Source organism: Photobacterium sp. NCIMB 13483 (genome assembly GCF_003025475.1).
Taxonomy (GTDB): Bacteria; Pseudomonadota; Gammaproteobacteria; order Enterobacterales; family Vibrionaceae; genus Photobacterium; species Photobacterium piscicola.
The window spans coordinates 115,343-166,637 of record NZ_PYLV01000008.1 but is presented as its reverse complement, the minus strand read 5'-3'; the positions used below and the strand labels follow the sequence as shown (position 1 = coordinate 166,637).

General features: G+C 37.1%; 50 protein-coding genes and 1 tRNA gene (1 of these 51 only partly in view). 31 read left to right on the top strand and 20 right to left on the bottom strand.

The window, feature by feature from the left end:
- Positions 1–299: 299 nt before the first annotated feature.
- The 5 genes from C9I86_RS09025 to C9I86_RS09005 all read left to right on the top strand — a co-directional run bounded on the left by C9I86_RS09025 (position 300) and on the right by C9I86_RS09005 (position 5,660).
- A complete protein-coding gene (locus C9I86_RS09025; protein ID WP_080156659.1) occupies positions 300–470 on the top strand; it encodes a periplasmic nitrate reductase, NapE protein in 171 nt (56 codons plus the stop codon).
- A gap of 40 nt (positions 471–510) precedes the next feature.
- Positions 511–1,695: a pentaheme c-type cytochrome TorC gene (gene torC / locus C9I86_RS09020; protein ID WP_107276181.1), complete on the top strand. Its 1,185-nt coding sequence runs from the start codon at positions 511–513 to the stop codon at positions 1,693–1,695.
- 32 nt (positions 1,696–1,727) lie between these two features.
- Complete coding sequence (torA, locus tag C9I86_RS09015) at positions 1,728–4,208, top strand: trimethylamine-N-oxide reductase TorA (RefSeq protein WP_080156657.1); 2,481 nt, start codon at positions 1,728–1,730, stop codon at positions 4,206–4,208.
- Between the two features lie 100 nt (positions 4,209–4,308).
- Positions 4,309–4,764: a group II truncated hemoglobin gene (locus C9I86_RS09010; RefSeq protein WP_080156656.1), complete on the top strand. Its 456-nt coding sequence runs from the start codon at positions 4,309–4,311 to the stop codon at positions 4,762–4,764.
- A 116-nt stretch (positions 4,765–4,880) separates the two neighbouring features.
- On the top strand, positions 4,881–5,660 hold the full coding sequence (locus tag C9I86_RS09005) for a TSUP family transporter (protein ID WP_080156655.1): 780 nt from the start codon (positions 4,881–4,883) through the stop codon (positions 5,658–5,660).
- On the opposite strand, the gene C9I86_RS09000 is transcribed toward C9I86_RS09005, so the two are convergent.
- A complete protein-coding gene (locus C9I86_RS09000) occupies positions 5,611–6,456 on the bottom strand; it encodes a LysR family transcriptional regulator (protein ID WP_080156654.1) in 846 nt (281 codons plus the stop codon). The genes C9I86_RS09005 and C9I86_RS09000 overlap by 50 nt on opposite strands.
- 297 nt (positions 6,457–6,753) lie before the next feature.
- On the opposite strand from C9I86_RS09000, the gene C9I86_RS08995 reads away from it, so the two are divergent.
- Positions 6,754–7,083 (top strand): hypothetical protein, encoded by a 330-nt coding sequence (locus C9I86_RS08995; protein WP_080156653.1) that lies wholly within the window; start codon positions 6,754–6,756, stop codon positions 7,081–7,083.
- Positions 7,084–7,133: 50 nt separating this feature from the next.
- Here C9I86_RS08995 and C9I86_RS08990 read toward each other — a convergent pair whose 3' ends face one another.
- A complete protein-coding gene (locus C9I86_RS08990; RefSeq protein WP_080156652.1) occupies positions 7,134–7,640 on the bottom strand; it encodes a MarR family winged helix-turn-helix transcriptional regulator in 507 nt (168 codons plus the stop codon).
- Between the two features lie 479 nt (positions 7,641–8,119).
- Between C9I86_RS08990 and C9I86_RS08985 the strand changes: the two genes are divergently transcribed.
- The 6 genes from C9I86_RS08985 to uhpC all read left to right on the top strand — a co-directional run bounded on the left by C9I86_RS08985 (position 8,120) and on the right by uhpC (position 14,979).
- On the top strand, positions 8,120–9,784 hold the full coding sequence (locus tag C9I86_RS08985) for a murein L,D-transpeptidase (protein ID WP_107276180.1): 1,665 nt from the start codon (positions 8,120–8,122) through the stop codon (positions 9,782–9,784).
- Positions 9,785–9,985: 201 nt separating this feature from the next.
- Complete coding sequence (locus C9I86_RS08980; protein ID WP_107276179.1) at positions 9,986–10,540, top strand: YcbK family protein; 555 nt, start codon at positions 9,986–9,988, stop codon at positions 10,538–10,540.
- Between the two features lie 79 nt (positions 10,541–10,619).
- Positions 10,620–11,273: an MBL fold metallo-hydrolase gene (locus C9I86_RS08975; RefSeq protein ID WP_107276178.1), complete on the top strand. Its 654-nt coding sequence runs from the start codon at positions 10,620–10,622 to the stop codon at positions 11,271–11,273.
- 208 nt (positions 11,274–11,481) lie between these two features.
- On the top strand, positions 11,482–12,090 hold the full coding sequence (gene uhpA / locus C9I86_RS08970; RefSeq protein WP_080156648.1) for a transcriptional regulator UhpA: 609 nt from the start codon (positions 11,482–11,484) through the stop codon (positions 12,088–12,090).
- Positions 12,090–13,646 carry a signal transduction histidine-protein kinase/phosphatase UhpB gene (gene uhpB, locus C9I86_RS08965; RefSeq protein ID WP_107276177.1) on the top strand — a complete coding sequence of 519 codons (1,557 nt, stop codon included), beginning with the start codon at positions 12,090–12,092 and terminating at the stop codon, positions 13,644–13,646. The genes uhpA and uhpB overlap by 1 nt, the downstream gene beginning before the upstream one ends.
- 37 nt (positions 13,647–13,683) lie before the next feature.
- Positions 13,684–14,979 (top strand): MFS transporter family glucose-6-phosphate receptor UhpC, encoded by a 1,296-nt coding sequence (gene uhpC / locus C9I86_RS08960; RefSeq protein WP_080156646.1) that lies wholly within the window; start codon positions 13,684–13,686, stop codon positions 14,977–14,979.
- A gap of 2 nt (positions 14,980–14,981) precedes the next feature.
- Here uhpC and C9I86_RS08955 read toward each other — a convergent pair whose 3' ends face one another.
- Positions 14,982–15,644, bottom strand: a complete 663-nt coding sequence (locus C9I86_RS08955) for a DUF2982 domain-containing protein (RefSeq protein ID WP_107276176.1) — start codon at positions 15,642–15,644, stop codon at positions 14,982–14,984.
- Positions 15,645–15,943: 299 nt separating this feature from the next.
- Here C9I86_RS08955 and C9I86_RS08950 point away from each other — a divergent pair, with 299 nt between their 5' ends.
- A complete protein-coding gene (locus tag C9I86_RS08950) occupies positions 15,944–16,324 on the top strand; it encodes a MarR family transcriptional regulator (RefSeq protein ID WP_107276175.1) in 381 nt (126 codons plus the stop codon).
- 207 nt (positions 16,325–16,531) lie between these two features.
- A complete protein-coding gene (locus C9I86_RS08945) occupies positions 16,532–16,837 on the top strand; it encodes a hypothetical protein (RefSeq protein WP_080156643.1) in 306 nt (101 codons plus the stop codon).
- 79 nt (positions 16,838–16,916) lie between these two features.
- Here the strand turns inward: C9I86_RS08945 and C9I86_RS08940 are convergent, their stop codons facing one another.
- The 5 genes from C9I86_RS08940 to queE form a co-directional block, all read right to left on the bottom strand.
- Positions 16,917–18,107 (bottom strand): amino acid aminotransferase, encoded by a 1,191-nt coding sequence (locus C9I86_RS08940; protein WP_080156642.1) that lies wholly within the window; start codon positions 18,105–18,107, stop codon positions 16,917–16,919.
- 177 nt (positions 18,108–18,284) lie between these two features.
- The gene (locus tag C9I86_RS08935) at positions 18,285–19,571 is read right to left on the bottom strand and encodes a GGDEF domain-containing protein (RefSeq protein WP_107276174.1); all 1,287 of its coding nucleotides are present in this window, start codon (positions 19,569–19,571) and stop codon (positions 18,285–18,287) included.
- 168 nt (positions 19,572–19,739) lie between these two features.
- Positions 19,740–21,041: a GGDEF domain-containing protein gene (locus tag C9I86_RS08930; RefSeq protein WP_107276173.1), complete on the bottom strand. Its 1,302-nt coding sequence runs from the start codon at positions 21,039–21,041 to the stop codon at positions 19,740–19,742.
- A 198-nt stretch (positions 21,042–21,239) separates the two neighbouring features.
- A complete protein-coding gene (gene asnS, locus C9I86_RS08925) occupies positions 21,240–22,640 on the bottom strand; it encodes an asparagine--tRNA ligase (RefSeq protein WP_080156639.1) in 1,401 nt (466 codons plus the stop codon).
- 263 nt (positions 22,641–22,903) lie between these two features.
- The gene (gene queE, locus C9I86_RS08920; RefSeq protein WP_199190763.1) at positions 22,904–23,584 is read right to left on the bottom strand and encodes a 7-carboxy-7-deazaguanine synthase QueE; all 681 of its coding nucleotides are present in this window, start codon (positions 23,582–23,584) and stop codon (positions 22,904–22,906) included.
- Positions 23,585–23,858: 274 nt separating this feature from the next.
- Between queE and C9I86_RS08915 the strand changes: the two genes are divergently transcribed.
- Positions 23,859–25,073 (top strand): ROK family protein, encoded by a 1,215-nt coding sequence (locus C9I86_RS08915; protein WP_080156637.1) that lies wholly within the window; start codon positions 23,859–23,861, stop codon positions 25,071–25,073.
- On the opposite strand, the gene C9I86_RS08910 is transcribed toward C9I86_RS08915, so the two are convergent.
- The 7 genes from C9I86_RS08910 to bioA all read right to left on the bottom strand — a co-directional run bounded on the left by C9I86_RS08910 (position 25,070) and on the right by bioA (position 33,327).
- Positions 25,070–25,972, bottom strand: a complete 903-nt coding sequence (locus C9I86_RS08910) for a LysR family transcriptional regulator (protein ID WP_107276171.1) — start codon at positions 25,970–25,972, stop codon at positions 25,070–25,072. The genes C9I86_RS08915 and C9I86_RS08910 overlap by 4 nt on opposite strands.
- A 144-nt stretch (positions 25,973–26,116) precedes the next feature.
- Positions 26,117–26,860, bottom strand: a complete 744-nt coding sequence (locus C9I86_RS08905; protein ID WP_107276170.1) for a lactate utilization protein C — start codon at positions 26,858–26,860, stop codon at positions 26,117–26,119.
- An 11-nt stretch (positions 26,861–26,871) separates the two neighbouring features.
- Entirely contained in the window at positions 26,872–28,287 is a 1,416-nt protein-coding gene (locus C9I86_RS08900) for a LutB/LldF family L-lactate oxidation iron-sulfur protein (protein ID WP_080156634.1), read from the bottom strand.
- A 12-nt stretch (positions 28,288–28,299) separates the two neighbouring features.
- Entirely contained in the window at positions 28,300–29,019 is a 720-nt protein-coding gene (locus C9I86_RS08895) for a (Fe-S)-binding protein (protein WP_080156633.1), read from the bottom strand.
- A gap of 99 nt (positions 29,020–29,118) precedes the next feature.
- A complete protein-coding gene (locus tag C9I86_RS08890) occupies positions 29,119–30,702 on the bottom strand; it encodes an L-lactate permease (protein WP_080156632.1) in 1,584 nt (527 codons plus the stop codon).
- 613 nt (positions 30,703–31,315) lie between these two features.
- Positions 31,316–31,879 carry an LON peptidase substrate-binding domain-containing protein gene (locus tag C9I86_RS08885; RefSeq protein ID WP_107276169.1) on the bottom strand — a complete coding sequence of 188 codons (564 nt, stop codon included), beginning with the start codon at positions 31,877–31,879 and terminating at the stop codon, positions 31,316–31,318.
- Positions 31,880–32,046: 167 nt separating this feature from the next.
- On the bottom strand, positions 32,047–33,327 hold the full coding sequence (bioA, locus tag C9I86_RS08880) for an adenosylmethionine--8-amino-7-oxononanoate transaminase (RefSeq protein ID WP_241956870.1): 1,281 nt from the start codon (positions 33,325–33,327) through the stop codon (positions 32,047–32,049).
- A 199-nt stretch (positions 33,328–33,526) separates the two neighbouring features.
- Between bioA and bioB the strand changes: the two genes are divergently transcribed.
- The 4 genes from bioB to bioD are packed head-to-tail and all read left to right on the top strand — an operon-like array spanning position 33,527 to position 37,189.
- Positions 33,527–34,579 carry a biotin synthase BioB gene (bioB, locus tag C9I86_RS08875; RefSeq protein WP_080156630.1) on the top strand — a complete coding sequence of 351 codons (1,053 nt, stop codon included), beginning with the start codon at positions 33,527–33,529 and terminating at the stop codon, positions 34,577–34,579.
- The gene (gene bioF / locus C9I86_RS08870; protein ID WP_080157171.1) at positions 34,566–35,705 is read left to right on the top strand and encodes an 8-amino-7-oxononanoate synthase; all 1,140 of its coding nucleotides are present in this window, start codon (positions 34,566–34,568) and stop codon (positions 35,703–35,705) included. Before bioB ends, bioF begins: the two co-directional genes overlap by 14 nt.
- Positions 35,695–36,519, top strand: a complete 825-nt coding sequence (gene bioC, locus C9I86_RS08865; protein WP_107276168.1) for a malonyl-ACP O-methyltransferase BioC — start codon at positions 35,695–35,697, stop codon at positions 36,517–36,519. Before bioF ends, bioC begins: the two co-directional genes overlap by 11 nt.
- Positions 36,512–37,189: a dethiobiotin synthase gene (gene bioD / locus C9I86_RS08860; RefSeq protein WP_080156628.1), complete on the top strand. Its 678-nt coding sequence runs from the start codon at positions 36,512–36,514 to the stop codon at positions 37,187–37,189. Before bioC ends, bioD begins: the two co-directional genes overlap by 8 nt.
- 66 nt (positions 37,190–37,255) lie before the next feature.
- Here the strand turns inward: bioD and C9I86_RS20155 are convergent, their stop codons facing one another.
- Positions 37,256–37,420 carry a hypothetical protein gene (locus tag C9I86_RS20155; protein ID WP_162841594.1) on the bottom strand — a complete coding sequence of 55 codons (165 nt, stop codon included), beginning with the start codon at positions 37,418–37,420 and terminating at the stop codon, positions 37,256–37,258.
- Between the two features lie 383 nt (positions 37,421–37,803).
- Here C9I86_RS20155 and htpX point away from each other — a divergent pair, with 383 nt between their 5' ends.
- From htpX to C9I86_RS08830, 6 genes are all read left to right on the top strand, one after another.
- A complete protein-coding gene (gene htpX, locus C9I86_RS08855) occupies positions 37,804–38,688 on the top strand; it encodes a protease HtpX (RefSeq protein ID WP_080156627.1) in 885 nt (294 codons plus the stop codon).
- A 1,499-nt stretch (positions 38,689–40,187) separates the two neighbouring features.
- Entirely contained in the window at positions 40,188–41,336 is a 1,149-nt protein-coding gene (locus C9I86_RS08850; protein ID WP_107276167.1) for a polysaccharide export protein, read from the top strand.
- 536 nt (positions 41,337–41,872) lie between these two features.
- Positions 41,873–42,712 (top strand): tetratricopeptide repeat protein, encoded by an 840-nt coding sequence (locus C9I86_RS08845; protein ID WP_369925282.1) that lies wholly within the window; start codon positions 41,873–41,875, stop codon positions 42,710–42,712.
- 109 nt (positions 42,713–42,821) lie between these two features.
- A complete protein-coding gene (locus C9I86_RS08840) occupies positions 42,822–43,211 on the top strand; it encodes a hypothetical protein (RefSeq protein WP_107276166.1) in 390 nt (129 codons plus the stop codon).
- A 22-nt stretch (positions 43,212–43,233) separates the two neighbouring features.
- Positions 43,234–44,028: a phosphorylase gene (locus tag C9I86_RS08835; protein WP_107276165.1), complete on the top strand. Its 795-nt coding sequence runs from the start codon at positions 43,234–43,236 to the stop codon at positions 44,026–44,028.
- A gap of 80 nt (positions 44,029–44,108) precedes the next feature.
- A tRNA-Ser gene (locus C9I86_RS08830) sits at positions 44,109–44,199 on the top strand.
- 373 nt (positions 44,200–44,572) lie between these two features.
- Here C9I86_RS08830 and C9I86_RS08825 read toward each other — a convergent pair.
- Complete coding sequence (locus C9I86_RS08825; RefSeq protein ID WP_080156622.1) at positions 44,573–44,944, bottom strand: hypothetical protein; 372 nt, start codon at positions 44,942–44,944, stop codon at positions 44,573–44,575.
- Positions 44,945–45,232: 288 nt separating this feature from the next.
- On the opposite strand from C9I86_RS08825, the gene C9I86_RS08820 reads away from it, so the two are divergent.
- Both C9I86_RS08820 and C9I86_RS08815 read left to right on the top strand, forming a co-directional pair.
- The gene (locus C9I86_RS08820) at positions 45,233–45,514 is read left to right on the top strand and encodes a hypothetical protein (protein WP_107276164.1); all 282 of its coding nucleotides are present in this window, start codon (positions 45,233–45,235) and stop codon (positions 45,512–45,514) included.
- 124 nt (positions 45,515–45,638) lie between these two features.
- Positions 45,639–46,142 carry a carbohydrate-binding protein gene (locus C9I86_RS08815; protein WP_080156620.1) on the top strand — a complete coding sequence of 168 codons (504 nt, stop codon included), beginning with the start codon at positions 45,639–45,641 and terminating at the stop codon, positions 46,140–46,142.
- Between the two features lie 50 nt (positions 46,143–46,192).
- Here the strand turns inward: C9I86_RS08815 and C9I86_RS08810 are convergent, their stop codons facing one another.
- Positions 46,193–47,503: a hemolysin family protein gene (locus C9I86_RS08810; protein WP_080156619.1), complete on the bottom strand. Its 1,311-nt coding sequence runs from the start codon at positions 47,501–47,503 to the stop codon at positions 46,193–46,195.
- 255 nt (positions 47,504–47,758) lie between these two features.
- On the opposite strand from C9I86_RS08810, the gene C9I86_RS08805 reads away from it, so the two are divergent.
- On the top strand, positions 47,759–48,187 hold the full coding sequence (locus tag C9I86_RS08805) for a lysozyme inhibitor LprI family protein (RefSeq protein ID WP_199190762.1): 429 nt from the start codon (positions 47,759–47,761) through the stop codon (positions 48,185–48,187).
- A gap of 83 nt (positions 48,188–48,270) precedes the next feature.
- Positions 48,271–49,113 carry a DMT family transporter gene (locus tag C9I86_RS08800; protein ID WP_080156617.1) on the top strand — a complete coding sequence of 281 codons (843 nt, stop codon included), beginning with the start codon at positions 48,271–48,273 and terminating at the stop codon, positions 49,111–49,113.
- 68 nt (positions 49,114–49,181) lie between these two features.
- Here the strand turns inward: C9I86_RS08800 and C9I86_RS08795 are convergent, their stop codons facing one another.
- Both C9I86_RS08795 and C9I86_RS08790 read right to left on the bottom strand, forming a co-directional pair.
- Positions 49,182–49,565, bottom strand: a complete 384-nt coding sequence (locus C9I86_RS08795) for an AzlD domain-containing protein (protein WP_080156616.1) — start codon at positions 49,563–49,565, stop codon at positions 49,182–49,184.
- A gap of 11 nt (positions 49,566–49,576) precedes the next feature.
- Positions 49,577–50,362 carry an AzlC family ABC transporter permease gene (locus C9I86_RS08790; RefSeq protein ID WP_080156615.1) on the bottom strand — a complete coding sequence of 262 codons (786 nt, stop codon included), beginning with the start codon at positions 50,360–50,362 and terminating at the stop codon, positions 49,577–49,579.
- Between the two features lie 326 nt (positions 50,363–50,688).
- Here C9I86_RS08790 and C9I86_RS08785 point away from each other — a divergent pair, with 326 nt between their 5' ends.
- Together C9I86_RS08785 and C9I86_RS08780 are read left to right on the top strand one after the other, a co-directional pair.
- Positions 50,689–51,069: a Rid family detoxifying hydrolase gene (locus tag C9I86_RS08785; RefSeq protein ID WP_080156614.1), complete on the top strand. Its 381-nt coding sequence runs from the start codon at positions 50,689–50,691 to the stop codon at positions 51,067–51,069.
- Positions 51,070–51,119: 50 nt separating this feature from the next.
- Positions 51,120–51,295, top strand: the 5' portion of a protein-coding gene (locus C9I86_RS08780) for a serine dehydratase subunit alpha family protein (protein WP_107276163.1). Its footprint extends 1,114 nt past the window's final position; only the first 176 of its 1,290 coding nucleotides appear in the window; it begins with the start codon at positions 51,120–51,122; its stop codon lies off the right edge, out of view.

The following is a 51,295-nucleotide window of genomic DNA, read 5'->3' as shown; positions in this document are numbered from 1 at the left end:
GGCATGTATCTGTTCAAGTGCTTGTCTTAAAAACATAAAAAAATCCAAGTGCATTAAATACACTTGGATTTTTACACATCTACAGGATCGTTCAACTGATCATTTTGGGCTTAACTGATCAGCATTAAGCAGTGATGCTGGCTTTTTTTATGGCTGTTATTTAAGTGAGTAAGTCCAAATTGGCGGAACTTATTTGTAGTTTGATCGTGAAGGTTAATTATCATTGACTATAATTTCATCAACCCATTGTTATTCGTGAATGGTATATCGCTATTGTAATGATTATTTAGAGGTCGATTATGGCTAGTACTGAGATTACCGAGCAAGAACGAGGTCGCTATGAATGGTGGGCCTTTTTATTCATTATTATTCTGTTATTTCCGTTGTTATCCATAGCATTAGTCAGTGGTTATGGTTTTACGATATGGGCGTTACAAGTGTTTGTTTTTGGTCCTCCAGGGCATGGGTAGGTTGTAATGTTTCGATGAAATAAACAACGGAGGGAGAACGATGGTGACGTTTATAAAAAAATTATGGTTAACCTTTTGGCGTCCTGCTGCGAAGATAAGTCTTGGTGTACTGACCCTTGGTGGGTTTGTTGCTGGTGTTATCTTTTGGGGTGGGTTTAATACTGCGTTAGAAGTGACTAATACTGAAAAATTTTGTATTAGTTGTCACTCAATGCGCGATACCGTTTATCCAGAATTACAAGGCACCATTCACTGGGAGAATAATGCAGGAGTGAGGGCAACGTGTCCTGATTGCCATGTTCCCCATAATTGGACCGATAAAATAGCCCGTAAAATGCAGGCCAGTAAAGAAGTGTTTGGTGCAATTGTCGGCACTATTGATACCCCTGAAAAATTTGAAGCGAAGCGGTTGGAGTTGGCTCAGCATGAGTGGAAGCGATTTGCGGCGAATAAATCTTTAGAATGTAAAAGCTGCCACAGTTACGACAGTATGAAATGGGATGAAATGTCGCCACGGGCACAAGTACAGATGAAGCAAGCGGCTGCAAAAGATCAAAGCTGTATTGATTGTCATAAAGGGATTGCCCACCATTTACCGTCAAATATGGATTCATCAGGCGGTATGATTTCTGAATTAGCGGTTGTAGCACAAAATACAGATTATGAGAACGGTAATACTTATTACAGCATGCAGTTTATTCCTATGTTTGAAGATGAGGCAAAAACCCAAGATGGTGGTTCATTAGAGCCTGCATCGGGTGTCAAAGTTGTCGCTGTTAAAGATGACATGCTACAAATTGAGATCAGCGGTTGGCGTAAGGAAAAAGGGTTTGGCCGCGTTATTAATCAAGATTTTGGGATGAATATTCCTACCGCAGCATTAAGCAAAACAGCAGCTCAAAATAAAGATATTGTTAAAGGGACGACCGAAAAAGAAGATGATGTTACCGGGCTTAAATGGCAACAAGTCACAGCGACGCTATGGGTAGAAAAAGCGAAGTTTGTGAGTAATGTTAATGATATTTGGTCAGTTGCCCAATCAGCTTATAAAACTAATTGTAGTGTCTGTCATACTCAACCTGCCGAAAATCATTTTGATGCCAATACGTGGCCGGGAATGTTTAATGGCATGTTAGCTTTTGTAAATTTTGATACCGACAGTGAAGCCATTGTTTTGAAATATTTACAAAATCATTCATCAGATTTTGCAAAAGACAAACATTGATAGCGTATCCCGTTTAAAAAGAGGAAAGATCTATGTCTTTGAGTCGGCGTAAATTTTTACAAGGGTTAGCGACAACCAGTGCCGCTTCTGTGATTGGCCCAGGGTTATTATTACAAGTTGCACACGCGAGTGATACTAATACGCCAACAGCCGATGCGCCGGGCATTTGGAAAGTATCGGGCTCTCATTGGGGTGCATTTCGAGCACGAATATATAATGGCCAAGTCGCTGAAATAAAACCGTTAGAATTTGATAAAAATCCTACCGATATGTTAAACGGGATCAAAGGCTTAATTTATAGTCCTTCACGGGTGCGCTATCCGATGGTGCGCTTAGATTGGCTTAAGAAAAATAAATATAGCGGTGAAACTCGTGGTAATAATCGCTTTGTACGGGTGACATGGGATGAAGCATTAGATTTATTTTATCAAGAATTACAACGGGTACAGAAAGATTACGGTCCTTGGGCATTGCATGCTGGTCAAACAGGATGGCGAGAAACAGGACAGTTCCAAAGTTGTACGTCGCACATGCAACGTGCTGTGGGTATGCATGGTAACTTTATTAAGAAAGTCGGTGATTACTCAACCGGTGCAGGCCAAACCATTTTACCTTACGTATTAGGCTCAACAGAGGTTTATGCCCAAGCAACCACATGGTCAACCATACTTAAAGATTGTAAGACATTGATATGGTGGTCAAATGATCCGATTAAAAATAGCCAAGTAGGATGGCAATGTGAAACCCATGGTTCTTATGCTTACTATGAGCAATTAAAACAGAAAGTGGCTGATGGCAAGATCCGCATGATTTCGGTCGATCCTGTGGTATCAAAATCGCAACAATATTTTAATTGTGAACATCAATACGTTAATCCTCAAACTGATGTGCCTTTCATGCTTGCCATTGCGCACACATTGTATAAAGAAGATTTGTACGATAAGCAATTTCTAGAAATGTATACACTTGGCTTTAATGAGTTCTTACCTTATTTATTAGGCACAGGTAAAGACAAAATAGCTAAAACGCCAGAGTGGGCTGAACCTATTTGTGGTGTTAAAGCTGATGCGATTCGAGAATTTGCGCGTAATTTAGTGAAAGATCGTACTATGTTGATGTTTGGTTGGGCAGTGCAACGACAACAGCATGGTGAGCAGCCGTATTGGATGGGGGCGGTGTTAGCCTCCATGCTAGGTCAAATTGGTTTGCCTGGAGGTGGTGTGTCTTACTCGCATTTTTATAGTGGGGTTGGATTACCTTTTAGTACTGCGGCCGGGCCGGGTGGCTTTCCGCGTAATGTCGATGAAGGTCAGCAGCCTATCTGGAATAATACTGATTTTAAAGGTTATAGCTCAACTATTCCCGTTGCTCGATGGATTGATGCCATTATGGAACCGGGTAAGAAAATTCAATATAACGGCAGTGATGTCGTATTACCTGATATTAAAATGATGGTGTTTAGCGGCTGTAATCCATGGAATCACCATCAACAACGTAATCGTATGAAAGAGGCATTTAGAAAGCTGCAAACGGTGGTGAATATTGATTATACATGGACACCAACGTGCCGTTTTTCTGATATTGTTTTACCGGCTTGTACACAATTTGAACGTAGTGATCTTGACCAATATGGTACTTACTCAACCAGTGGTATTCTAGCGATGCACAAATTGGTTGATCCATTATATCAATCAAAAACCGACTTTCAGATATTCACTGAATTAACAGAGCGTTTTGGGAAAAGTAAGCAATATACCCGTGGTATGACTGAAATGCAGTGGATAGAACAACTGTATAATGACTGTCGCAAAGCAAATAAAGATAAACATGAAATGCCAGAGTTTAGTCAGTTTTGGCAGCAAGGATTAGTGGCGTTCCCAACCGATCAAACCTATGTTAGTCACGCGGCTTTCAGAGAAGATCCTGAGATTAATAGTTTAGGTACACCTTCTGGCTTTATTGAGATTTATAGCCGTAAAATTGCGCGTTATAACTATGAACATTGCCAAGGCCATCCGATGTGGTTTGAAAAAGAAGAACGTTCACACGGTGGGCCAAAATCAAATAAATTCCCATTTTGGTTACAATCATGCCATCCCAATAAACGTCTACATTCACAGATGTGTGATTCTGAAGACTTCCGTAATACCTATGCCGTAAAAGGGCATGAACCCGTTTATATCAATCCTGATGATGCGAAGAAAAAAGGCATTAAAGATGGCGATATTGTGAGAGTGTTTAATGATCGTGGGCAGTTATTAGCCGGCGCTGTACTTTCAAGCCATTATCCAACAGGGGTGATTCGTATTGAAGAAGGAGCATGGTTTGGGCCACTCAATAATGATATTGGCGCTATAGATACTTATGGTGATCCTAATACATTAACCATTGATATTCCAACCTCAGAGCTTGCTCAAGCAACCAGTGCTAATACGGTAGTGGTTAATTTTGAAAAGTTCACGGGCAAAGTACCTCCTGTTACCTCTTTTAGTGGGCCTTTGTATGTGAGTTAATTAAAAATGTGATCAACAATAAATAATAAAGAGTGGCTATGGCTGCTCTTTATTTATTTCTTATACTATAAAAAAAGGATTTTAATAAAGTGATAATGAAATGGTTGATAAAGTTGAGTTCCCCGAAGGTGATGATTTTTCAGGTGTAAAAAAGCGTAATGTCCCGAAGTTTGAACAAGGAGAGAGCATTTTACAGGCGGCGGGTGGTGAGATCGGTGTACAACAACTTGTTACTGATTTTTATTACTATATCGAGAGCTTACCTGAAGCGGCAACGATACGTGCTATGCACAGTGATAATCTGACTGAAGCTCAGCAAAAATTGACAACGTTTTTGATTGGTTGGATGGGAGGGGAAGACAATTATATCGAGCGCTATGGACGCATGAACCTTGCTAGTGCTCATCACCACTACCATATTGGCTTAGCTGAAAAACAAGCATGGCTTATGTGTATGCAAAAAGCCGTTGATGACCAACCGTATGATGAGTTATTTAAGCGTTTTATTATGGTGCAATTGTCTTTTCCTGCTGAGATCTGCCGTAATCAAAATTAGGCTTCATAAACCCATTCCAAACCGGAATGGGTTGCTATCCTAGCTTTCACTGTTCGATATACTTAATCACCGTTATTATTCTGCTATTAGTATGTTGATTAATAAAGTGATCGTAAATGGAATTAGGTATAGATGTATTAGTTATTTTATTTTGTGTGGCGTTAGCGGCCGGATTTATTGATGCAATCGCTGGTGGTGGAGGAATGCTCACAGTGCCAGCTCTCTTGTCTGTTGGGATTCCACCGGCTCAAGCATTGGCAACCAATAAATTACAAAGCTCATTTGGTAGTTTTTCAGCATCTTGGTATTTTGTCCGTAATGGATTAGTTAATCTTAAACAAATGCGATTGGCTATAGGCTGTACGTTTGCAGGTTCAGCTGCGGGGGCTGTGTTAGTGCAGTATATTGATGCGAGCATACTGACAAGCCTTATTCCTATTTTATTAGTTTGCATTTCACTGTATTTTTTATTTTCCCCTAATATTGGTACCGGGGGAGGCACTCCTAGATTATCAGAAGCGGCTTTTGCATTTTCAGTAGGCACAAGTATCGGTTTTTATGATGGTTTTTTTGGCCCAGGCACAGGTTCATTTTTTACAATTTGTTTTGTTGTTATTGCTCAATTAGGGCTAGTAGAAGCGACCGCTCGTACTAAAGTTTTAAATTTCACCTCTAATATTGCAGCGTTAATATTGTTTATTTTGGCTGGATTACCTGTTTGGAAGGTGGGGTTAATAATGGCTGTGGGTGGTTTTATGGGGGCGCGATTAGGCGCACATGTTGTTATTAGTAAAGGTCAGCGTTTTATTCGACCAATGGTTGTTATTATGTCGATGGGAATGGCGATCAAGTTGTTGTGGCAACAGCACCCGCAATGGTTTCAATTAGTTTTTTAACACGCGGTAATTTATAACTATTTTGACGGTAGATTAGATGGATTGGCCGAGTTAGTTCTGCTAATTCTTCAAATTCAAAACAGAATTTAGCGTGAATGTTTAAAGTTTTGACTATTGAATTAGGCACTAGAGCAGGTAACATACCTGCTAGTGCCAATTGTGCAGCAGCTGTGTAAGAGTCCATTTCCATTATTGGCATGATCCCTTGCTTTTGCAGTATTGCAGCCTGAGAGATATTGGATGGGTTTTTTAAATCATTGGTAACAATAGCGGTCGGCAGTGTAAGTAGTGGTTGATTAAAAACCACTTTAAAAGGCTCATCCATCAAATGCTCTGCAATAAAGCGCGAGTTAGCTGGTAAGTGCCCCGCACAAAAGCCAATCGATGCCTTACCTGATTGAATGTTTTCAACAATGATTGGTGTATGATGCGTTGTAATCGCAATGTATTTATCATGTTGAAAATACTGTCCGAGTGCATGTGATAAATATCCTGCCACTAAGGTTTCAGAGCAATCAATCGTAATAATACTTTGATCGTCTATATTTTGATGTTCAAAAATCAGCCCTCGAATTTCATTAAAACTAGGCCCAACGTTTTTAATTAATGCATACGCATCGGGGGTTAGTTTTATTAACCTTCCTGCTGGAACAATCAACTTTGTTCCTAACGTTGTTTCTAATTTAGCAATCCGTTTGCTTACTGCTGATTGGCTAATATACAGCCGACTGCCAGTGCGACTCATAGTACCTTCTTCCGCGAGTACTAATAACGTTTCAATACCTTCAAGTAACATTGGTTGATTCCATTGATGAAAGAGAGGAATCAATAATACGGGATGATAGCGACTGAGGCTAGGTGAGAAAAAGAAGAGTGTGTTATGGAACGTATAATGTTTTAAAGATGTAAGTTGAGTGTATAGAGGTGATGTTATTGCTGTTTGGTTTATCAGTAATAATAACAGGGATTAATAAGTAAAATATTGCCTAACTCTATGTAATATCTATTATTTGATCGCGTTAACAACTTGCTGATTAAATATGTATTACTATAAATTAATGTTTATTTTTCATTGATAAATAAGGATATTACAATGATAAAATCCCCACCATCGTTACTTAATTCGATTTGCACTTTAGATTTGCTAAGTCAGCAATTAAGTATTTTGAGTCATGCTCAGAACACTGATTCAAACGCACAAGTTATTACTCAATTAGCGTTATCAGAACAGGAACAAATACTGCTCATTCGTATGAAAGTTGAGGCAATAAAACAGGCTTTGGATTGTGCTTTATCAGCGGTTGAGGTACATGATGAAACAGCAATTAAACAAGCATTATTATTAGCAATGTATGAGTTAACTCAACAACAAGTGCCATCAACGTTGATGAAGTATCAGGTTGATCCTGTATTAGCGGGATAACTTTTATTCAGTAAAATAAAACCGACAACAATGTCGGTTTTTAATTGCTGTTATTCGTCGTCAGAGCTATCTACATGCAATTTTTCTTGCTTTGTAATACTACCAACTTCTAATAATGGTGCGGCATCGAGGTGCTCTGCATTCATCATAGTTGAAATACGTTGCACGGAAGAAAGTAGTAGTGATTGTTCCCAATCTTCTAACTCTTGATACTGAGAAATAAAGCTGTCTTGTAATGGTAATGGTGCTTTATTAAGTAACGTTACGCCAGCCTCTGTCAAATGAGCGTGGACTTTGCGTTTATCAAGTACACTCCGTTGACGAACAACTAAGCCTCGTTTTTCTAAACGGTCAAGAATTGTTGTTGCTGTTGCTTGACTCATATTGGTGTTATTAGATAGCTGACGAATAGTAATCTCGCCTGATCCACGAATTGCACGCATTAATACTAACTGTGGACCAGTCAGTCCGGCATTCTTATTCAACTTTCTAGAATGTAGGTCAATTGCTCGAATAATTTGTCGCAGAGCAATCAATACTTCTTCGTGCCTATCCATCTAACTCTCCAATTAAATCTGTATGTAATAACGCTATAAAATCATTCTAATGTAGAAGGTACTTTCATGATGAGAGTATACAAGAATTATAATGTTTTCATTGGTCTTTATCTGTATCTAGTTAATTTATTTATAGATAAAAGGAATTATGTGTCATTGATTTTACATTTAAGTGTTTCAAGGTTGTAAATTCAAGCTGTTTATGAAAATGAGAGCTATTCTTATCCTTGTATCGAGGGGGACATTACATACAATATGAGATAACGCAGTGAGGTTAATTGACTGGATATTGTTATTGTACTGTTGATGTGCATAACACGCACTTTTAGGCTCTAAGATTAATCTTCAATGAAAAGAAATTGTTATTCTAAATATTGAATAATATTTGTATTTCTAAGATTTGCGAATATGTTTTTATTCTATATTTAATCATCAAATATAGTTTTACTTTCATGCTGACGTGTGAATAGGGGTATTTAATGACATTTATTAAGAATGCTTTTTTTATTGTCATATTAGTATTTATCAGCTTTTACTTACAAGTACAATATGCCTATTCTCAACAACTTGGAGATAATCGTGAACAGACCTTATTAAATATAAATAACCCATCGTCCTCATTAGTGACTATCAATAAATCGACAAATATGCTTAATGGTGCCCAACGATGGGTTGCAGATGCTAATGCAAATAAAGCACGTCTTAAATATCCTTCAATATTAGTTGAATTATATTTATCAACCGGATTTCGTCAATTTTGGGAGAGCAAACAAGTAATAAATGATTTTATAGATCAACTTCGTATTCTTAGTCTATCTGAAACAAATAAAGAATTAACCGCTAGGTACCATTTATTGATTCAATTACAACAACAAAGAAACTGGCAACAATATGATGTTATAGCAACAGATACCTTATTAATCTATATCAGTTTTATTGAACAGTTACATGGTAAAGGTAAATTGTGGTTGTTTGGTGAAACCGCTCCTTCAACATTACCACCACCTAGTCGTGTAGCGATTGAAAATATGCTTGATAATTATGAGAATCATCGTTTTAATCAATTTATTGTTCGCTTAAAACCACAGCTTTCAGAATATAATCAATTAGTCGCATCAATCAATAAATTGGATTCTCAACATGCATTCCGTTGGCCAGTATTGAGGTTTAATGGCAAAGTTGATCCAGGAAAAAATATTACCTTTATACCCAGTTTACTTATAATACTTGAACGATTAGGTGACATATCACCTCGTGAAGCTAAGCGTTACCAGCAACAGCATAAATCGCTATATACTGGTACGTTGGTGTTGGCAATAAAACGCTTTCAAGCGAGGCATGGCTTAAAACGTGACGGTGTTATTGGCTCGCAAACACAACAATGGTTAGCATTAAATCCCACTCAACGTGTACGGCTATTAGCATTAAATGCACAACGGTTACGGTTGTGGTCGACTAGCCTTTATACGGGTATTGTTGTGAATATTCCGAGCTATTATATGAAGTTATGGCTGAATGGTCGTTGGGTTATGAGCAGCAAGGTGATTGTTGGTAAGCCATCGCGGCAAACCCCGATTTTTAACTCTGTGGTTAACTCTGTGGTCTTTAATCCCTATTGGAATGTACCCAATTCAATTATGAAGAAAGATATATTACCGAAGGTGAAGCGTAGCCGGAGTTATTTGAGACGCCATAATTATGAAGTTATTCGTAGTTGGAGTAGTACTGAAAAAATAAATATAAATTCAATTCCTTATGATTTATTTTCGCCAAATAAATTCCCATACCGTTTACGCCAAAAACCAGGTAAAAAAAATGCGTTAGGTTTATATAAATTTAATATTCCCAATAACCAAGCTATTTATCTGCATGATACATCATACCCGGTATTATTTAATAAGCATGACCGTGCACTGAGCTCTGGTTGTGTACGTGTGCTGGAATCAAAATCATTGGCTTTGGCATTATTACAATATTCAGGAAAAAATGAATCTCAATTTAACACATTTTCTAGAAGTAAAAAAACGCGCACAATTAGTCTTAATAAAGGAAAAAAAGTGCCAGTTGAAATTATTTATCAAACGGCATGGGTTAATGATGAAGGCGCGGTCAATTACCGTTTTGATATTTATGAATATGACTAATGACAACAAATAATGTGCTATTAATTTCTTCTTACAATAATAATTTCGTGTAAGTTAATGATATTTAAAAATAGATTTATCAATTTGATATTATGTGACTTGTGTATTTGACTGCTTAATTAACTGAAGATAATGTTTTGCAACATTGGTATATGAATTGCTTTAGCAATAGATAACATTATTTTTTTGGTTGTGTAAGTTATGTCAAATTTAGATATTAGTCGCCGTAAATTTTTAACATTAAGTGGAATCGCTGTTGGTGTATGTATGCTTCCTAATATTGCTCAAGCAAGTTCTTTTCAAGCAACAACACCTCGAACAATGTTATTGCGCAATTTGCATACAGGTGAAGAATTAGAAACGAAGTACTTTAATGGTAAAACGTATGTGGGAAAAGAAGTTCGACGCTTAGATCATCTTTGCCGTGATTTCCGTCAAAATGAAATTGCTCGTATAGATCGTCGTTTATATGATGCTATTGCACAAATTCAATCTTACCTTGGTCATGAAGGTTATGCGCAATTATTTTCAGGTTATCGCTCATCTAAAACCAATAAGATGCTAGCAAAACGCGGTGGTGTTGCAAAGAAGAGCTATCATATGAAAGCTCAGGCTATTGATTTTAATCTTGAAGGTGTGCCTTTAGCTAAAATACGTAAGGCGGCGTTAGATTTAAACATTGGTGGCGTTGGTTATTATCCAAATAGTCAATTTGTTCATATTGATACTGGCCCCGTCCGTAATTGGAGAGGGTAGTTTATTGTTGTGTCATCTGTATTTTTAAGGATATTCGTGGCATGCTTCGCTAAATAGTGTCTCCGTTTAGGAAGTATGAATGAGTCTTCAATATAAAATAGTACCAGTAACACCGTTTCAACAAAATTGTTCTATTATCTGGTGTGATGAAACACATCAAGCTGCGATTATTGATCCCGGTGGTGATATTGAGCAACTTCAAAAAGAAGTGGCAGCATTGGGTGTTAACGTTACTCAATTATTACTTACCCATGGGCATTTAGATCATGTGGGTGGCGCTGAACCTCTTTCTCAGATCCTTGAGGTTCCGGTGATTGGTCCGCAACAAGATGATGAATTTTGGCTACAAGGTTTACCTCGTCAAAGCGAAATGTTTGGCCTTCCAATGACAGAAGCATTTTCGCCAACTCAATGGCTTAATGATGGCGACATGGTAACTGTAGGTAATCAAACGTTACAAGTACTTCATACTCCAGGTCATACGCCTGGGCATGTAATTTTTTACAGTGCGGATGCGAAAGTTGCATTTGTCGGAGACGTATTATTTAAAGGGGGTATCGGTCGTACTGATTTCCCTCAAGGTAATCACCCAACATTGATTACTTCGATCAAAACTAAATTGTGGCCTTTAGGTAATGACGTAACGTTTGTTCCCGGGCATGGTCCATTATCTACTTTTGGTCATGAGCGAGTGACTAACCCGTTCGTAGCCGACGAAATGCCACTATATTAAACTAACTGTGTGACTTGACGGTTAGTTGCACAGTACAGATAAACTAAGTTAATAACCACTGGTGATTTTATTGGCAGTGGTTTTTGCGTTTTTTAAAACCAAATAAACATTTAATGGGCTAGAGCTTGCATGAATTTATTTCAAACGGTACTTTATGTCGATTAAGACTTCTTTTGTTGTTTTTTAATGCTTATGGGTATGTCTCGTTATGATTACAATCGCTTTAGTTGATGATCATGTCATTGTCCGTTCTGGTTTTGCTCAATTATTATCGTTAGAACCAGATATGAAAGTTATTAACCAATTTAGTTCGGCACAAGAAGCGCGTAATGGCTTAGCTAAGCAAGCTGTTGATGTCTGTATTATTGATATTTCAATGCCAAATGAAAGTGGTTTAACATTACTCGAAGATGTAGCCAATAGTGCAGGTTGTATTATGTTAAGCGTGCATGATTCAGCAACAGTGATAAATAAAGCATTAACAACGGGCGCAAAAGGGTATCTAAGTAAGCGCTGTAGCCCTGATGAACTTGTTCAAGCCGTACGAAAAGTTGCAAAAGGCGAATCTTATTTAGCATCTGATATCGAAATGCAATTAGAAACCACAGATCCTTACCAACAATCTATTGCATGTTTAACCAAACGTGAGCGCCAAATTAGTGAAATGTTGGCTGCGGGATTAGACGTTAAAGCGGTTGCGGTTGAATTAGGGTTAAGCCATAAAACTGTTCATGTGCATCGTGCGAATGCAATGGACAAACTTAATGTGAGTAATAATGTTGAGTTAGTTAAATATTTTCCGCTAGAAATATTGTAATGCGTCATTATGTATTGACGTCATTAGGCGGGGGATTATTTTTTATTTGTAGCTGGTTTTGCTTGTGGGTTATTGCTTTTTATTTTCTTGTTGACCCTGCATTAGCCATTCTATTTTTCCCTTTTGCATTGAGATTAGGAATAACACTGCATACTGCTAGCCGCTATTGGATTGTCATTTATGGCACTGAATGGGGGCTGATTTTATTATTGGCAAAAGCGCTTAATGATCTTCCGTGGTGGCCCATTTTAATTGCGAGTATTTTATCATGGCCCGTATTGTGGTTTGCTCGCCGTTATTATTATGGCGATCAATGGCGGCAGTTATTCATTATGGCAGCAGTTATTGTCTCCACTGCGGTGATTAATGTTGTTATGGTGATGGGATTTCGATCTATCGTTCAACTACCGCTATCACCAATGGGTATGATCTTTCTAATCAGCGTCACTGGTGGATTAATGCTAGTGCCTACGTGTTATTTATTATGGAGTTTCTTGTTTAATCGGTCATGGATTCCACTTACCGTCGCTCTTATTTCTAAGCCATTAGAATTACGTCACCGTGATCTGTGTTTATATGCCTTACTTTTTATTGCTAATATCTTATTACAAGTAAATTTGCCTGATGAGCTTAGCCGTTTTGCTCCTTTTTGCTTAGCCATACCTATTATTGTGCTTGCCTTTCGTCATGGGTGGCAAGGTGCATTACTTGGAACATTGCTTAATAGTATTGCGTTAATTGCAGCTCGAAGTGATGTTAGTAATATGGAAATTACGGATTTATTATTATCACTCTCAGCACAAAGTTTAACGGGAATTCTGTTAGGTCTTGGGATTCAACGGCAACGAGATCTTAATACCAAATTATCATCAGAGTTAGGTCGAAATCAGGTTTTATCGCGTCAATTAATTAAGACAGAAGAGTCTGTTCGACGAGATGTAGCTAGAGAATTACATGATGAAATAGGCCAAAATATTACCGCGATCAGAATGCAAGCCAGCATTTTGAAACGGGTGGAGTTAACGCCGGTTACTCAGCAATGCTCGTCGACCATTGAGCAATTATCGCTTAATATTTATGACACAACCAAAGGCTTATTATCACGGTTACGTCCAAAAACATTAGATGATCTTGGTTTAGCTAAAGCTGTAGAGCAAGTTGTGTGTGACTTAAAACTAGAAGATAAAGGGATTGAGGTTGCTATGGCATGGGGGCGTCATCAGCCACCATTGTGTGATACGACAAGTGTAACGCTATACCGTATTTGCCAAGAAGCATTGAATAATATTGCTAAATATTCACATGCCACAGAAGTTATTATTGAATTACAAATTGATCAACAAATTAGATTACAAATTGAAGATAATGGGGTTGGATTTAAAGCAGAAGATGCTTTTAAAGGTTTTGGTCTTCGAGGCATTCGTGAGCGGGTTGAAATTCTAGGAGGACAGTGTTCGATAGTCAGTCACCACCGTGATAGTTTCCAAGAAAACGCCTCACAAAAACACATTACAAATACGGGTACAACACTAGCCATTATTTTACCTTTAACATAATGACAATCTTTAACTCCTTTATATAATCAGGTACCACATGGCCGTATTATCAGATCCAACCGTTGATCAACGCTATAAATATTGGCGGTTGCATATCATGGTCAGCATGTATATTGGTTATGCGGGATTTTATTTAACCCGTAAAAATTTTACTTATGCAATGCCAACCATGATTGCTGATTTAGGTTGGGATAAAGCCGATATTGGTATGATGGGCACGTTATTCTATCTGACGTATGGGTGTTCAAAATTTATTTCAGGCATGATATCAGATCGCTCTAACCCTCGTTATTTTATGGGAATAGGGTTAATTGCGACAGGCATTATAAATATCTGTTTTGGCTTTTCCAGCTCAATCGTTGCGTTTACGTTATTGTGGATAGCCAATGCATGGTTTCAAGGGTGGGGTTGGCCTGCTTGTTCTAAGTTATTAACAACGTGGTATTCACGCTCTGAACGTGGCTTATGGTGGTCATGTTGGAATACTGCTCATAATGTTGGTGGAGCATTTATTCCATTACTGGTGGGGTTTTTAACCGTGCATTATGGCTGGCGCTACGGTTTTTTTATTCCCGGTATTATTGCTATTGTGATTGGTATTGGTCTCTGTTGGCGTTTACGAAATAAACCGACGGCGATGGGGCTACCTAGTGTTGGTTTATGGCGTAATGATTATTTAGAAGTTGCCCAAGAAAATGAAGGGATTGGCCTCACTCAGCGACAAGTTTTATTTAAGTATGTCTTAACCAATAAGTATTTGTGGTTACTCGCGGTAAGTTATGTGCTGGTTTATATCGTTAGAACAGCGATTAATGACTGGGGTAATATTTATTTAACGGAACAGCACCATTATAGTCTGTTGTCTGCAAATGGAGCGTTATCACTTTTTGAGATTGGTGGTTTTTTAGGATCTCTTGTGGGAGGCTGGGGCTCAGATAAATTATTTGGTGGTAACCGTGGTCCAATGATCCTGCTTTTTTCTATGGGCATCTTTTTGGCGGTTGCTGCGTTGTGGTTAATGCCTGTCACTAATTATATTTTGCAAGCAGGTTGTTTTTTTGCAATTGGCTTTTTTGTTTTTGGTCCGCAAATGCTAATTGGTATGGCTGCCGCAGAGTGTTCTCATAAAGATTCAGTCGGCGCTGCAACAGGTTTTGTTGGCTTATTTGCCTATATGGGGGCTGCATTAGCGGGATATCCACTGGCTATTATTATGAATCATTATCATTGGACAGGCTTTTTTGTTGTTATTTCCGTCGCTGCAGCATTAATTGGGTTGTTGTTATTGCCTTTTCTTAAAGCTCAAAAGGTTACTACTGCTGTTTCATCATGAAATTAAGCTGCAGCTTTATAGCGACGTAATAGGCCAATAAAATCGTTTACAGGGCGATCAAGCACATCATCTGCAATAAAAAAATCAAACCCTAGTAATTCTCGATTATAACGCATTCGATTGGCAAGCATTGCTTGAAGTCCTTGAAATTGTTCACCGCTACTGGTTATAAATGGATCATCATCAAATAATATATCCTCAAGTTGATGGGTTGGGTGAGCGCTGTGCTTAAGTTCCATGACCAGTAAAATACGTTGTTCTAGTAACAGTCTAGATGCAACGCGTGGGCAGATAGTTCGAATAAAATCATCATAACTTTTTAAACGAATGCCAATCCAAGGTAAGGGAAGATGCCATCCATCTGATGACAGTGTCACGTTCCCTATATGCTGAATATTATGCCATGTTGTTGACCAACCCCCATAGTGGCTATGAAATTGGCAATGCATAAAGGTCAATGTGAAACTCATGGTCGATGGATTGAAGAAGGTGGCAGTAAATAGCAAAATACACCCAAATGATATAGCGATCATCAAGAGGCTTATTGTTGGTAATTGAGTATTAAAATAACTTAATAAAGCAAAGGTGAGAGTGGTAAATATTATTGCTATCCAGATAAAATGTTTTGTGGTCAGTTTTTCCGTATGAATATGAAGCGTTTCCATCACAGCCTCCTAAACCATTCAAACGACGATGATGATGTTATTATCGCGATCAAATATATATTATAGATGTATTTGTCTAAAAAAGAATTCCGATGAAAATGATGAATTTGATGCATACTTTTACTAAAAATGCGTCCAAATTCGCAATTATTTGATGTTCGTTTGTGAGTGATCATATTTATCGGCGGATAAATAACCGTTTACTGGTAATTGTTACATAACCTTGGTATAAAACGCGCTCACTTTTTCTCGATGAAAAGAGTGGAGATTGAAAAGTAGTGTAACGGAGTAAAGAAGTAATGAGAATTTCTCACAAACGTAATGTTCAACGTAAACTGCATAAACAGAAACCTCTTTTAAGCAATACAGTCTTAGCAGTTCAAAAGATGCCAGAAGTTGAATTAGTTATTGATACGGCAGTGGTTACTGACACTATTGTTTCTAAGCCAACGACTGTTTCTAAGCCAATTGCAACGCTGACACCTAAGCAACAACAAGTACTAGATATTGTTGTAAGCCATACTGATGGTTTAAATCCAAAAGGTATTGGTTTACAAGCAGGCCAAGAAGAGGCTAAAGCGGCTTCTTGGGCTACTGGTGCGCTAAAAAAACTAACAGAAGAAGGGTTAGTTGAGCGCATCCAATTGGCAGGGAATAAAGTGTTATATAAAGCACTTTAAGATATGCTAATCCCGCTTCTCTTTAAGAAGCGGGGATTTCTTCGTTTGATTATGATTTTTCTCCTCTTTTGTCCCCTTATCACAACTATTGTCTATACTATTATTATCTTTAAGACATAAAACCGACGCTTTTTTTTTACTCTGCTATAACTATAAACAAGGAGAGTAATTCTCAAGGAGTACGCAGAATTCGGAGAAACTGATCTTATGACGATGATAAGTGCAAAGGAATTTTCTGGTTGGCTACTTGAACGATTTGCAGATGAAACACAGGGAGTATCCCTCAGTCGCGAAGATATTAATATGTTAACAGGGAGACAAAGTTTTTCTCTTGGTTATATTCACGATATACATTATGAAGTGATGCGGCATGGAATGGCGTTTGTAACTGATACCACAAGAGAAATGTTTTATCTTGTTCCAATATCAGAACGGCCTTGGCGTAAGCAATTAGAGAAGCATTATGAACATGATCTTTATTGTAATGTATTACCATTGAATAAATCAGGCTAATAATATTTTTATCATATAACAGTAAAAAAAAGAGGATAATCATCCTCTTTTTTTATGGGTATAGTTTATTTTTTATGCGTTACAGAACGGCAGCAATACCTTGGCATAACGGTAACATATTTGATTTGGTCATACCGGCAACGCTGATACGACCAGAGCCTACTATATAGATAGCAAATTCTTCTTTGAGACGTTTTACTTGGTCTTTATTAAGGCCTGAAAATGAGAACATACCATTTTGACGCTCAATAAAGCTAAAGTCGGTATCAACACCACATTGTTTTAGTGTTGCTACAAATAATACGCGCATTTCTTGAATACGATCGCGCATTTCTGTAACTTCTTGTTCCCATTCAGCACGTAATACAGCATCGTTTAGAATCTGTGTCACAATAGCCGCACCGTGAGCGGGTGGGTTAGAGTAAATAACACGTGCAATAGATTTCACTTGGCTGAATGAAGTCACTGCTTGCTCAGCGTTCTTGGCAACTAAAGTAAAAGCACCTACACGCTCATTGTAAAGGCCAAAGTTTTTAGAGAATGAACTAGCAACGAGGAGTTCTGGCATTTGATCGGCAAAGATACGCAGTCCTTGTGCATCTTCTTCAACACCTTGAGCAAAGCCTTGGTAAGCAAAGTCAAACATTGGCAGTAATTGTTTTTCTAGGCAGAGCTTAGCCAGTGTTTGCCATTGTTGATTAGTTGGATCTATACCTGTTGGGTTATGACAACAGCCGTGGAATAAGACGACATCACCTGCATTTGCTTGATTTAAATCTGCCACCATCGCATCAAAATCGATATTTTTTGTGTGGGCGTTATAGTAACCGTAAGTCTTCGTCTCTAGGCCGGCGGCACCAAAAACACCATGATGGTTTGCCCATGTAGGATTACTGATCCAAACCGTAACATCCCCTAACTGGCGTTTAATAAATTCAGCAGCAACGCGTAATGCTCCTGTACCGCCAGGGGCTTGTGCCGTTTGAACTCGTTTTTCTGCAATAAGTGTAGAATCAGTACCAAAGAGTAGTTGCTGCACTGCTAAACCATACTCAGGCGTTCCTGGAATGCCTAAATAAGATTTTGTTGTTTCTTGTGCTAATAAAATGGCTTCTGCTTTTTTTACAGTAGCTAAAACAGGTGTGTTACCTGCTTCATTTTTATAAATACCCACGCCGAGGTTAATTTTATGTGTTCTAGGATCAGCTTTAAATTCGTCTGTTAAACCGAGAATAGGGTCTGCGGGTGCTGCTGTAATCTTTTCAAACATATCGATCATCCATGGGTAGTTAAAGAGTTATGTTCCTATTTATACCCTTAGTGATAGAAGTTTGACAAGAGGGTGTAACAAATTTATGAATTTATAATTATGTTTTGTTATTGCATGCCTATGATCTTTAGCTCAACAACTATGGGCTATTTTGTATAGAATCAATTTAATTGTTATCTAAACAATGGTAGCTTGATTACGGCCATTATTTTTAGAGTGATAAAGTGCTTGATCTGCTACTTTATAGGCGTCATTAAAATGCATGTTAGTTGTACTGGTTCCACCAATAGAAATTGTAATATTAATGTCTAATATAGGACAGCGAGAAATTGAGTCACATATATTTTTGGCTTTTATTGTTAGTTGTTCTTTATTCATATCTGGAAACGATAATATAAATTCTTCACCACCCCAACGAATGGCGATATCTTTTTTCCGAATACAATTATTAATACGCTTAGTGACAGCACGAATAACGTCATCACCCACTTCATGACCATAGGTGTCATTTACATTTTTGAAGTGATCAATATCGATAATTAATAAATTAAAATTTTTCTGATTAATTAATTTACTTTCATAGTAGTCACGGCGATAAAAATGTGTCATTTGATCGTAGCGTAAAATGAAATTTTTATTAGCAATTAGCTGCGTTAATGAATGATATAAAAACATTAATAAAAGAGAGGGTAAAAAGGTGGCTTTTAAAAGAGTATAAAAATTAATCCCTAAGTTAATGGGATCAACGGTTGAACATGGTAATAACTCACTTGTGTGATAAATATTATTATTATCCATGCTAATAATTGTTATCTTGTTACTATTAAATTTAGCTAAGGTATTTTTAAAAGCAGAGTTATTAATATCTATTGCCAAAAGAGAATCCAATTTTTTATTATTATAGATTGGATAATAAATAGTACGAATTATTTTATTAGTTCCTGGTTCTTTATATATATCGGTTAACTTTATATTACAGCCATAAAATGAACGATAAGTATCCATCAAGTCTTCATTTTTAACGATAGTATTAATGGCTATTTTATCATAACCTTTTAAATAAGCCGGTCTAAGAGGATCAAAGTGTGAATAATCTGATGCGGTTTCAAAAACGGCCACTGTCCATATATTATTATTAGTAAGTTGGTTGATATTTGAACGTAATTGGTTTATTCCTGTTGATAATATTTTAGCATTGGTTGGTGTGTTGACGATAACCGAGACACCATTAAAAATGTATGTCCCTTTATTTAAGGCAACAGTACTTGTATTGTTATAAAATGAACCAAACCGACGAGCAACAGAATAAACATTATTTAATGTAGTGATATACATATTTTGTAGTTTTTCAATATTGTATATATTATAAATAAAATATGCACTAGAACAGATCATGAAAAATAAAGTAAAAAGCTTTAAGTGGATTAATGTTTTTTTAAAAAAACCATTTACAGTTATAATCATTACTATCCATAGATATTAGAACGTGACATTGCATTTTATATATTCCTTTTACAGATTAAAGTGAAACATATAGATTGTAGTCATAAATTATTTTCATCGATACTATTAAATTCTCTGAAGGTATTTTTTAGTTAGCTTATTGACCTATATTGCTTAAATTTTATCTATTTAGGCAATAGTGTATTGATTTCTTCCATTGTTTTTTGAGTAATAGAGGGCTTTATCCGCTTCTTTATAAGCATCGTTAAAGTGTATATTTGTATCTGATACGCCACCAATTGATACCGTGATATCAATATTCAATATAGAATCGGAGGCGACTGCTTGACATATTTTTTTAGCTTTAAAATATAATTGTTGACGGTTCATTTCAGGGAATGAAATGATAAATTCTTCGCCACCCCATCGAATTGGAATATCTTTTTTACGGATACAACTATTAATACGTATTGCAACATGACGTATTACATTATCACCAACTTCATGGCCATAGGTATCATTGATTTTTTTGAAGTTATCAATATCTATGATTAATATATTAAATTTCCGTTGTTTTAATAGTTTCTTCTCATAATAATCTCGACGATAAAAATTAGTCATATGATCACGTTGGATAGCATGTCTTTTTTTTATTAGGTAGGATTGAAAATAATTAGATAGGAAACTTAATATTAAAGCAGGAAAAAAAACCATTTTAAAAATAGAAAATAAATTAATACCAATATTAATAGGGTTTAATTGTGAGCAAGGTAATAATTCTTTTATTTTATAAATGTTACCATTTTTATTAGAATTGAGTAAAGTTAAATAACTTTTATTATAACGTTGTAAGAATTTAGAAAGAATATTATTTTTTATGTCTATTGCGACTAACGCATCAAGATGTTTATTATTATAAATAGGGTAGTAAAGGGTTCTTATTTTAATATTTGAACCTGTTTCAACATAACTTTCTGTTAGTTTAATATTACATCCGTAAAACGATTGATAAGTATTAGCTAGACCTTCCCGTTGAACAATACGGTACATTACTGAATTTTCGCCATATTTATCAAATTGAGTTAAGTACTCTGGTCTAATTGGATCAAAATGAGCGTAATCCGCAGGGTTTTCAAATACGGCAATAGTCCATATATTATTATTGGTAAGCCTATTTAATTGTGAACGTAATTTTTCTATACCACTAGAGAGAGTCTTAACTTTACTTGCAGTATTAACAATTAGCGAAACATGATTCATTTTATAATGATTTTCAGGTTTGTATATCTCTGGGGTATTATTGTAATAGGAACCAAAACGACGGGTATATGAATATACATTTTGAATTCGAGCAATATAACGGAGCTTAAATTTTTCAAGATGATAAATATTGTAAATAAGAAAGAAACTAGAGAATACGAAAAAAAGTAAGGCAAAAGTTTTCAATACGAGAACAGGACGCTTTTTAGTATCCTTATTATATTTTTTCATGGGAGAGACTTCGTTACATGTATTCTTTATGTGAATGATCCATGTGAATTTAATCTATTTGTGGAATGAATACAATCTTTATAAATTATAATTAAGAATTAAGCGTAAATGTTATATATTTGATCTGGGGTTTGTCTTGATTGTAAACAAAAAAACCATCCGAAGATGGTTTTTTTTACGACTAATTACACTGGGTATTTAGAAGTTTGCAGAACGTGGTGTACGTGGGAATGGAATTACATCACGGATATTGCTCATGCCCGTTACGTAAGATACTAGGCGTTCAAAGCCTAGACCAAAACCTGAGTGTGGTACTGAACCATAACGACGTAAATCACGGTACCAGCCCATGCTTTCAGGATTTAGACCCATTTCAATCATACGTGCATCAAGTTGTTCTAAACGCTCTTCACGTTGTGAACCACCGATAATCTCACCAATACCAGGTGCAAGTACATCCATTGCTGCAACAGTTTTGCCATCTTCGTTCATACGCATGTAGAACGCTTTGATGTCTTTTGGATAGTTCTTCACAATTACTGGTGCTTTGAAGTGTTGCTCAGCAAGGAAACGCTCGTGCTCAGAAGACATATCAATGCCCCACTCAACATCGTTCTCAAACTGACGACCAGAATCTTGAAGAATCTTGATTGCATCAGTGTAGTCTACTTGTGCAAAATCAGACGTTACAAATTGCTCTAGACGAGTGATAACGTCTTTATCAATGCGAGAAGCAAAGAATTCAAGATCGTCACGACGCTCTTCAAGTACTGATTTAAATACATATTTCAGCATATCTTCAGCTAGTTTTGCTACATCATTTAGATCAGCAAAAGCTACTTCAGGCTCAACCATCCAGAATTCAGCTAGGTGACGACTAGTGTTTGAGTTTTCAGCACGGAAAGTTGGACCAAATGTGTATACTTTGCTTAGAGCACAAGCATAAGTTTCAGCATTTAATTGACCAGATACAGTCAGGAATGTTTCTTTGCCAAAGAAGTCTTTGTCAAAATCCACTTCGCCTTTGTCTGTCATTGGCAGGTTTGCCATATCTAGCGTAGACACACGGAACATTTCACCAGCACCTTCACAGTCAGACGCTGTGATAAGTGGTGCAGACATCCAAATGAAGCCTTGCTCGTGGTAGAAACGGTGAATAGCTTGAGACAGGCAGTTACGAACACGAGCAACAGCACCAATTACGTTAGTGCGTGGGCGTAGGTGTGCAACTTCACGTAAGTACTCAATAGAGTGACGTGTTTTTGCCATTGGGTATGTTTCAGCATCTTCTACCCAGCCAACAACTTTAACTGCTGTTGCTGCTAATTCGAAATCTTGACCTTTAGCAGGAGAGGCAACAATTGTACCTGTGACTTCAACAGAGCAACCAGTTGTTAATTTAAGAACTTCTTCCTGGTAATTATTTAACTCATTAGAGACCACGGCCTGAATCGGGTCGAAACAAGAGCCGTCATAAATGGCAAGGAAAGAAATTCCAGCTTTGGAATCACGACGTGAGCGAACCCAACCGCGAACAGTGACTTCACTGTCTATAGCTAGTTTGCCGCTTAATACGTCTGTTACAGGCGCGTAAGTCATGTTTAAGTTATTCTCCGTTTAGGCACTTCACTTTGGAATTAAAGTATTACGTGCTTAAAGATATCGTTGTATAAGTAATATTACCTTTCTTACGTCAAGCATCAAGCATTGATCTCATTAGATTGATAAATTGATGTGGGAAAGTGGGATTTTACACAGAAGGTTGGTCAAGAAATGATCATTTTAGCAATGATAAGCAAATACTGTCTTATCATTGCGTTGTTATTCTTTGATGCTATAGCATGAGATGAAAGTGCTGCGGGTTAAGCAATTGCTAAATATTTATGGGTTTGGATCGATAAACGCCAATTACGCGCGATGCATGTTGAAATGCATAGTTCTGTTGCTCGTGGTTTTTGACTGATGGGTTGGAGTGCTATGGTGACATCAGTACGCAGCGTGACTGGCGCCAATAAAGTCTCTAATTGTTCTATGTCTTTATGAGTGCCTACGGGATGTTTGATCTCATTTGCACGTGCTAACGCCGAAGATAATACAGGCAATTTTGCTTTCATATTGATTTTAGGTGATACCGTTACCCACGTTCGGTCACTGGTTAATATCTCTGAAGTACCACTGGTTTCAATTTGACAGTTAAAGCCCGCTTTTTCTAAAGCAGTTGTTAGTGGACGTAGATCATAAATACATGGTTCTCCACCGGTGATCACCACATGTTTGGCGGTATAGCCTTGATCAACTAATAGATTAACGATGCCATTCGCATCGAGTTGGGTCCAAAGTGGAGAGTCTTCTGTTTTAATCATGATACGTTCAACGCTGACTAAATCTTCAGTTTCAGCTGTCCATGTCTGTTTGGTGTCACACCATGAACAACCAACAGGGCAGACTTGTAAACGGACAAAAATAGCAGGAACACCAGTGAATACACCTTCACCTTGAATCGTTTCGAAGACTTCATTAATTTTGTACACGCAGAACCTCATACTTCTCTTATCGCTACTTTTGGATATCGTAATCTAGCTGCCACCTGTGAATGACGTTTAGCAAAAGCACGGAGGAGATTAAATTTACTCATTGAATTTATACTCGGCGAAATGCCGATTTATCATTATGTCAGAAGCGAAAGCGGAAGTCTTTAGGGATTCCTCGTGACGGCTGTCACGTCCTGAGTACAAGAGACTTCACAATTACTTCGCAAAGTAAAAAAATTGAAAATCGAATGATATTTATCGCTGTTTTTCCTCAAGGAGTATCGACATGTATGTCGCTCAGCCAGGTCATATTGATCATATAAAAAGAAATAATGCCGGGAGCGTATATAAACTTATTGATCTGTATGGACCTATTTCGCGGATTGAATTATCTAAACGTAGCCAATTAGCGCCAGCTAGTATTACTAAGATCACGCGTGAATTAATTGAGGCACATTTAATAAAAGAAACACAATATCAAGAATCTACTAGTCGTGGACGACCTGCGATTGGACTTGTTCCTGCTAATGAAGGTTGGCAATTTTTGTCGATTCGATTAGGACGTGGTTATTTAACGATCGCTTTACACTCATTGAGTGGTGATATTTTAGTGGAAGAGCGACAAAATATTAATCAAGTTGAGCAAGATGATGTTGTCACTAAATTATTAACAGAAATTAATACATTTTTTGCCAATCATGTTAGTGCCCTTGACCGTATTTCAGCGATTGCAATCTCACTACCTGGGCTAGTAAATGCGGTTGAAGGTATTGTTTTACAAATGCCGCATTACACCATCAAGGACCTACCGTTAAGCGATATTATTCATCAGGCAACAGGGTTACCTGTATTTGTTGGCAATGATACTCGTTCATGGGCATTAGCTGAAAAGTTGTTTGGTAATTCACGTGGTATTTCGAACTCGATTCTAGTCTCTGTGCACAATGGTGTAGGAGCAGGCATTATTTTAGATGATACGGTGCTGCAAGGCCGTAGTGGTAATATTGGTGAGTTGGGTCATATTCAGGTAAAACCTTATGGTAAGCGCTGTTTTTGCGGTAATCATGGTTGTTTAGAAACGGTAGCAAGCTTAACTGCTGTTTTAGATCAAACCTTAACCCGTTTACAAGAAGGGCACCCATCGGTATTAACGGCATCAACTCTGACTATTGAGGCGCTTTGTGATGCAGCGGTCGCGGGCGATTCTCTTGCTCGTCAAATTATTATCGATCTGGGGCATCACCTCGGCCAAGCAATAGCGATTATGGTGAACTTATTTAATCCTCAGCGTATTTTAATTGGTGGTGAATTAAATCGCGCTAAAGCCGTGTTATACCCCGCAATTATGGAGTGTGTTATTTCTCAAACACTGCCTATTTATAATCGCGATCTTGAACTTCAAGAAAGCCGTTTCTATACCCAAGCTACGATGCCAGGGGCGGCATTAGTGAAACAAGCTCTTTATGATGGGCATTTATTGATGAAATTAATTGATGGCTAAAATTGTTCTTTAATTTCCATATAGCTTTCGCGAATATGTTCAATCAGTGCCTGAATACGTTTTGCAGGCTTTCGTGTGTAGGGATAGACGGCATAAATACCAACGACTTTTCCTGCATGTGAGGCTAATACTTCAACTAATTGGCCTTGTTGTAATTCGTTATAAACTAAACAAGTAGGTAAATAAGCAATTCCGTTGCCAGCGAGTGCGACTTTTTTCAATGATGCGGCATTATCTGATGAAAAGTTACCACTCACTTTATGGGTATAGATTTTATTTTGACGAATAAATTGCCAGTCAAAAGGACCTGAGCTTTGAGGGTTATAACCTAAACAATTATGGCTATTTAATGCCTTAGGTGTTTCAGGTATACCATGTTGCTCCAAATAAGCGGGTGAAGCACAGATAACCCAACGTGAATTAAAAATATGACGAGCAATAAGGCTTGAATCTTCCAGATAACCGGTACGGATCACCAGATCATAATTATCCGCAACCAGATCAACAAAATGATTGTTAAGTGACATATCAACCATTAAGCCTGGGTGTTTTTGACAAAAGGTAGAGACAGCATTAGCCAGTACTAATTCACCTGAAATGGTGGGGACTGACATGCGAATTTTGCCTGATAGCGCTTCACTATAACCTGTTACTGAGTCAAATGCGGTTTGTGCAATATTGCTGATGCTCTTGGCGCGATGATAAAGCACTTCGCCAGGCTCGGTCAGTGTTAACTTACGGGTTGTACGATAAATAAGTTGTAGCCCCAAGTTGGTTTCAAGCTTACTGATACGTTTACTCACGACAGATTTGGTGATGTTATTTAGTTCAGCAACTTTACTGAATGAACCATACTCAATCACTTGAGTAAAAAGAACGAGATCATCAATAGCAGGCATGTCAATATTCCAATAGTCTGTTTAGAGCTGAATTATACGCAAAAAAAAACGCAGTCCGATAACTGCGTTTTTTCGTATTCCCGTTTAAGTGCTTAACCACTAGCATCCTGCTAGTTTGTTTATCACTATTGGTGATAGGTAAAATTACATATCATCAATAATGATGTAGGTGGCAAAGACGGGCCCATGCACACCAACAACCTTGATCAGTTCGATATCTGCTGTCGAACTAGGACCTGAAATAAAATTCACACATGATGGAATACGTTCACCATTTTGTGCTTTTTGATGTAATAGTTCTGTCGCTTGTGTTAAACGAGGAACGATATTGCTTTTAGGTACAATGAAAACAGAGGCTTCAGGGAGCAAACTAACGGCTCGACCTTGTGCTGCTTGGCTATAAAGTACCATCGTGCCTGATTCAGCTAATGCCTGTTCTGCGAATACTACGCCGACTTTAGCGCGCTCTGCAACAGCAATGTTTGCATCGTAACCTGCACTATGATCCCAGATGTAGACACCATGTTGCTTTTCAGCTAAATCTTTCGGATTTACTATATCTAACAGACGATTATCCGCAGTAAAGATAGTTTCTCCGATAGGATTAAGGCCTTCACCATCATCAGTGCAATAGTGAAAACATACATTACGTAATGTTTCTGTTAGCTTATCTTTTGTTGTAACCAATGCCTGAGAGGCTAATGTTGTTTCAGTGTAATCAACTAAAATAGCTTTTAATTCATCTGGGCTCTTGTCTGCAAATACATCTTTGTGACAGTTATATTTAAGGTTTGGGCGTGCTACGGGTGCAGTAATACGCTCACGGCCAAGTTGTTTTGCGATATTATCAAGGAAACTATCGCGGTTAAAAATACGTTGCTCTGACATGCGGAAGCCCCTTATTTGTCATCTCTGTTTTTGAACCAGCTACGGAATGATTGACCTGTTGGTGCGGGTAAATCACGCGTTTGTGTCCATGCATTAAGCAAACCCACTTTAAAGGGAAGCTTGCCATCTTTAATCAGTTTTCCAGCCATAATTGCGCCGATTTTAACTGTTTTATCCCAGATGAAAGGGTGTGAATTAACAAAGTTAAAACCAGTGATTGCTGCACGTTCTGATGACGCGGTGATTTTTTCTTCACCCATGATCTGGCGGTGTTTTAGTAACAAATCAGACAGTGGAATTTTTACTGGGCACACATCATGACAAGCACGACATAAACTACAGGCATTAGGTAGGTCTTTAAAATCTTCATAGCCACCAAGTAGTGGTGATAATACTGCACCAATTGGACCTGAATAGATTGAACCGTAAGATTGACCACCAATATGACGGTAAGCAGGGCAAGTGTTAACACACGCAGCACAACGGATACAGCGTAGAATTGGGCGGAATTCTGAGCCTAGAATTTTTGAACGACCATTATCGACAATAACAAGGTGGAATTCTTCTGGACCATCACAGTTATCACCTTCACGTGGACCCGTTAACGCGGTTACGTAACCTGTTAATGGTAGACCAACTGCACTGCGACATAATAGGCTAGCAACAATATCAAACTCTTCAAAGGTTGGAACAATACGCTCCATACCCATGACAGCGATATGTGTTTTTGGCAAGCTGGTGGCTAGACGTGCGTTACCTTCGTTTGTTACTAAAGTAACGGTACCTGATTCTGCAATCGCAAAGTTGCACCCAGTAATACCGATTTCGGCTTCAAGAAAATCATGACGAATATGCTCACGGACAAAGCGGGTCATGGCTTCAGGATCTGAGGTGCCGTCATAACCGAGCTTTTCTTTGAACACTTCGCGAATTTGGGTGCGGTTTTTATGTAATGCAGGTACAACAATGTGAGATGGAGCATCACAATCATCGACTTGTAGTATATATTCACCTAAATCGGTTTCGATGATTTCGCAATTATTGCGCTGAATCATCTGGTTCATGCCGATTTCTTCAGTCACCATTGATTTAGATTTTACGATTTTTTTGGCGTTCTTTTTCTTTACAATCGTTTCGATGTAGTTAGTTGCATCTTCAGCGGTTGCAGCAAAGAAAACATGACCACCATTTTTTTCTACATTTTCACTCAGCTGTTGCAAGTAGTAATCAAGATTTTCAAGTACATGGTTACGAATATCCATGCCCATTTCACGCCATTCTTCCCAGTTACCGAGTTTTTCAGCAGCAACTGCACGGCTTTTAAACATACGTTCTTGTGCGTTGGCAACGGCGGCACGCATAGATTCGTCTTTCATTTTTAGATGAATACGATCTTTAAATTTAACGTTGCTAGTTTTCATTGACATAATAATGACCTCTTAACGACTCATCAGCACATCAACAATGTGCATTACTTTAATAGGTTGACCTTCACGGCTAATACGACCACCAATATTTAATAAACAACTAATATCGGCACCAATTAAGAAGTCAGGTTTAACTGCGCTAATATGCTGTACTTTTTCAGTCACCATTTCGCCTGAAATTTCAGACATCTTGACGGAGAAAGTACCACCGAAACCACAACAAGTTTCTTGGTTATCGATAGGTAACAGCTCAAGGCCTTCAACATTATTAAGTAAAATAAGTGGCTCTTCGCGTACGCCTAATTTACGAATAAGACTACAAGATGGATGGTAAACGCCTTTACCTTTAAGACGTGCACCGACGTTTTCTACACCTAATTGACGAACGACAAATTGAGTTAATTCAAATAAGCGGTCAGCCACTTTTTGTGCGCGGGCAGCCCATTCAGGCTCATCTTCTAAATAATGTGGGTATTTCTTCACAGAAGCGGCACACGAACCAGCAGGCGTCACAATCGGATAATCATTGATTTCAAAAGCTTCGATCATGCTTTTCATTGCAGGCTTGCTTTTTTCGATATAACCACTGTTTAATGCGGGTTGACCACAACACCCTTGGCGTTCAGGAAAAATCACTTCACACTCTAACTGCTCAAGCAGTTGTACCGTCTTTTTAGCAACTTCTGCTTTTACAGTATCGCCAAGACAAGTGACAAAAAAGTTTACCTTCATTTTATTGCTCCAATGGCGTAAAGGCGCCTGAAATGTTGATGTTAAACTAGCGGTTGGCATCTACTTACACAGTATGCCAACCTATTTTTTATTTAGTGGTTAAAGAAACGTACTCACTATCGCAACAATTACGCCATATAAGATCATTGGCATAACAGTTCGTTTAATGATGTAACCTTCTTTATTTGCAATACCAAGTATGGCTGACACTGCAATAATATTATTGATACACACCATATTACCCATTGCGCCACCGACCGATTGTAATGCCAGAATGATTGTTTCTGGCAGGCCGACTGTGTGAGCAATACTTTGTTGAATTGCACCAAAAGTTAGGTTGGAAACGGTTGCAGAGCCTGAGAAAAATGCGCCTAATGCCCCTAAATAAGCGGCACAATATTGCCAATTTTTACCCAGTAAATGTGCAAATGCGTTACCTGTTGTCATAATGGGTGAGTGCTCACCGCCAATCATCATGAATTTCACCATAATCAATGCACCAACTAGGGCGATAAACGGTGTTTTGATTCGTGATGCTGTGTCGCTAAATACTGTTGTTACTTGGTGTCTATTCATCTTTAAAAAAGGAATCGACACGAAAACAACCAAGAAAAAAGGAATTAACGCTGGCACATATAGCGTTTTGTATGCCCATGCGGTGTCAGTACCTAAAATTTGACTAATGTGAATAATTAACGCTTGGCTTATGTGTAAGTCGGCAAAACCTAAGTGGAAATTCCACATTGGGGTTGCGTCATTCAGCATGCCTTTTAACCCTAATTGTTTAATGCGGGTTACAATTAAAATAACGATCAGTAACAGGGTAGGAGCCATGGCTTTAAACACGCGCCCAAATGGCAAAGTAACCGTTGTTTTTTCTGTATCTATTGGTACTTTCTTTTCTAAGCCGATGTTATAGCGTGCAAATAGTATTGATAATGTTAAGCCAATAGCACCACCAATAAGTGCTGGAAACTCATAGTTCCATTGTGCAAGCCATACATACGGCAATGTACATGACCAAATACTTAGCTGAATAAAAATAATATTGCGACGAATTTGTTGCCAACTAACAATAAAGGTTAAGGCAATAACTGGAATAACTATCGCCGCGGCTGTATGCATAATGGCAGATAAGCTACCTACGTGTAGCAGTTCTGCATCAGACAGCCCTAAGTTACCTAACCCGAACCATGTTGGTGTTCCTACTGCGCCAAAAGAAACGGGAACGGAGTTCATGACTAACGCTAACATGGCGACCCGTAAAGGGTTAAAGCCGAGTCCAACAAGAATTGGAGCCGCAATGGCAGCGGGGGTGCCAAATCCTGAAGCACCTTCAATCATAAAAGCAAATGCCCAACCAATGATCATTAACTGACCGACTTGGTTTTTACTAATGCCTTCTAACCATTGTTTAATGACATCTTCACAGCCTGAAATTGAGAGGGTCCGATTTAATAAAATCGCACCAGCAATAATAGAGATAGGTGTAAGTGCTGATAAAGAGCCTGAAATAATGTTTGCGGCTAATAATCGGCCGCTAGTGCCAAAATAAATTAATTGTAAGATACCAATAAGTAATGCTGTTAAAGGTAGTGCAACATGTGAAGGTAGCGCATTTTTTTTTGTCATCATCCAAATTAATAATAAAATTGGAATGACAGATATTGCTAGATTAAGCATGTTTTTTTCCCTGGCTGAGTCGTCTTATTCCGTATTCAAATAGACGAATTTTATTTCTAATTATTATTACTATGTGAATAGTATTTTTTGTACTGATTACCTCAGTGGGGAGATTATTGTAGGCATGAAAAAGAAACTTTCTATCTATTTTTTTTCTGTATTTATCATACTTATTAATTAAATGTGATGTGAATATAAATTCGGTTAGCAATAAAATTAAAAATACTTATAAAAAATCAATCTGTTATGGAGAGTATATAAATAAGCCGATAGTGTGATTAGAACAATATTGGAAACAATATGTTTGCATACATAAGCTAATGTTTTAAGTGATTATTTTAATTAATAAAACTATTCCTTGTCATTAAGGATAATGATTATCAGTACAGTGATTATTTAACCATAAATAATTGAACATCTACGACTAATAATGCATTTAATGTGCTTGATTGAAATATAATAAATACTATTTGGTTATTTTTAAATATATTAATTGAATTAAATAATAATATATTAATACTATTTTGATTGATTGTGACATTTACTATTAAACATAATAAATATTCACTCATAACTGAGTGTGTAGTTATGGGGTGATTATTAAGAATAGGGTCTATTCTAAGTTTGAATTAGTATTAATCACTGTATGTAAGAAAGATAATGCAGCACTACAATCGTTACGGCTCATGAACCATTGTTTCTGATTAACTTCTAATGGCAAAATCTCAAGCCATCGTTGACACACCCAAGTAATATCATCAAATTTTGGATCAGGGTAATAACTGGCATGATCTGGGTGCTGCTGGAACAGTTGTTTTAAGTTATCTGAAATGTTTTGATCAATGAAGGTGATGTTTTTACTATGCCAGTTAGGCACGGGTGAAGTATCACCGATATGAAGACGATCGTTATCTTGCCAATGATTATTAATCAAAAACATTTCGGCACCTTGAATTGTGATACTCATAAAGCCATTGGGTAGTGGATCAAAATCAGTAATAATGACTCGAGTGCCAAAATGACAAAGATTATCATCAATTTTCATACAGAGGCCAAAACCATGATGGTTAGCTGTGGCGAGCTTTACTAAGCGAATATAACGTTGTTCGTAAATCTGTAATTTGCAAATACCGTTAGGTAGTAAGTAAATATCAACGGGGAAAAGTGGTAGTTGCATAATAATAACCTTAAGACATACATAGTGATTAATGAGGAAATCGTCGCTCGATATATGGTTATTATTATGTTGGTCGGGCACCTTTAATCAGTATAAGCAGACTAAAATAGAACAATGTCTGCTTTATGATACTAAGGTAAAATAAAAGGTTATTTAGCTACATAGCATTATGTATTTAATACTTTGTATATTGCCTGAGTTAAACATGAGAGTTGTGTTGATGTAATAATATAAGGCGGCATAATATAGACAAGTTTTCCAAAAGGACGTATCCATACGCCAGCATTAACAAAAGCCTGTTGTATTTCAACCATATTGACGGGTTGATGTAATTCAATCACACCAATGGCACCTAACCAACGTACTTGTTTTACTTTATCAAGTGCTGCTATTGGGGGTAATTCAGCTGCTAGTTGTTCTTCAATTGATGCAACTTGTTGTTGCCATTGGTTTTGTTCTAGTATTTCAAGGCTAGCATTAGCAACGGCACAGGCGAGAGGGTTGCCCATAAATGTTGGACCATGCATAAAACACCCCGCATCACCACTGCATATTGTATCTGCAATTTTTTTATGAGTGATGGTCGCTGATAATGTCATATATCCGCCAGTGAGTGCTTTACCTACACACATAATATCAGGGCTAATATTGGCATGGTCACAGGCAAACAGTTTTCCCGTACGACCAAAACCGACGGCAATTTCATCTGCAATTAATAATACGCCATAATTATCACATAATTCACGTACTCGACATAAATAGGTTGGATGATATAAACGCATTCCTCCTGCACCTTGAACTATTGGCTCTAAAATAACGGCAGCAATCTGTTGGTGATGTTGAGTTAATTTTTCAGAGAAATCATTAATATCATCTTCATCCCATTCATCCCTGAATCCACATTGGGGAGAATCTGCAAAAATATGTTCAGGAACAAAGTCTTTATAAAGACTGTGCATCGAGTTATCAGGGTCGGTTACTGACATAGCAGCAAAAGTATCGCCATGATAACCATGTCTAAGGGTTAAAAACTTAGCGCGAGATTGGCCTTTAGCATGCCAATATTGCAATGCCATTTTCAGTGCAACTTCTACGGCAACCGAACCAGAATCGGCCAAAAAAACAGTATCTAAGCCTTGTGGTGTCATTGATACTAATTTTTTACAGAGATCAACCGCTGGTTGGTGAGTGATACCGCCAAACATAACATGTGACATTTTATCCAGTTGATTTTTAGCCACTGCAGTCAGGTGTGGGTGACTATAGCCATGAATTGCAGACCACCATGAAGCCATACCATCAATTAATTGAGTGCCATCTTCAAGGGTAATATACACCCCATTAGCATTAGTTACAGGGTAACATGGAAGCGGATTGATAGTTGATGTGTAAGGATGCCAAATATGACGTTGATCGAATTCAATATCGATTGCGAGTTCTTTGTGCACACTAGTAAACCTAAATTATTATTCAAGGTTGACAGTCTACGTACTATTAGTAGACTAGCCAACAACTAAAGATGAGCAAATCTCTATTTGGTTAAATTTTACACGAGTGATGTCAGTATAAAAGCGGCTCTACATCGTTTTTATACTTATCAACAATAGAGTGTTTTTGAATAATAAAAATAGAAAAGAGGGATGTATTGTGGACGTTCGTAGCAATTGGACTGTTGAGGAAGTACAAGCTTTATTTCAGAAACCATTTATGGATTTAGTTTTCGAAGCACAACAGGTTCATCGTCAATTTCATCAACCGAATCAAGTGCAAGTCAGTACATTACTTTCTATTAAAACAGGTGCTTGCCCTGAAGACTGTAAATATTGTCCCCAAAGCGCACATTATCGTACTGATATAGAAAAAGAGCGTTTATTAGAAGTTGATCGTGTGTTGGATGCTGCACTGAAAGCCAAGCAATCAGGAGCAACACGTTTTTGTATGGGAGCTGCATGGAAAAACCCTAAAGATCGCGATATGCCATATTTGCTTGATATGGTGCAAGGCGTTAAAAAACTGGGACTAGAAACATGCATGACACTGGGTATGATCACGACCGATCAGGCTCAGACATTAGCGGCGGCAGGGTTGGATTATTACAACCATAATCTTGATACGTCTCCTGAGTATTATGGCAATATTATTACCACACGGACTTATCAAGACCGATTAGATACCTTGGCACATGTGCGTGATGCAGGAATGAAAATTTGTTCTGGTGGCATAATCGGAATGGGAGAAAGCACGCGAGATCGTGTCGGTTTGCTAGTGGAATTAGCCAACTTGCCCGTTCATCCTGAAAGTGTGCCTATTAATATGCTGGTTAAAGTAAAAGGGACGCCATTGGAAAATGCAGAGAATGTCGATCCATTTGATTTTATTCGTATTATTGCAGTTGCTCGAATCATCATGCCACAATCAGCGGTAAGGCTTTCTGCGGGACGAGAAGATATGAATGAGCAAATGCAGGCCTTGTGTTTTATGGCGGGTGCAAATTCTGTGTTCTATGGTTGTAAGCTGTTAACCACACCAAACCCAGGTGAAGATAAAGATATGCAACTCTTTGCTAAATTGGGGATTAACAGCCAACATCAAGTAGCAAAACCTGATGATATTCAAGCTCAAGAATTATTAGAACAAGTCGTAGAGCGGGTTGTGGCACGTCCAACAAAAGATGACATATTCTATGATGCCTCTCTTTAATCAACGCCATAAACAAGCACTTATCACACGTCAGCAACAAGGGCTTTATCGGCAATTACAGTGCCATGATGTTAATTCAAAAATATTAAATTTTGCTAGTAATGATTATCTTGGGTTAGCACAAGAGCCTAAAATTATCACTGCTTGGCAACAAGGGTTGGCGAAATATGGTGCAGGTAGTACGGCTTCACCTTTAGTGACAGGTTTTCAACCGCCACATGTGGATTTAGAACAACAATTAACTGAATGGTTGGGGTATCAACGCGCGTTATTATTTAATAGTGGTTTTAGTGCTAACCAAGCGGTGCTTTTTACGCTATTACAATCCCAGGATCAATTGTTTCAAGATAAGCTTAATCACGCTTCTTTAATTGAAGCGGGCATGTTATCACCTGCAAAGATGAAGCGTTTTGCTCATAACGATATGGCAGTGTTACAACAACAGCTCTCAACGATAAAACGGGAAGTAGAAACTGCATCATTGGTGGTGACAGAAGGTGTTTTTAGTATGGATGGCGATTGTGCGCCGCTAACATCATTACGAGAAATAACAACTCAACACCATAGTTGGTTGATGGTTGATGATGCACATGGCTGTGGTGTACTAGGAGATGAAGGACAAGGGAGTTGTCATCAAGCAGGTATAAAAGCTGATATATTGATTATTACTTTTGGTAAAGCCTTTGGTATACAAGGTGCTGCGGTATTGTGTAATCAAGACACCGCGGAATATCTAGTGCAATTTGCTCGTCATTATATCTATTCAACAGCTATGCCTCCAGCTCAAGCGACTGCATTAAGTCAAGCTTGCACCTTAATTCAGACACAATCTTGGCGTCGAGAAAAGTTACAGACATTGTCTGAGTCTTTAAATCATTATCTTGATAATAGTTGGAGTCTTATACCGACGATCACACCTATTAAACCAATGATTATTGGTGATAGTTGCCAAACAATGGCGATCGCTGCTCAATTACAACAGCGGGGTATTAAAGTGGGGGCTATTCGTCCACCAACCGTTGCACCACACAGTGCGCGTTTACGAATAACACTGACAGCCAATCATAATGAAAGTGATATTCATCAGTTGGCTCTGGCTATGAATGAGGTTATCGATGCTGGATGATAAACAAACTAATGCTGCATTTTTAATTGAACAATCAAAGAAGTTGTCGATAGCGAATGCTTTTGGACGTGCCGCCCCGCATTACGATAAATCAGCTGCATTTCAACGCCAAGTTGGGCATCAATTAATTGCATTAATGCCAAAGCAGCAGGTGCAACCCGCTAAACTATCAGTGATTGATGTTGGGTGTGGAACTGGATATTTCAGTCATGAGTTACACCACCAAGGATTTGAAGTAACGGCGGCAGATATCTCTGCTGAAATGTTATTACAGGCGCAGCAACGATGTGGCGTTCATTGCCAGTATTTATATACCGATGCTGAAAATATTGTGATGGCAAATGATAGCTATGATTACGCATTTAGTAATTTAGCATTACAATGGTGTGATGATTTAAGTGTGCCGTTACGAGAGTTACAACGAGTTGTTAAATCAGATGGTGCTATTTTCTTTACCACATTAATTGAAGGTTCATTAAATGAGCTTAAACACGCATGGTCACAGATTGATGATAAGCCACATGTTAATAGGTTTAAGACACAACAGCGCATTGAAGCTGAAATTGCACAATCGGGCTTAATGATTGAAACATTAGAATGTAACTCAGTAACAGTATATTACTCCTCCGCAATGAAATTGATGCGAGATTTAAAAGGTATTGGTGCTACCCATTTACAGCAACAGCGTCAAGCGGGGTTAATTGGGCGACAAACGTTCATTGAGTTAGAGCATGCCTACGATTATTTTCGATTAGATAACGGATTATTGCCTGCAACCTATCAGGTGTGTTTTGGAGTATTAAAAAATGCATAAAGCGTATTTTGTGACAGGAACAGATACCGATGTTGGTAAAACTGTTTGCAGTTGTGCCATTTTGAATGCTGCGGAGCAGGCAGGTATCGCGATGGTAGGGTATAAACCCATTGCTTCTGGTTGTGATAGAACACCACAAGGATTACGAAATAGTGATGCTTTATTACTGCAACAAGCATCATCGGTTAGCGTGACTTATGATGAAGTTAATCCTTACCGTTTTTATCGCCCTGTATCTCCTCATATTGCAGCAGCAGAAGAACGCAAAATCATTGAGTTTAAAATATTATCGCAAGGTTTAGTACACCTTAAAACTAAATCTGATTGTGTGCTGATTGAAGGAGCGGGAGGGTGGCGAGTACCTGTAAATAACACCGATTATTTGTCGTCGTGGGTAAAGCAAGAGCAGTTACCTGTGATTATAGTGGTAGGTATCAAACTTGGTTGCTTAAACCATGCGTTATTAACAGCAGAAGCAATTCAAGCTGATGGACTAACAATCGTAGGATGGATTGCAAATTGTACCGAACCTAAAACGGATAATTATACAGCGATGATAATGTGGTTAGAGCAACAGTTACCAGGTAAGAAAATAGCTGAAATTCCTTACTTACCTGATAATCAAGCGGTAAATCTAGGTGTATATATTGATTTGGCAACATTGAGCTAAAAATAGCGATAATAAAAACAACAAAAGGCACGTTATGTGCCTTTTGTTTTAATTGATAGAGATAAACTAATTAGGTGAATTAAGCCCAATCAGTATTTCTGGTGTTTCTGTTGTTGGCGTTGGATTCGCCGCTTGATCAAGGCCTAGTTCTTTACGTGCTTCATCCATGGACATTCCAAGATGGCAACGTAAAATATCTATAGCAACTTGATAACTTTCATTATTAACCATGAACCCTCCCTGTTTCATTTTTCTTTGTGTGTGCTGTTTCATAACAATACATCAACAATAATCGACTTATGCTATGAAAGCAATACGACCAAAGTCTAATCAACCTTTATTTTAATAATTATGTGGATCTAAAAAGATTAAGTGTAATTTAATTGTTAGTTTTTAATGGTTACTAGCTATATTTTATACTTATTTTGTCGCTATATAAGATAAATTCGAATTTAATAAGAATTAGTAACAATTTAACACTTTAATTTACAGCCATATTATTCGAATATAGTAGGTAATAGTTGCTTGAATGTACCAAGACGATGAGAAAACAGAGTCTTATAAGGTATAAATCCAAACAAATAATATCCTTTCAAATGGAGTAGATGATAGATATGAAACGTATTGCGTTGTTTCTAGCAACAAACCTTGCCGTAATGTTGGTGTTCAGTATTGTACTTAACATTGTTTATGCGGTAACAGGAATGCAACCAGGCAGCCTTTCTGGATTGTTAGTAATGGCGGCTTTGTTTGGTTTCGGTGGTTCATTAATTTCTTTAATGATGTCAAAGTCGATGGCTTTACGCTCAGTAGGTGGTGTTGTAATTGAACACCCGCGTAATGAGACTGAACATTGGCTAATCAATACTGTCGCTCGTCAAGCAGAACAAGCGGGTATTGGTATGCCTACCGTGGCTATTTATGATGCGCCAGATATTAACGCTTTTGCAACTGGAGCAAAACGTGATGATTCGTTAGTTGCTGTATCAACAGGTTTACTGCATAGCATGACACGTGATGAGGCTGAAGCTGTATTAGCCCACGAAATCAGTCACGTTGCTAATGGTGATATGGTAACGATGACCTTAATGCAAGGTGTGGTAAATACCTTTGTCATCTTTGTTTCTCGTCTTGTTGCTGGTGCTATTAGTGGTGTTAATAGTAATAGTGAAGATGGTGAGGGTGGTGGTAGTTATATGACCTACTTTATCGTATCTTCAATTATGGAAGTGTTGTTTGGTTTCCTCGCGAGTATTCTGACAATGTGGTATAGCCGTCATCGTGAGTTTTATGCTGATGCGGGTTCTGCAAAGTTAGTGGGTCGTGACAAAATGATTGCAGCACTTGAGCGTTTAAAAGTGAGCCAAGAGCCACATTTAGAAGGTTCAATGATGGCATTTGGTATTAATGGTAAGAAGTCATTATCTGAACTATTTATGACCCATCCGCCGTTAGAAAAACGTATTGATGCGTTACGTCGTGGTGAGTACGTAAAGTAATTATTCATTGATTTAACTATCGCTCAACAAAAAGCCCCCAGTTAAAACATTTTCTCGCTGAAAGTATTTTAACTGAGGGCTTTTTATGTTTATTACTTACTCATTTCTTGGCTTCCTACATACCAGAAATTAAGTTGAATAACTTCTTATAATTTGAATAAGTATTGAACAACAGCAATGATTAAAGTTGCTTTAATAAAGACAATAAGCCGTCATAAAACGCCGGCAAGAGCATATCTGTGCCTGTTTCTTGCCAAGTTATCGGTTTACTTCGTCAAGCTATTACCTACAAAAATATGTTGTATTGATTATTTGAATTCACGTTTAATACTGACAAAGACATTCAAATAAATGATGGTTGATGTGTTGGCTGAGTTAGATGTTAGCACCTAATTATGATGAGTGTTTTTGTATAATATAAAAGTTAAAGCATATCGAAAACACTCAAAAAATAATAAGTAGAATAAATAGGAAGTATAAAACTAAGTTGTTATTGGCTTATGTAACAAGGTCGTAATTTGTAAACAAAAATTTCAAATTGATAGGCAATGGTAATTTGGAATTATTTATATACATAATTACTATTCTGTTATAGCAAGCTATAAATGACTTTGTTTTTATCGTATATATTTAAATTTAAGGTGTATTTTAGAATATATGGGTCATCGACGGGTGTATAAAATATAGGCGTTGTGTTTTTATAACAGATATAACAATAACCATTATATCATTGGTAGTTATTGGTAGTTATGGTTGGATTTGATTTTGTAATGCATTAAGCCTGATTTAATCTGAAAATCAGAAAAATTGGGATGATAGGGATTAAGTGTTATTGGGGTGTGTTTTTCCTTTTTTATATTGAATGTTGCGTTAACTATATGTTTCTATTTGTTTTTTTGATTGTGATAAATGTGCTTTTTATTTTATTTTAATTTAATATTTTAATTTAATGGCTGTTTTTTAACTAATATAATATTATTAGGCTCAGATTTAAAAAGTATTTTACAACATTGCTGGTACACATTAAGAGAGTGTATTTGTTTAACTTATAATTACAGTAAATTAGTTTAATTGTTGTTATGAGGTGACATGTTTACATAGTAAATGTTTTATAATGCATGAGTTTGAATTTTAATAATACAAAGTTATTACGGATTGCTATTTTGATATTTAAATGTTGATCCATTAAGGTATGAGTGTCGGTATAAAAAAGATAGAATATGGGTTTGGTTATTTGCTCATTTTTATATGATTTATAACGAACACTAATTTACCTAGCATAAGCTTAATGGGGATATCTATTCAGTAATGTAGCTGGATCCCCAGGTTTTTTCGAAATTGAAATCATATTACAATTTGATAAGAATAAAACTTTAGGTATTAATCATCGTAATCAATAATTGATCTATAGTTATTGTAGTCATACTGCTATTGCTGAATAATTATTCACATAGAAGTGGATTACGATAGTTTATTTTAACAACATATGTGAATTTATAATGGATTTAACAAAGAAAATTCTAATAGCGGCATTAATCTCATCGACGTTAGCTGGGTGTACTGTTCCGGGTTCAAACTTATCGCTTGATGGTAAGCATGTTGTGGCTGTTGCTGATGGTGATAGCACTGATTTATCTGATCGTGTAAATGTTTATCCTCTGACGGCTAATACTGTAAACCAGTATCGCCTTCCAAAGGTAAAAGCTGAGCAAAATCCACGTTTGGAAGCTGAGTTAGCAAATTATGAATACCATATTGGTCCTGGCGATATTTTAAACGTTACTATTTGGGATCACCCTGAATTAACTATTCCTGCTGGTGCATATCGTAGTGCAAGTGAAGCGGGTAACTGGGTGCATGCTGATGGAACTATCTTCTATCCATATATTGGTAAAGTATATGTAGAAGGTAAAACAGTTTCTGAAGTGCGTAAGATCATTTCTAATCGCTTATCAGCTTATATTGAAAGTCCTCAAGTAGATGTGAACGTGGCATCTTTCCGATCTCAAAAAGCATATGTTACTGGTGAAGTTAAAACACCAGGGCAACAACCTATTAGCAATGTACCTCTTACATTACTTGATGCGATCGATAAGTCAGGTGGTTTAGCTGCTGATGCTGATTGGCGTAATGTGACATTAACACGTGATGGTAAAGACCAGAAAATTTCACTATACGCGTTAATGCAACGTGGTGATTTACTTGAAAACCGCTTATTGAAAAATGGCGATATCATCCATGTACCACGTAATGATGATCAAAAAGTCTTTGTGATGGGCGAAGTTAATCAGCCTAAGTTACTGAAGATTGACCGTGCAGGTATGAGCTTAACAGAAGCATTAAGTAATGTTGGTGGTATTAATGAGCTTGAAGCTGATGCTACTGGTATCTTCGTTATTCGTTCAACTCGTAACGCAGCTAAGACCAATGCGAAAGATAAGACTATTGCAGATATTTACCAATTAAATATTAAAGATGCAACAGCCTTGGTTATTGGTACTGAGTTTGAATTGCAGCCATACGATATTGTATATGTAACAGCAGCACCAATCGCACGTTGGAACCGTGTTATTCGTCAGATTGTTCCTACTATTGATGGCTTTAACAATCTATCAGAAGGTCTTAACTATTACACCAACCTTAAATAGGTTAGTACGAAATAGTTAATGATATATAAAAAGGGATGCTTAGATAGCATCCCTTTTTTTATGTATTGAAAGAGAGCGGATGTCATTATTGAGTCTGTATATAGTCGATAATAAAAAAAGAAACAGAAAAGTCTCTAATGATGACGTTACATCATAGGAATTAGTATAATAGAGCCTAAAAGTGCGACTAATAAGCTAATGCTCACTGGAATTAACCATAATGATTTATCCGTTTTATTCTTCATATACTCTCCTGTATATCCATATCTAAAGGTTAATTGTTAGTATTAATAAGCCTAGAACGTATTTTTCATTTGATAGTAATTAATCATCAATCCTTGATACTTTTTTGCTAAAACGAGATTTTGCTGCTAATTTTTTTTAAAATATGATGTTTTTTCGTGTTTTATTGATTTTAAATCTAAATATGACAATGTGAAAAATGAAAGATGTTATGTTTATTTATCATTTTATTGTCATGCTTGTTTATTAGTGAAAGGTTGCCACTTATGTTTAAAATGCTGCTAGGAATTGTAATGTTTTGTTTTATGCTTCCTGTGTCGATTGTTCATGCAGCTAATGGAGATGAAGCAAAACCTTATTCCGAACAGAGTATTTATGAAAAGCCAATGATTGAACGGTATGTGCTTGATGAATTGAAGTCTCTTCGAATGGATCAGCAAGATCTTGAACGACGAATTACGCGAGATATAACGGATAGAGAACTATCTGTTGCTGATAAATCAATGAATTACGCAAATGTTACTGTCACTTACTTTTTCTATATTATTGCAGGTGTTGCTTCTCTCATCGCGCTTATCGGCTGGCAATCAATGCGTGAAATAAAAGAAAATACTAAGCGTATGGCAGAAGTACAATTAAAAGATATTTCTGAAAGTTACGAGCAAAAATTTAAAGCGTTAGAGCGGGATTTAAAGCGTAAGACACGCATTATTAGTGAAAATAACCGTGAAATAGAAAAAATTAACGAAGTACATAATTTATGGCTGCGAGCGCAAAGCTCTCAAACACCGGAGCAAAAATTAGAAATATATGACGAAATATTAAAAGTTCGTCCTGGTGATTTAGAGGCATTGACTTATAAAGCTGACGCCACAATGGAAATGAGAGAGTTTCATTGGGCATTAAGTTTATGTAATCGAGTCTTGGAAGTAGATGATACAAATGCCCATGCTTTATATCAACGAGCTTGTGCCTATGCCTGTTTAGGCGTGGAAGAACAAGCCATATCAGATCTTGAACGTGCGATTAAAGATAGTACATCATTACGGGAATTGGCCGCTGATGAAGATGATTTTGAAAATTTACGAGGCAATGAACGGTTTGAGTTATTACTCGTGGGTACTGAAGATTAATAATAGATGGGTATCGGTAATTACAACTCAACATTGCATTTTTAATGCTAGTAAAAACAAGTAAATAAGCATAATTTTATAAGTAGAATGGAATTTAAGGAAAACGAATATGACTAACTTCCAGTTTTACACTTATGAACTGTCTTGTTTTAACTGTCACGTACATCAGGCTAAAACTGATCTTGGTTGGTTAACGCCAAGCATGAAGGCTGATATTGTTGATCAAATTGATGTAATGCTGAAGCAACGTAGTAGTGATTACAAACCCTATTTTACCGTACAGGTTATTTGTACAGCAGATGAAGCGAAAGATTACCTACTTTTAAATTATTATAACTATTCTGAGCCTGAAATTAATCACGGCAAGGTTAAATCAACTGTGATTGCTGATATTGATGATCAAATATCAGAGCACATGACAGCTGAAGGTGTCGTTGTTTTTAATCATGAAATAGAACTGCAAAATTGTGACGATTGTTTTCAAGAAAGCGACGCGTAATTTAAAAGTAGGAATAAGAATAATGCTTTGGAATGCTTGTGAGGAAAAAACGAAAGTAGCGCTTGGTAGTGGTGATTTATTACCTTTAACGAGCGACGATATTATTTATCAGCAACAAGGAGTTAACTATATTGTTAATTTACTTACTGATAATATGAAAATTAAACATTCTCCTGCTGTTTCGGCACAAGATCCTTTTGTTGCACCATATACCCATTGTGATTATATAACGGATATGGATAAGGATTATGTGTGTTTATTAAATCGTTTTCCAATCGTAGTTCCTCACTTATTGGTTTGTGCCAAAGATTATATACCACAAACATCGGTGCTAACTTTAGCTGATTTTACGGCGTGGGCTAAAGGTATCACTCGTAGTGATGTGCTGGGTTTCTTTAATGCAGGGCATGATGCTGGTTCTAGCCAAATGCATCGTCACATGCAGCTTGTGAGAACAACTATTCCTTTAGAATCTCAGATCGTCAATGGACTGTTGCCGTTTAAACATGTGGTGTTTGTCTATACAGATCTGAATCCAAAACAACTCTATGCTGATTATTTGGTTGCAATGGAATCTCTACAGTTAAATACCACTAAGTTAGTGAATGGACTCGCTGAATGTCTACCTTATAATATTTTACTGACTGAACGTTGGATGTTGATTATTCCACGGGTTAAGAACCAAGTAGAAACCTTGTCGGGTCATGGTGTTAACTTTAGTGGTCGTTTTTTAGTCAGCTCTGAACAGCAATTAGCATGGCTAGAAAACTATGGCTTTATGCGATTTTTAACTGATTGTGGTTTTGAAAAAAAATAACCGCATAATTGCCTGATATTTAAGCAGTTGCGCTATAAAGACTTTACAATTGATAAGGTTATTATTACTATAGCGGCCATGGAGAGATGGCTGAGCGGTTGAAAGCACTGGTCTTGAAAACCAGCATACGTTTATAGCGTATCTAGGGTTCAAATCCCTATCTCTCCGCCACACATTAAAAAGCCGCTATTTATTAGCGGCTTTTTTTCGTTTACATAAAAGCGGGTTCAAATCCTCTAATGCCACTTCAGCGGCTCCGCCACAACATTAAGAACTATGTTTATACATTGAATATCCAAACTAACCACGCGTCATTCCCTACAGTGAGGTTACGAACGAGATAGGGAATCTACTATTAGCATGTCGTAGTGTTATTGTTTGGCTTGATATTTCAGCTAATTTTTTAATGATGTCTCTAATGCTCAAACGTGCGGTGAATAGATTGTAGATGATTATCCGTGTCATTCTTTGTGATAATGATTACGATATAAAAAAAGCTGCTAGTAAGCCTAACAGCTTTATTGTTTGGCGCTATAACCGATAGTTACTCACAAGCACTACAAGCTTGTAGAGCGATTTCATGCTCTAAAGTCACTTGGCCCAATGCTGTGGTACTCGCCGCGATTTCTTGTTCAATATCTTTAAGATCATCAGCATCAATGCCGCTGGATGTTAACTCATCTTCAGTGTAACCAAATGCATTTAACAATAGGTAGTCACGTGCCTCTTCTGGGCTACAAGTTATAACCACTGTAAGATCATCACCAAATGCGGCATTACCCGTGATAATTGCTGTAATTTGTTGTTGAATGCTATCGTGCATTGTTGGTGTTAACCAACCTAAATCAGCTTCAGCAGTATTTTTACGACAATCAAAGCAAGGAAGGAGCTGAGAATAGCTCTGAAAATTGTTCATGGAAAGTATCCTGATCACGGTATTAATATTGCTTCGCAACTTATGCTAATTTACGCTTAATTACTAGCGTAAAAGTGAAATTTTTATTCCAATATGAGCAATTATATCCAATCTTAAAATATACCTTATAGCGTGTTTTTATTGTCAGATTTTATTGGCGCAAGAGAGATGATAATAGATTCAGTTGTTATAGTGTTGCTCTGTAGACTAAGATAACAGCATATAAAAAATAGCTATTAGCATCATAGAGATAATATTGTCGTAGATGGATGGCGTAAGGGGATAAGTATGAAAAAGATAATAATAGCAGCAGCTATAGCAATTACAGTAGCAGGATGTGCAGGAACACCATCAAATAGTTATACCGTTGATAATGCAGCTGGCGTGTCATCTTGGGAATTATGCAGAAATATTGGTTATCATGAGTTTTTTAATCGTACTCAAAAAGCACAGCAATTAACTCATTATGTAGTTAACCGTGGTGACGTTGATCCTCAAGCTTGCCAAGCAGCCGCTGCGGACGGAAAGAAATTTGCTGAAGAGGAATACAGTAAAACGGGTGGTTACTAATCGTTTAGATACGCTTACTTACAATATTGTTTGCTGATTATCTATTGGTATCAGTTATAATTTATAAAATACGAGTGGTGGTTATTTCACCATATTTTTATTGTAAGTAGGGATCACTATTATTATGAAAAAAAGCGCATTGCTTGTTATGTGTGTATTAAGCACATTATCACTGACTACTGTTTCATCGGTAGCACTTGCAAATGATCGTCCAACGATCTTACCGAGTGGGCAATCAGGATTGCAGACATGGAATAAAGAGTCTGTATATAACAAAGGTGATAGCGTACGTTATGTTGGACGACTGTGGGTCGCTAAATGGTGGACGCAAGGTGATCGTCCTCAGCGTAATAATGAATCTGGCCCATGGAAGTTAATTCGTCTTAATGGCAATGATAATAATTATGACGATAATGACTACAATGATAATGATTATACTAAGCCCAATAGTTTTAAAGTGACGCGTTATCGTGAAGGCTTTAAATACAGTGCGGGCGATAGAGTACGTATGCCAAATGGTAATGTGTACCGTTGCCGTGATTGGCCTGCAACACCATGGTGTGAGTTGGCAGGGTATGCTCCTGGTAAAACACAACACTGGCGTGATGCGTGGTCTCGAGTAAAGTAAGACTATTGTACTGAGTATCTGCTGTGCAAGCAGATACTCATTGATAACTTTTATTTGTGAGGTTGTTTTGTTGATGGACGTAGAGATACATTCACTTTTTCAATGCGGTTGTGTTCAATGACTAGGATTTCAAAACGCCATCGTTGCCAATTAATGATGTCACCATTTTTAGGTAATCCACCTTTAATCCACATTAACATGCCATTTAATGTTTGATAGCCATTTTGATCTTCATCGGGTAATTTTTTTAAATCTAATAAGTCTTTTACAACTGTGATTGGAATTAATCCATCAAGATGCCAATTATTATCAGCTATTTTTTTCGACCACACGTCAGTAGGATCTTGCGAGTTAAATTTGCCTGTCAGTGCTTCAAGTATATCTCGTGGTGTGACTATTCCTTGAATATCGCCGTATTCATCGACGACAAACGCAATTTCAGCACCAGAATCTTGGAACATATCTAGCAGATCTGTACCTGTCCATGTTTCAGGTATAAAGAGTGGTTGAGTCACATAATCAATAATATTTTTAGGTGTGTCTTTACTATTATCGAGTTCAAATTGTAGTAATTGTTTAGCTGTGATCGTGCCTTTAATATCATCGATTGTGTGGCTGCAAACGGGTAAACATGAGAAAGGACTCGCCAGTAATTTTTGCTGATAACTTTCTACGGTATGGTCAAGATCAAGGTAACTAATCGCATTTCTAGGTGTCATCATTGATGAAATTTTACGATCATCAAAATGGAACACATTACGCACCATAGTATGTTCTTGCTGGTGAATAATACCGGTTTGAGAGCCTTCAGTTATAATGGCTTTGATATCTTCTTCTGTTAAATGAGTACTGTTGGTGGTGCTTTTACTAAATATACGTAAAAATAACTCAGTAGATCCCGCCAATAAGATAATAAAGGGACGCGATAAGCTGGATAAAAAAGCAATGGGACGTGCAACACGTAGTGCTAATGGCTCTGCATTGACTTGAGCATAACGCTTCGGTATTAGTTCACCAATAACAATAGAGAAATAAGTGATGATAATAACAGCAATGATAGTTGCGGAAACTGATGCTGTATGGGCTTGAACACCAAAAGAGGTTAGCCATGACGAAATAGGCCCAGCAAGCGCTGCTTCACCGATAACACCGTTTAGAATACCAATAATGGTAATGCCAATTTGAATGGTTGATAGAAAAGTGGTTGGTTTATTGGCTAATTTTAATGCTGTAATTGCTGCAGTATTACCTTCGTCTGCAAGTACTTGTAGACGATTTTTACGTGAAGTAACAAGGGCTATTTCTGACATGGCAAACCAGCCATTTAGAATAACCAAGAAAATAAGGATTGCGATACTCATTAAAACTCCTAGCAATAAAATAGGCGAATTTATGATGAGAATCGATAAATAAGTCCGCCAAATAGGGTGAATCGCCTATGAGGCCACTTCCTCCATCATTATAACTCGCATGTGGAAATATAAAATCCACATTTCAGTTAAATAATTTATTAATTTTGCAAATGTGTCATGATTTAGTGTTATCAGCCTTATTAATATAAAGAGATAGCTTAAAAATAGACAAATAAAAATTAGAAAAATAGAGAGAAGACAAACATGAAAATATTATGGGCAATATGTGTGCTAGTGATCTCTGGTTCAGTGATGGCATCAACACAAACCGCAACACTTAATTGTGATGAGGCGTATTCGACACTTGAAATTAATCAATGCGCTGAAGATAAATTAGCGCTTGCTAAGCAGCAGTTACAAGTTTATTTAGCACAAAGTATTCATCAAAATAGTGCAGATAAAGCATTGGTTGATGCTATTAATATTGCACAAAAACAATGGTTACTATATCGCAAGACAGAATGTAATGCTGTATACACACAGTGGCAACAGGGAACCATTCGTGGAGTGATGGCGTTATCTTGTCAATTAGCAATAACTCAACAACGAACACTGACATTATGGCAAAACTACCTGCGTCCAATGGACAGTAGTACGGCAGTATTACCGATGCCAATTGTTGATAATGAGTAAGAGATAAATTAGCCAAACGTGACTATTTCTTACTTCGTATTTGTTAAATACAAAAATCATTGCCCTATTTTAAGATTAAACTTATGAAATATTACTTATCTATACAAATCACCGCGATTCTTTTTGGGCTATCAGCAGTGATTGGTGAGCAACTTAATGTCAGTGTTATGACCATTGTTTTTGGTCGCAGTTTGTTAGCAGTACTAACTCTTATTATTTTATTGAAATTAGATCATCAATCTTTTTTTCCAACTGCAACAAAAAGTGCCATTTTTAAACTTATCTTAAATGGTTCGTTACTTGCAATACATTGGTTTTGTTTTTTTATGGGTGTAAAAAAAGGGGGCGTAGCAGTTGGAACGTTAGGGTTTGCCTGTTTCCCTTTATTTATCATATTAATTGAATCTGTGTTTATGGGGAAAAAGATTGGTCCAATTGATATATTGATATGTATTCTTATTGCAATTGGTTTAATTATTATTACTCCTCATTTCTCGTTTGATATAAATAATCTTGGTTTAGTGTGGGGTATTTTAGCGGCGATTACGAATGCCTTATTTATTATCTTTAATCGAAGTATCAGCCTTAAAATTCATCCATTACAATCAGCATTTGCTCAGTGTCTTGGCTGTCTTTTATTATCATTACCTTTTGGTATGACAGGAATGTTCACATTACAGCCTATCGATATGTTCTTGATGGTTATTTTAGGAGTGTTTTCGACGGCAATTGCACAAACATTATTGGTTTTTTCATTACAAGGGTTAAAAGCAAAAACAGTTTCAATGATCATCACTTTAGAGCCTGTTTATGCCATTATGTTTGTATGGGTTTTATTTGCTGAAAAGCCAACAGTGACAACATTGTTCGGTATTTTATTTATTATTACCGCAGCAATATTTGCATCATTAAAAAAATACCGATAATTATTGATACATTAAAATAAAAAACCGAGCAAATGATGCTCGGTTTAATCAGGGGGTATTTTTATAAATTAACAACATGTGAGGTGATGAAGAAATTGTACAATAGGATCAAGGTATGTTTGGAATAAAATTAATGAAACTAGACCACCAATAACTACCCAAATAAGACCAAAACGTAGACTGATAATGGTACAAACAATCGCAGCTAATACTTTTGGGTTTTCTAGATTGAAAGCAAAATTTGAACCTTTTCCTAAAATTTCAACAGCAATAATCGCGGGTAAAACAGTAACCGGAACGAAACGTAATGTTTTCTTAAAACGTTCAGACATTGTAAAACGTCCCGCCATACCAATGACTGCAAAACGAATGATAAAAGTTGCAGCAATCATTGCAAGTGTTAAATAAAGAACATAATCATTGTTTAAAGCAAAATGTGGATGAGTATGCATGGTTATGGTCCTTATTTTTGGTTAACGGTAGTCGTTGATAAAAGAGGGCGTTGTTGCTCTTCTTCTAATTCTTTTAACAGTATTTTCTTTGTTTCTGCTTTTATTTTGTGATCCGTCCTTTCTGTTGAAATATCCATTTTGTAGCCAGCATAAACACCAATAATTGCCGCAATAACAAGACCTAATGAATAAGGTAAACCTGAGAGTAAGATCCCTGTTATTGTTGCTACCACGGCCGCCACAATACATTCTCGACTTTTAACTTGTGGTATTACAATTGCGATAAATGCTGCAACCATCGCAAAATCTAAGCCGTAATCTGCAATGTGGGGGAATGATGATCCAATCATGGCACCACAGAAATCAGCAATAACCCAGTTGACCCAAAAACCAAACATTGCCGCTAGATAAAACCATTGTCGCCCTGGTTTTTCTTGTTTCATCTCGCCAATCGTCGCGGCATAAACCTCATCTGTTAATCCGTATGACATCAGTATTCGTGTTGGCATGCTGTATTCTTTGACGTATTCAGATAGTGACGCGCTATAAAGGATATGACGTAAATTAATCACAAAAGTAGTAATGAAAATAACAATAATTTCTGTTGATGATTGGATTAAACCAAGTGCAACCATTTGTGCCGATCCAGCAAAAACAGTCAATGACCATAGAGTACTTTGTAGTACTGACATACCAGCGTTAATGCTGATAGCCCCAACAATGAAGGAAAAAGGAAAGGCTCCCACACAGAGAGGGAAGATCGCTTTTAGCCCTGCTTGTATTAATTGTTTCTTCATTACTGGCCTACTTTTAATAATTGTCATAAGTCAAAAATAATTGCAAAAAATAATCTGTGCGACTTTTATATTATTTTTCCAATGCAAATATATTTGATTATTTTTAGTTTTGCAAACTAATGAAACAAGTTGAGATGCCATGTGTTGTAACTTTAATTAGTTTAATAGCAACATTTGGCTAATTAAACTTATATTTAATAAGAGGTTGTAATTTTATATTCAAATATGAAATTTATGATTCCAGTTAAATTTGCAAAAAAAATTGCATGCTCTATATTTCGATTGTTAAAATAAATTTGAATTTTAAGTAATGAGAGATAAAACACATGTCAAAAGTAATTACGTCAAAAACAGCTCCTGATGCAATTGGTCCTTATTCTCACGGTAATGCATTTGGTGATTTAATCTTTACTTCAGGTCAGTTACCTGTATGTAAAGAGAAAGGTGGCATTGTTGATGGTGGTGTTGCGGAACAATCATATCAGTCTCTAGTTAACTTACGTTCAGTTATTGAGGCTGGTGGTGGTGATATGGATACGGTTGTTAAAACAACCTGTTACTTAGCTAATATTAGTGACTTTGCCGCGTTTAATGAAGTTTATGCTCAGTTCTTTAAAACTGAATGTCCTGCACGTAGTTGTTTCGCGGTGAAAGATTTACCAATGGGGGCATTGGTAGAGATAGAGGCAATCGCATACCGTAAATAATATATCAACAATAATAGCTAAAATAATTAGAAGTACTAAGGGTCACCAATATGAATGCACAGTGGAAGCAATATACAAAAATCATTAATACTGTAGTTAAGCCGGCATTTGGCTGTACTGAACCTATTTCTGCAGCATATGCGTCAGCAGTGGTTGCACAATTACTGGGGCAAGATGTTGAAGAATTAACGGTAAAGGTTTCAGACAACTTATTTAAGAACTCAAT

Coding starts and splice junctions, on each gene's coding strand:
- C9I86_RS09025 (WP_080156659.1), top strand. CDS start 300: ATGGCTAGTACTGAGATTACCGAGCAAGAACGAGGTCGCTATGAATGG.
- torC (WP_107276181.1), top strand. CDS start 511: ATGGTGACGTTTATAAAAAAATTATGGTTAACCTTTTGGCGTCCTGCT.
- torA (WP_080156657.1), top strand. CDS start 1,728: ATGTCTTTGAGTCGGCGTAAATTTTTACAAGGGTTAGCGACAACCAGT.
- C9I86_RS09010 (WP_080156656.1), top strand. CDS start 4,309: ATGGTTGATAAAGTTGAGTTCCCCGAAGGTGATGATTTTTCAGGTGTA.
- C9I86_RS09005 (WP_080156655.1), top strand. CDS start 4,881: ATGGAATTAGGTATAGATGTATTAGTTATTTTATTTTGTGTGGCGTTA.
- C9I86_RS09000 (WP_080156654.1), bottom strand. CDS start 6,456: ATGTTACTTGAAGGTATTGAAACGTTATTAGTACTCGCGGAAGAAGGT.
- C9I86_RS08995 (WP_080156653.1), top strand. CDS start 6,754: ATGATAAAATCCCCACCATCGTTACTTAATTCGATTTGCACTTTAGAT.
- C9I86_RS08990 (WP_080156652.1), bottom strand. CDS start 7,640: ATGGATAGGCACGAAGAAGTATTGATTGCTCTGCGACAAATTATTCGA.
- C9I86_RS08985 (WP_107276180.1), top strand. CDS start 8,120: ATGACATTTATTAAGAATGCTTTTTTTATTGTCATATTAGTATTTATC.
- C9I86_RS08980 (WP_107276179.1), top strand. CDS start 9,986: ATGTCAAATTTAGATATTAGTCGCCGTAAATTTTTAACATTAAGTGGA.
- C9I86_RS08975 (WP_107276178.1), top strand. CDS start 10,620: ATGAGTCTTCAATATAAAATAGTACCAGTAACACCGTTTCAACAAAAT.
- uhpA (WP_080156648.1), top strand. CDS start 11,482: ATGATTACAATCGCTTTAGTTGATGATCATGTCATTGTCCGTTCTGGT.
- uhpB (WP_107276177.1), top strand. CDS start 12,090: ATGCGTCATTATGTATTGACGTCATTAGGCGGGGGATTATTTTTTATT.
- uhpC (WP_080156646.1), top strand. CDS start 13,684: ATGGCCGTATTATCAGATCCAACCGTTGATCAACGCTATAAATATTGG.
- C9I86_RS08955 (WP_107276176.1), bottom strand. CDS start 15,644: ATGGAAACGCTTCATATTCATACGGAAAAACTGACCACAAAACATTTT.
- C9I86_RS08950 (WP_107276175.1), top strand. CDS start 15,944: ATGAGAATTTCTCACAAACGTAATGTTCAACGTAAACTGCATAAACAG.
- C9I86_RS08945 (WP_080156643.1), top strand. CDS start 16,532: ATGACGATGATAAGTGCAAAGGAATTTTCTGGTTGGCTACTTGAACGA.
- C9I86_RS08940 (WP_080156642.1), bottom strand. CDS start 18,107: ATGTTTGAAAAGATTACAGCAGCACCCGCAGACCCTATTCTCGGTTTA.
- C9I86_RS08935 (WP_107276174.1), bottom strand. CDS start 19,571: ATGATTATAACTGTAAATGGTTTTTTTAAAAAAACATTAATCCACTTA.
- C9I86_RS08930 (WP_107276173.1), bottom strand. CDS start 21,041: ATGAAAAAATATAATAAGGATACTAAAAAGCGTCCTGTTCTCGTATTG.
- asnS (WP_080156639.1), bottom strand. CDS start 22,640: ATGACTTACGCGCCTGTAACAGACGTATTAAGCGGCAAACTAGCTATA.
- queE (WP_199190763.1), bottom strand. CDS start 23,584: ATGAGGTTCTGCGTGTACAAAATTAATGAAGTCTTCGAAACGATTCAA.
- C9I86_RS08915 (WP_080156637.1), top strand. CDS start 23,859: ATGTATGTCGCTCAGCCAGGTCATATTGATCATATAAAAAGAAATAAT.
- C9I86_RS08910 (WP_107276171.1), bottom strand. CDS start 25,972: ATGCCTGCTATTGATGATCTCGTTCTTTTTACTCAAGTGATTGAGTAT.
- C9I86_RS08905 (WP_107276170.1), bottom strand. CDS start 26,860: ATGTCAGAGCAACGTATTTTTAACCGCGATAGTTTCCTTGATAATATC.
- C9I86_RS08900 (WP_080156634.1), bottom strand. CDS start 28,287: ATGTCAATGAAAACTAGCAACGTTAAATTTAAAGATCGTATTCATCTA.
- C9I86_RS08895 (WP_080156633.1), bottom strand. CDS start 29,019: ATGAAGGTAAACTTTTTTGTCACTTGTCTTGGCGATACTGTAAAAGCA.
- C9I86_RS08890 (WP_080156632.1), bottom strand. CDS start 30,702: ATGCTTAATCTAGCAATATCTGTCATTCCAATTTTATTATTAATTTGG.
- C9I86_RS08885 (WP_107276169.1), bottom strand. CDS start 31,879: ATGCAACTACCACTTTTCCCCGTTGATATTTACTTACTACCTAACGGT.
- bioF (WP_080157171.1), top strand. CDS start 34,566: ATGCCTCTCTTTAATCAACGCCATAAACAAGCACTTATCACACGTCAG.
- bioC (WP_107276168.1), top strand. CDS start 35,695: ATGCTGGATGATAAACAAACTAATGCTGCATTTTTAATTGAACAATCA.
- bioD (WP_080156628.1), top strand. CDS start 36,512: ATGCATAAAGCGTATTTTGTGACAGGAACAGATACCGATGTTGGTAAA.
- C9I86_RS20155 (WP_162841594.1), bottom strand. CDS start 37,420: ATGGTTAATAATGAAAGTTATCAAGTTGCTATAGATATTTTACGTTGC.
- htpX (WP_080156627.1), top strand. CDS start 37,804: ATGAAACGTATTGCGTTGTTTCTAGCAACAAACCTTGCCGTAATGTTG.
- C9I86_RS08850 (WP_107276167.1), top strand. CDS start 40,188: ATGGATTTAACAAAGAAAATTCTAATAGCGGCATTAATCTCATCGACG.
- C9I86_RS08845 (WP_369925282.1), top strand. CDS start 41,873: ATGTTTTGTTTTATGCTTCCTGTGTCGATTGTTCATGCAGCTAATGGA.
- C9I86_RS08840 (WP_107276166.1), top strand. CDS start 42,822: ATGACTAACTTCCAGTTTTACACTTATGAACTGTCTTGTTTTAACTGT.
- C9I86_RS08835 (WP_107276165.1), top strand. CDS start 43,234: ATGCTTTGGAATGCTTGTGAGGAAAAAACGAAAGTAGCGCTTGGTAGT.
- C9I86_RS08825 (WP_080156622.1), bottom strand. CDS start 44,944: ATGAACAATTTTCAGAGCTATTCTCAGCTCCTTCCTTGCTTTGATTGT.
- C9I86_RS08820 (WP_107276164.1), top strand. CDS start 45,233: ATGAAAAAGATAATAATAGCAGCAGCTATAGCAATTACAGTAGCAGGA.
- C9I86_RS08815 (WP_080156620.1), top strand. CDS start 45,639: ATGAAAAAAAGCGCATTGCTTGTTATGTGTGTATTAAGCACATTATCA.
- C9I86_RS08810 (WP_080156619.1), bottom strand. CDS start 47,503: ATGAGTATCGCAATCCTTATTTTCTTGGTTATTCTAAATGGCTGGTTT.
- C9I86_RS08805 (WP_199190762.1), top strand. CDS start 47,759: ATGAAAATATTATGGGCAATATGTGTGCTAGTGATCTCTGGTTCAGTG.
- C9I86_RS08800 (WP_080156617.1), top strand. CDS start 48,271: ATGAAATATTACTTATCTATACAAATCACCGCGATTCTTTTTGGGCTA.
- C9I86_RS08795 (WP_080156616.1), bottom strand. CDS start 49,565: ATGCATACTCATCCACATTTTGCTTTAAACAATGATTATGTTCTTTAT.
- C9I86_RS08790 (WP_080156615.1), bottom strand. CDS start 50,362: ATGAAGAAACAATTAATACAAGCAGGGCTAAAAGCGATCTTCCCTCTC.
- C9I86_RS08785 (WP_080156614.1), top strand. CDS start 50,689: ATGTCAAAAGTAATTACGTCAAAAACAGCTCCTGATGCAATTGGTCCT.